Raw genomic sequence first — 57,671 nt, 5'->3', positions numbered from 1 at the left:
CCCGATATCGATGTACTTCAAGTCCTGTTCCAGTTGTGCCTGGGAAACCACCGGACCGATGTCGGTACCGGTTCTCAAGGCATGCCCGACCTTGATCGACTTCATCCGCTCAGCCATGGCCTCAACGAATTTATCGTGAATCCCGGCGGTGACGATCAAACGACTCGAGGCCGTGCAACGCTGACCGGTGGAATAAAACGCACTCTGCACCGACAGCTCGACCGCTTGCTTGAGGTCGGCGTCGTCGAGAATGATCTGCGGGTTCTTGCCACCCATTTCCAACTGCACCTTGGCCTGACGCGAGACACAGTTGACCGCGATCTGCCGACCCACGCCAACCGAGCCGGTGAAGCTGATGCCATCAACTTTCGGGCTATTGACCATGGCGTCGCCGATCACTCGACCGCTGCCCATTACCAGGTTGAACACACCGGCCGGGAAACCGGCGCGGGAGATGATCTCGGCCAATGCCCAGGCGCAACCGGGCACCAGTTCCGCCGGTTTGAGCACTACGCAGTTGCCGTAGGCCAGGGCCGGGGCGATCTTCCACGCGGGAATGGCAATCGGGAAGTTCCACGGAGTGATCAATCCCACCACGCCAAGAGCTTCGCGGGTGACTTCAACGTTGACGCCCGGACGCACCGACGGCAGGTAATCGCCGGACAGTCGCAGGCATTCACCAGCGAAGAACTTGAAGATGTTGCCGGCGCGGGACACTTCGCCGATGGCTTCGGGCAGGGTCTTGCCCTCCTCCCGTGCCAGCAAGATGCCGAGCTCTTCGCGACGGACGAGGATTTCGCTGCCGACTTTATCCAGTGCATCGCTGCGTGCCTGAATACCTGAGGTCGACCAGGCCGGGAATGCAGCACGAGCGGCGTCGATGGCGGCGTTCACCTGGGCCAGGTCAGCCTTGGCGTATTCGCCAATGACATCGGACAACTCGGACGGGTTGATGTTGGTCGAGTAGTCGGCACCCGCGACCCATTGGCCGCCGATGAAGTTGTCGAATCGTTTTACGTCTGCCACAGCACTTTCCCCTTAACAGAAGTCCTTACACAAAAAGCCGCCGAATGCTCAGCGGCCCTAGTTGATTCAGCGGGTTATTGCGCACCTTGCTTGTCGATCAGCGCGGCCAGCGCTTCGTACTCGTCCGGCAGCAGATCGGTCAGCGGGGCGCGTACAGGACCCGCGTCGTAGCCGGCGATTTTTGCCCCGGCCTTGACGATGCTCACCGCATAACCGGCCTTGCGGTTGCGGATATCCAGGTACGGCAAGAAGAAGTCGTCGATGATCTTGCCGACGGTGGCGTGATCGTCGCGGGCAATGGCGTGGTAGAAATCCATCGCGGTTTTCGGGATGAAGTTGAACACCGCCGAGGAATAAACCGGTACGCCCAACGCCTTGTAGGCAGCGGCGTAAACCTCTGCGGTTGGCAGGCCACCGAGGTAGCTGAAGCGATCACCGAGGCGGCGACGGATCGACACCATCAACTCGATATCGCCCAGGCCATCCTTGTAGCCGATCAGGTTCGGGCAACGCTCGGCCAGGCGTTCCAGCAGCGGCGCGGTCAGGCGGCAGACGTTGCGGTTGTAAACCACCACGCCGATTTTCACCGATTTGCACACCGCTTCAACGTGGGCGGCAACACCGTCCTGGCTGGCTTCGGTCAGGTAATGCGGCAGCAGCAACAGACCTTTGGCGCCCAGGCGCTCGGCCTCTTGAGCGTACTCGATGGCCTGACGCGTAGAGCCGCCGACACCGGCCAGGATCGGCACGCTGCTGGCGCAAGTGTCGACCGCCGTCTTGATGATCTCCGAATATTCGCTGGCCGCCAGGGAGAAGAACTCACCGGTACCACCTGCGGCGAACAAGGCCGAAGCGCCATACGGAGCCAGCCATTCGAGACGTTTGATGTAGCCCGCACGATGGAAATCGCCCTGAGCATTGAAATCGGTGACCGGGAAGGACAGCAAGCCGGAGGAGAGGATGGACTTCAGTTCTTGTGGATTCATTATTCGAACACCCTGGGACGCACGTTGTGATGAGAAAACCCGTTCAGCCTTGGCCGAAGTTGTAAGTCATCGTACAACTTAAAATACAACCGTCAACTGCATTTCATCGCCGGATGGAAAACCCGAATCGGAAAAATCAGTTCCTTGACGTAGGAAAGTTTCCAGCTATTATCGAAAATAGCTGTATATACATACAGCAAATCGAGATACATCCTACGACATATCAAGGAGCTAGAAATGTCAGGTCTACACACCCAATCGCAGGAAAACCTCAAACACGACGGTCGGATCATTGCCGATCTGGACCAACTATTTACAGAACATGGTGTGGCCCTTTCCGGTGACAGTGATCACCTGACGCTGATCACTCACAGTCATCATCGCCTCAAACATCACACTACTGGCGTGCCCGGAAAGCCACTGAAAACCCAACCTTCACTGCGTTTCGAAGGCGGCGAACACACCGCCATCGGCGATGTCACCCTGCTGCGCTTCGTCAAGGACGCACCGGCAATTGCGGCCTGGCAAGTGCCATTGCACCTACCCAACGGCCTGGCGTTGACCTATGGCCAAATCGTTTCGTTAGGCGGTGATTTCTACGGTATTCCCGACCAGCCAATTTGCGATGGCGCGACTCCGGTTGATCGGATTCAGCGTTTTAGCGCTGCGTTCAACTCGCTGGCCGTGCTGCCAGCGTCGCGAGCAGAAGCCGGGTTGATTCTCGGCGTAATGCAGAAGGAAATCAGCGCAGCCAATCAGGCGATCAGAGACGGCAAACAACCTCATGAGGTCTACGACGCCCTAGGTGATACGTTGTCCGAAGAGTGGAACAAGATCACCGGCGGTGGCAGTTTTGTCTCGGCACTGTTTCCCTTGGGGCGCTATCTGAAACTGGCGGCAAACAATGCCGACCACTTTGGCGAATGGGCGTTGCTGGCGTACATCGCCGGGCACACCGCCGCCCTGCAACAGGCCGTTCTGGCACGCAACAGTGGCGATGACAAGCAGCTGGAGCTGGCCTACGCAATGAACGCTTTTGCCGATCACTACCTGACCGACCTGTTCTCTGCCGGGCATCTACGGATCCCGCGTAAACAACTGGCGGCGGTGGTGACGCCGAGTGACCTGGGTTCGCTGATCACCCGTTTCATGCACGACGAAGACAGCAAATACGGCCTCAACGTGAACAACGCCAACGGCGATCAGTGGCATGCCTACGGCGACAAACGCTACTTCGACTCGGTCGATAGCGCCAACCGCAAGCAGGTCAAACTCGCGGTCCAGCGCTCGGCCGATGAAGTCTTCGAAACCTTCCTCAGCGGTTCACTGCCCACGCCTTCCAGCTACGTTGCGCTGAAGTACCTGCCAGACCTCAACGCCGTGAAAAAACCGGTGGGTAACTTCGCCGGGTTATTTGTTCTGGACGGCAACAAGGTGTTGCGCCGCAGCGACGTCAACAATCTCAACGACAGCAACCGGATCGACAACTGGTGGGGCTGGAGCACCTACCTGCTGCTCAAGGACCACACACCGAACAAACCGGCCGGCTATCTGGAATCCCCCGCCGCAGCACCGACGATCCAGGCCGATGGCTGGCAGAGCCAAACGCCCGGCGAACCCAACTGGTTGCCAGGCAACGCCGTACGTTACGCCTTCAGCTACACCAACGGTTTGAACGAGTCTTACATCGGCCCCTGGTCGGCTTACACCGAACTGAGCGAACGCTTCCAGCCGACGCTGAACGTGCCGGGCAACGGCGCTTCACGCAACATCTTCCGCCAGTTCTGTGGCGGCTCACCCGAGCTGATCGGCTCGATCGACGCCCAAGCCACTACCTTCATTGACCGTAACGCCTGATAAGGAAATCACTGATGACCATCAACCTGAAACTCGAACTGGCCTCGGGCCAATCCCTTAACGGCGCGCCGCTGGAATTGCTTTCCAATGGTGTGCCGGTTGCTCAGGCGACTGTGGATGACAAGGGGAATGCAGCGTTTAACGCCAAGCCCGGAGCCGGGCAACTGGCGGTGAGGGTGGATCGCTCGATCCTGAGGAATGCCTGAGGTTACTGCGAGATAGCTGCCGGCCCTTTCGCGAGCAAGCCCGCTCCCACACTAGATCGACGTTGTACTCAAATTCTGTGTACGACAAAGATCAAATGTGGGAGCGGGCTTGCTCGCGAAAGCAGTCTGCCAGGCGAAAAATTTCTTGCGCCTGGACCTCCAAAACCTACCCGCGCTGCGCCTCTGCCTCTTCATGGGCATGGCGCAGCCGTTCTCGGCTGTTGGTCAGGTGCAGGCGCATGGCTGCGCGGGCTGCGTCCGAATCCTGGCGGGCAATCGCCTCATAGATTTCTTCGTGCTCGCGGGCCAGACGACTCATGTAATGCTGCTGATCGTCATGGGCCAGGCGTGCGGAATTGAGCCGGGTACGAGGAATGATGCTGGTGCCCAGGTGGGTCATGATGTCGGTGAAGTAGCGGTTGCCGGTGGCCAGGGCAATCTGCAGATGGAACTGGAAGTCCGACGCCACCGCATCGCCTGCGTGGGCTGCGCTTTCGTTCAAGGCATCCAGTGCCGCGCGCATCAAGGCCAGTTGCTCGGGGCTGCGACGTTGTGCGGCAAGGCCTGCGGACTCCACTTCCAGGCTGATGCGCAGTTCCAGAATCGCCAGCACATCACGCAGGGTCACCACGGTGGCCGGATCGATGCGAAAGCCGCTCGGGCTCGGCGTGTCGAGCACAAACGTGCCGATGCCGTGACGGGTTTCAACCTGTCCTGCCGCCTGCAAACGCGAGATCGCTTCGCGCACCACGGTGCGGCTGACGCCATGGGCTTCCATGATCGCCGACTCGGTGGGCAACTTGTCGCCACGCTTGAGCATGCCGTCGCGAATCTGTTCGGACAGCACCGTCACCAGTTCCTGCGCGAGGCTGCGGCGCTTGCGGGGAAGACGAGGGGCGTCGATCGGGTTTTCCATGGTGAACGTCTATCTCAAGCAAACGGTTGAGAACGCATCATAGCGCAGGCCGGTTGTACGATCACTGTCAAGCTACACCCCCCGACGTAGGAGCTGCCGCAGGCTGCGATCTTTTGATCTGATCTTTTAAAGACAAAAGATCGCAGCCTGCGGCAGCTCCTACAAGGGTAGTGCTAGGCGGTGACTGTCTGCTCCAGCAGATGCCCGTTGTCGATACGCACATGCCGTGGATGGAAGCGTTTCAGGCTGCTGCGATGGCCGACGCTGACGATGCTCAAGCCCGGCAAGTGATCGATCAGCGCCTGATACAGCGACGCCTCATCTTCTTCGTCCATCGCCGAAGTCGCTTCGTCCATGTACAGCCATTGCGGCGCGTAGAGCAGCGCACGGGCAAACGCCAGACGTTGCTGCTCACCCGGTGACAGCAGACGCTGCCAGTGATTGGCTTCGTCGAGACGTGACACCAGGTGCGGCAAGCGGCAGGTTTCCAGCACCTGCACATAGCGCTCGTGCGGGTAGGTGTCGCCGGACAGTGGATAACTCAGGGCTTCACACAGGCTGCCAATCGGCAGATACGGCTTTTGCGGCAGGAACAGATAGCGCGCAGCCGGCACTCGAATATTGCCGTGCCCCGCTGGCCAGAGCCCGCCCATCGCCCGCAGCAAAGTACTTTTGCCACTGCCGGAACGACCACTGAGCATCAGCCGGTCGCCTTGCTCCACGGTCATGTTGGCGTTGGTCAGCAAATGACGACCGTCGGCCAGGTTCAGACTCAGATTATGCACCGCCAGCGTATCACCGTGGCTCTGCACATCAATTGCCGGAGCACGACTTTCATTGTCGAGCATGGCCTGACGGAAGCTCACCAAACGGTCACAAGTGGCTTTCCAGACTGCGATGGACGCGTAGGCATCGATAAACCAACTGAAGTTTTCCTGCACATTGCTGAATGCAGAGTTGATTTGCATCAGCTCGCCCAACTGGATCTTGTCGGCGAAATAACGCGGCGCCGCGACCATAAAGGGGAACACAATCGCGATCTGCGAGTACCCGGCAGTAAAGAACGTCAGGCGTTTCGTCACCCGCATCAGCGCCCAGTAGTTGGTCCATACCTTGCCGAAGCGTGCGCTCAAGCGTTGGTTTTCATTATTCTCGCCGTCATACAAGGCAATGCTTTCAGCATTCTCGCGCACCCGGACCAAAGAAAAACGCATGTCGGCTTCGAAACGTTGTTGTTGATTGTTTAGCGGGATCAAACTGCTACCGATCACTCGGGTCAACCAACTGCCGATCGCTGCATACAGGAAGGCACACCAAAACATGTAGCCGGGAATGTTGATACCGAATACTTCGAGACTGCCCGACACCCCCCAGAGAATGATCGAAAAGGACACCAGACTGACCACCGTCCGAAACAACCCCAACGTCAAGCCCAAGGTATCGCTAGTGAAGTTTTTGAGGTCTTCGCTCAGTCGCTGGTCCGGGTTATCGGTATGCCCGCCAGACTCCATCTGATAATAGTTCTTGTGATCGAGCCAACGATTGAAGTGCTGCTCGGTCAACCAGCGCCGCCAACTGATGGTCAGCATCTGAGTCAGGTAAAGACGATACACAGCCCCCAAAATGGCCACCGCAGCAATCCCGCAGAAATACAGGATCAGGCTCCAGAACGCGGTCCCGTCTTTCTGTTGCAAAGCGTTATAGAAGTCTTTGTACCAATTGTTCATCCAGACCGAAATACCAACGCTGAACAACGACAGCCCTATCACTGCGATCAGCAACACCCAGGCCTTGCCCTTTTCCTCACTACGCCAATAAGGCGAGGTGAGTTGCCAGACACGGCGAAAAAACTGCCCGCGCACAGCGTCGTTGACCGCGGAATATTCAGCGTTCTGATTCATGGTTCAGACTCGATAAAGAAAAGAACAGGCACGAACCGATCATAGATGATCGGCGGTGATTGTAACGCTGTGTGACAACAATTGTTCAGCACCGGTTCAGTGACGAACCCGATCGTGGCAGTGCCGGGTGGTAGCGCACGCTTCCCTTCGGTGGGTCGCCTACCGCTGGTCGGCACTGTCAGATCTGACAGTAGCCGCGATGTATCGGATTGCATTTAATCGGCTCACACCACTAGCGCCGCCATTGCGAGGTGTCAGGGTAACAACGCGCTGAAAATCAATGAATGAAAGGAGTTATTCCAATGAGCAATGAAACCAAGGCTTCTATCGGAACCCCGATTGCCAAAAATGCAATACAAGGAGCGTTTTACGTCAGCCAATTAGGCAAAACAACAGAAATAAGCACACCACTGTCTGTATGGCCAGTGGGTGCCGACGTTATATTCAAAGCCACGATTCTAAAAGCTGACCCTCCGGCTAACTGGAAATCCTCTCCTGTGCACCCCTCTGCTCACACGAGTGCCCAGATGTCCGTAGAAGAATACTTGAAGCCACACTTACATAGAGAAATCGAATTCCAGTACTACGTGATAGATCAGGGAAATGAAACCCCCTCTCATACGTTGAAAGTCCGTATCTTGCCGTAAAGCTTTATGAGGCTAAAAAGCGACACTCAATCGAGTGTCGCTTTTTAGCCTTTCCCTCAAACAACATCAGCTCAACGGCGAACGGGACGCTTCTGCAGTTTGCGCTGCAGAGTGCGCCGGTGCATGCCCAAGGCGCGGGCAGTCGCGGAGATGTTGCCTTCGTGTTCGGTCAGCACGCGCTGGATGTGTTCCCATTGCAGGCGGTCCACCGACATCGGGTTTTCCGGCACCAGGGTGTCGAGGTCGGCGTGCTCGGAAAGCAGCGCCGCCAACACGTCGTCGGCGTCCGCCGGTTTGCACAGGTAGTTACAGGCGCCGCGCTTGATCGCCTCGACGGCGGTGGCAATGCTCGAGTAACCGGTGAGGATCACCACGCGCATTTCCGGGTCGAGTTCGAGCAACTTGGGCAGCAGCACCAGGCCCGAATCGCCGTCCATCTTCAGGTCCAGAGCGGCAAAGTCAGGCAGATCGGCCTGAGCGATAGTCAGGCCTTCTTCGGCAGAGCCTGCGGTGCTGACCCGAAAGCCACGGCGGCTCATGGCGCGGGCCATGACGCGGGTGAAGGTTGCGTCGTCGTCTACCAGCAACAAATGCGGCAGGTCTTCGCCTTCGACTTGAATCTCGTCACTCATGTTCGTCTCCTCGGGCGACACGGGGCAGGCGCAGCTCGGTGAGCGTACCGCCTTCCTCATGACTGTAGAGTTTCACTGAGCCGCCAGCGCGTGTCACGCTGGCCTTGCTCAAAAACAGGCCCAGGCCGAAACCTTTGCCCTTGGTGGTAAAAAACGGTTTGCCGATCTGCTCGGCAATCGCCAGCGGCACACCGGCGCCATGGTCGCGAATGCTGATGGTCAGCTCGAAGGCATCCCAGTTCAGCGTCACTTCCAGCCCTTCGGGGCAGGCATCGGCGGCGTTGTTCAGTAAGTTCAACAGGGCTTGGGTCAGGTCCGGCGGCGGCGCCAAACGCGGTTCATCGCCTAGCCCCAGGCGCCGCAAGCGATAGGTCGCTTCGGGACGCATCAGGTGCCAGCGGTTGAGGGCTTCATCGAGCCAGACGCTGACGGCCTGCATCTCCACCGCCAGCCGACGATTGGCTTCAGCGGCGCGAACCAGCTGCTGCAAGGTCTGTTTGCAGAGCTTCACCTGATCCTGCAGCACCCTCAAGTCATCTTGCAGCAACGGGTCGTGATGGTCCTGCTGCATTTCCTTGAGTAGCACGCTCATGGTCGCCAACGGCGTACCCAATTCGTGGGCGGCACCGGCGGCCTGGGTCGCAACGGCCAGCAGTTGCTGGTCACGAAGGCCTTCTTCACGGCGAATCGCTCGCAGTTCCTCCTGGCGGCGCAGCTCTTCGGCCATCCGCGCGGCGAAGAAGGTAATTACCGCAGCGGCCAGGGCAAAACTCAGCCACATGCCGTAGATCTGCATCTTTTCCCGGTACATCGGGAACGTTTCCAGTGGGTAAAACTGCGCCAGCAACAAGGTGTACATCGCCAGCGCGATGCCGGAGAGGATCACCGAGTAGCGCCACGGCAGTGTGACGGCGGCGATGGTCAGCGGCACCAGGTAATAGGAAACGAACGGATTGGTCGAACCGCCGGAGAAATACAGCAGCGCACTGTGGATAAACAGGTCACAGGCCAGTTGCACGGCGTATTCGAGCTCGGTCACCGGCCACGAGGTGCGCAAGCGGATCGCGGTAAAGGCACACAGCAACATCGAGCAGCCAAGGGTCGCCGCCAGTTGAAACCATGGCAGTGGCAGCAAGTTGAACCAGTAGGCGAGCCCCACCGAACCGGCCTGGGCGGCCAGCACCAGGGTGCGGATGAACGTCAGTCGCCAGAGATTCTGGCGAGTCGCGGAAAGCAGTTGTACGGGGGCGAGCATGAGCTCTCCTGATGAGCGCTCCAGGCGGATCGCGTCGAGTATAACCAAGCGGGGGGCCCGACAGGCAAAAGTGCGGCAAAGCGCCACAGCCTCAACCCGGACCAACTGTATAGAAGTTGTAACCGGGTGAACCCGACAATAGAAGCTAGAGTCTGATGGTTTCAAGCAGGTTCGGACCCAACACCTGCTGATCGCACTCAAGGAGTTTCCATGAACACATTGCGCCGCAGCGCCGCCCTTCTCGCCCTCAGTGCCGGCACCCTGGCCAGCCTCCCGGCTCTGGCCGCGGACGAGCTTCACTACAACCAGATTTCCCTGCGCGCCGAAGTCAGCCAGGAAGTGGCCCGCGACCTGATGATCGTGACCCTCTACACCGAAGAACAAAACACCGACCCGGCCAAACTCGCCACCGATATCAGCACCACTATGAACAAGGCGCTGGGCCAGGCCAAACAGGTCAAGGACATCACCCTGCGTCAGGGCAGCCGCAACAGCTACCCGATCTACGACAACAAGGGTCAGAAAATCACCGGCTGGCGTGAGCGCGCCGAACTGCGCCTGGAAAGCTCGAACTTCGCCGCGCTGTCCAAGCTCACCGGCGAACTGCTGATCGACCTGAAAATGGGCGGCATGGACTTCGCCATTGCCACCCCGACCCGCAAGACCAGCGAAGACGCGCTGCTCAAAGAAGCCGTCGGCGCCTTCAAGGCCCGCGCCCAACTGGCCACCGATGCACTGGGCGGCAAGGGTTACAAAATCGTCAACCTGAACCTCAACAGCAACGGTTTTCCACAGCCTTACCTGCGCGCGCCAATGATGATGAAAGCCGCGAGCATGGATGCGGCACCGGTCACCCCGGATGTCGAAGCCGGTACCAGCAAGGTCAGCATGACCGCCGATGGCTCGATTGAAGTGTTGATGCCGTAACGCCGAAAGTGCTCGCTCGATCGTTCCCACGCTCTGCGTGGGAACGATCATCCCGCCCTACTTGACCTGGTACTCCGCAGGCTCCGGAACATCAAAATCATCCAGCGCCCTGTCCACCAGCAACTGCACCCCATCGACCAGTCGACAAATCGCCAGCGCTACATTGCGCCGCGAACCTTCGATCTCGAACGCCAGGTCGGCGGCCATGACTTTCACCGACGCAAGATCTTCCGAGGCGTTGGCCAACAGGCTTTCAGTGCCCACATCAGGGGCGACGCTGAATAATCGATCAGAACGCAAATCACTGAAGCGCAGTTTGGCGAGCGTCGGTTTCAGGTAGTGATCCAGTGCCCGGTGGGCTGCATCGTGAAGCTTTTTGGAATCGAGGGATTGGTAGGGGGAAACGTCGTCTGAGGCGGGGGGATCGGGAATTAACTTGTCCATGCAGATGCTCCTTACTCGCAAATGGGAGCCATCCTTTGCCATTTCCACACGGCAAATAGGTGGCAGCTATACGTGGGGTGGAAAACGGGACAGTAGGACCCCGGTCAGACCGAAGTCTGCCCACGCACAGCCGCCATGACGCTTTTCTTGCCGACGAGAGAATACATCGGCAACGAATGCGGTGGTGAGGCTATACGCCTACTGAGATTCCAGGTTTCCACACCTGATCGCTGATTTTGCAGCGACCGCCAAAAGTTAGGCGCAGCCCCAAACCCAGCGCAACCGCCACAACTCGTCGGAACAATCGCCCTCACGCCCTCGGCTGACAGCGCTTTTTGTAGGAGTCGCTGGTGTTGTAAACGTTAATGTCGACATGCCAACGAATCGGATCATCCCTACACGCTTCACCGAATCGCCCGGCATCGTTTCCTGAGTCCACTCGCCACAGTCGCCCGTTTCCACAGAACGGGACGCGGACGTGGCCAAACTCATCCCCAAAAGCCAACTCGCCGGCCAGCGCGGCCGGGTGCTCGACAACAGCCAGGCGACCTACGACCTGCAGCAGGCGCTGAGCTATCCAGACAGCCTGCAAGGCTTCGACGATTTGTTGAATGCAGTCGGCGCCAATCGCTCCAACTACATGCAGGCGGCCCATCAGAAAAAACTCATCGACGCCGTCAGCAGCGGCGACTGGGTGATGGTGACGCCGCGCATCGCCCCCGATAACGGCGGCGCCTCATGGAACGCGTTCAAGCCAAAACCCGAACCACTACCGGCACAGCATCTGGTCGAGGACCACGCATTCACCCTGCCCAAACCGGTCGAATCGGGGTTTCACATCATCCAGCACCCCATGAGCCGTGAAGCTCTGGAGCGTTCGCTGTACGAAAATCCACCCTCACCAGCGCTACTAAAAGACTTTCGCTCGCTCAACCGGCATTTGGGCCAGATGGTAAAGCCCGGGCAAATGGTGATCTTCAGCGATTCTCGGCATTACCTGTGCCACCGCGAAGAGGCCCAAATGACGATCGCGGCTGAAAAGGTCAATGAAGCACTCAAGGATCTGAGCGACGAAGAAGCGGCGTTCATGGTCGAGCACCATGAAGTGATCGAACCGTTTCTTGAGGTCTCGGCTGGGTCGCTGGGTGTGGCCTCGTTCATGGTTGGCCAGCATCTGGAGAACCTGAAAACAACCCTTAAAAATCTGGAGGAACTGCATCAACAGCACTACCGTCAGTACGGTCACTTGCGTTCCGCAGAGTTCTTTGCCCAACGCAAACGCATGATGGCCAAGCTGAACGCCAGTCTTGGGCCTTTGGTGCGCAAAGGTACTGGCATACCGGATCATCCCAAGCTCAAACGCGCATTGAGGTTGTCGTCTCGCCGAACGATTCATCATTGGAACAAGGCGGGAGCGCCGACACAAATGCCAGGCTATGCAACGAATATCGAGGGCGTGGCACGGGCAGCGAAATATATGAAGGCCGGCGGTTATCTAGGCATCGGTTTGGCAACCGGGGCAGCAGGTATGAGGATCGACGAGGTGTGCCGTACAGGCACAGAGAGGGAGTGTCGAAAAGTGAAGTTTACTGAGGGTGGAAAATTGCTGGGAACCGTTGGGGGCGGTGTGGCGGCGGGCATCGTCTCGACACAACTAATGAAATACGGTCTTTGTGCAGCAGTCGGAGTTGAAACACTTGGCGTCGGCGGCGTTGTCTGCGCACTCATAGTGGCCGGTTCCACCGCAAGTATCGTAGGCAATGGGGCTGGCCATGAGGCCGAAATACTCGGTGAGGCGCTCTATGAGCTCACAACTCAATGACCAGACTAGAGCTGGTGCTTAACCTAGTATCTGGCGGCTTTCTAATGCTCATTTTGCTCAATCTGACCATTCTGCTTTACGTTGCCTTTTTCAAACTCGAAGAAATCGAGCAAAAATTCACTCGGTCACAATTGGTGAGCATTAATCGACAATGTTTAGGCAACGATCCGATTGGGCGCCTGTACAGGCTGTCCCGGATAAACGGTTTGATTACCCGACCGAAGCGCTATCACCGCGAGGACCCACCCGCCCTCGATGACGTCAAAGACCTGCCAAGGAGCCTCAGGAATTGGGTTCATATTCCCAATATCAGCCTGCTTTGGCTAATGGCGGGCTGGATAACACTATGGTTCGTCCGATACGTCATGGAATCAGCTGTGCGTTGACCGGCCGACAAGCCGGAAGTCGAAGCCGGCACCAGCCAGGTCAGCATGACCGCCGATGGCTCGATTGAAGTGTTGATGCCGTAATCCGCGCAGATCACCTGTAGGAGCTGCCGCAGGCTGCGATCTTTTGATCTTTGGCGTCCTTGCAGATGCCAAAAAGATCGCAGCCTGCGGCAGCTCCTACGAGAGACTTGGCGGTCATCAGAGATGTGTCGATACCGATGAGGCTGTCCCGCTACAAGGCCAATAACCCGCTGTGTATGCCCAAACAGAGGGGTCCCCCTAACAAACGGATATTTCCGCGTCCCCCATCAACAACGCTACTCTCGGGAAAAAGCCGCTGCCAAGCCCTCGGGGACTCCATGGAAAGAACCACCGTAAAACCACTTCTGCTTGCCCTCACCCTCGCCACCATCGCCCCATTCGCCCAGGCCACGACCACCCTGGTCTACTGCTCCGAAGCCAGCCCTGCCGGGTTCGACCCCAGCCAGTACACCAGTGGCACGGATTTCGATGCGTCGGCCGAAACGGTGTTCAACCGTCTGACCCAATTCAAACGCGGCGGCACCGAAGTCGAGCCGGGGCTCGCGACGAGTTGGGAGGTCGCAAGCGACGGCCTGACCTACACCTTCCACCTGCGCGACGGGGTGAAGTTTCACACCACCGACTACTTCACGCCGAGCCGCGATTTCAATGCGGACGATGTGCTGTTCACCTTCCAGCGCTTGCTCGACCCCGAGAATGCCTTTCGCAAGGCCTACCCCGCCGAGTCGCCGTACTTCACCGACATGGACCTGAACACCACGATCAGAAGTGTCGACAAGGTCGACGAGCACACCGTGCGCTTCAGCCTGAACAACATTGACGCCGCGTTTGTGCAGAACCTGGCGATGAGCTTCGCTTCGATCCAGTCCGCCGAGTACGCCGCGCAGTTGCTCAAAGAGGGCAAAGCCTCTGACCTAAACCAGAAGCCGGTCGGCACCGGGCCATTTGTGTTCAAGCGTTATCAGAAGGACTCGCAGATCCGCTACAGCGCCAACCGCGCCTATTGGAAACCCGAGGACGTGAAACTCGACAACCTGATTTTCTCGATCACCCCGGACGCCGCCGTGCGCCTGCAAAAGCTCAAGACCGGCGAGTGCCAGGTCAGCGGTTACCCGCGCCCGGCCGACATCGAAGTAATGGAGCAGGACCCGAACCTGCGGGTACTCAAACAAGCCGGTTTCAACCTTGGCTTCCTGGCCTACAACGTGACCCACCCGCCGCTGGATCAGCTCAAGGTTCGCCAGGCGCTGGACATGGCAATCGACAAGCCCGCGATCATCAAGGCCGTCTATCAAAGCGCCGGGCAACTGGCGCAGAACGCCCTGCCACCGGCGCAATGGTCTTATGACCCGAACATCAAGGACGCCCCCTACGACCCGACCAAAGCTCGCGCGCTACTAAAAGAAGCAGGGGTTGCACCCGGTACCACCATCAATTTATGGGCGATGACCGTGCAGCGTGCGTCCAACCCGAACGCGCGGATGTCGGCGCAAATGATCCAGCAGGACTGGGCCAAGGTCGGCATCACGGCCAACATCGTCAGCTATGAATGGGGCGAGTACATCAAGCGCGCCAAAAACGGCGAGCACGACGCGATGATCTATGGCTGGACCGGCGACAACGGTGACCCGGATAACTGGCTGGGCGTGCTCTACAGCTGCGCCGCAGTGAAAGGTAGCAACTACGCCAAGTGGTGCGACCCGGCTTACGACAAATTGATCCAGCAGGCCAAGGTGTCCACTGACAAACAGCAACGGGTCAATCTGTACCAGCAGGCACAGCAAATCCTTAAACAGCAGGTGCCTATCACGCCGATTGCGAACTCGACGGTGTTCCAGCCGCTGCGCAAGGAAGTCGTGGACTTCAAGATCAGCCCGTTCGGCCTCACACCCTTTTATGGCGTGGGTATAAATAAGTAACACCGCGCCCTGGCCGGGTGCGCCAATCGCCCCGGCCGCCCCTCTGCGGTGCGTCGCTTGCACCGAAAAAAACGACCGCAAACTGTCAAATGCGTCAACATTTATACATATGCGACATTAAGGTACGTTCGTTCCACTGTTTAAGGCTTGTAGCCGTTCGGCATCTTGCATTGGGTACGGGCCCTGCATAAGTATCCGCAGGTCGACTCACGAGGTCGTCCTCTAATTCCAAAAATGACAACAAATCATGAGGCCACCATGCTTAAACACGCGGTCATTCCGTTTTTAGTCGGCGCAAGCTTGTTAGCTAGCGCACCTTTCGCCCAAGCGGCGACTAACCTGGTGTTTTGCTCCGAAGGGAGCCCGGCCGGTTTTGATCCTGGTCAGTACACCACCGGAACCGACTTCGACGCCTCTGCAGAAACCATGTTCAACCGCCTGACCCAGTTCGAGCGCGGCGGCACCGCCGTTGTTCCTGGCCTGGCCACCAGCTGGGACATTTCCCCGGACGTGAAGGAGTACACCTTCCACCTGCGTCAAGGTGTGAAGTTCCATACCACCCCGTATTTCACCCCGACTCGTGATTTCAACGCCGACGACGTGCTGTTCACCTTTAATCGCATGATTAACAAGGATGACCCGTTCCGCAAAGCGTACCCGACCGAATTCCCGTACTTCACCGACATGGGCATGGATACCAACATCACCAAGGTCGAGAAGGTCGATGACCACACCGTCAAGTTTGTCCTGAACACCGTAGACGCCGCGTTCATCCAGAACATGGCCATGAGCTTCGCGTCTATCCAGTCCGCCGAGTACGCCGCCAAGCTGCTCAAGGAAGGCAAACCGGGTGACATCAACCAGAAGCCGATCGGCACTGGCCCGTTCGTGTTCAAGAGCTACCAGAAAGACTCCAACATCCGTTACACGGGTAACAAGGACTACTGGAAGCCTGAAGACGTCAAGATCGACAACCTGATCTTCGCCATCACTACCGACCCGTCGGTGCGTATCCAGAAGCTCAAGAAAAACGAATGCCAGGTCACCCTCTTCCCGCGTCCGGCCGACCTCAAGGCCCTGGGTGAAGACAAAGACCTGAAGCTGCCGCACCAGGCCGGTTTCAACCTGGGCTATATCGCCTACAACGTGATGCCGGTGCTCAAAGGCCGTACCGACGCCAACCCATTGGCCAACCTCAAGGTCCGTGAAGCGCTGGACATGGCGGTGAACAAGCCGCAGATCATCGATTCGGTTTACCAGGGCGCTGGTCAATTGGCGGTCAACGCCATGCCGCCAACGCAGTGGTCCTACGACACCACCATCAAGGATGCCAAGTACGATCCTGAGAAAGCCAAGGAACTGCTCAAGGAAGCCGGCATCAAGCCGGGCACCGAGATCACCCTGTGGGCCATGCCGGTTCAGCGTCCGTACAACCCGAACGCCAAGCTGATGGCTGAAATGCTGCAGTCCGACTGGGCCAAGATCGGCCTGAAGGTCAACATCGTCAGCTACGAATGGGGCGAGTACATCAAACGTTCCAAAGGCGGCGAGAACCAGGCGATGATCATCGGCTGGAGCGGTGACAATGGTGACCCGGACAACTGGCTCGGCACTCTGTTCGGCTGCGATGCCATGAACGGCAACAACTTCTCGAAATGGTGCGACAAGCCGTACGACGCCCTGATCAAACAAGCCAAGTCCACCCCGGACCAGGCTAAACGCACCGAGCTGTACAAGCAGGCGCAACACCTCCTCAAAGATGCAGTCCCGATGACACCTATCGCGCACTCGACGGTGTATCAACCCATGCGCAACTCCGTGCAGGACTTCAAGATCAGCCCGTTTGGCTTGAACTCCTTCTACGGCGTCAGCGTCAGCAAGTAAGGCTTTGCAACGGCGACGTCCTTGACGTCGCCGTTGCGCTATCTGCCAAGACAGCTGGAATTCGCCTACTTCCCAAACCACTGCGGACTACTGCAGCGGGTTTAGGACGTGTCGCCTTTTCCTACCTGTTTTTCAGGCCCTACGCCTTTACCACCTGATCTTCGACCCCTACCGTCGAGGTCCGGTCGTGCTGTCGCTGCGGCTGGCAACTGCTGACCCCATGGCTTTGATTCAGTGATACCTGCACGTCTCCGGACGGGACGACGGCTCACTGTTACACCTAAAAAAAGAGGGAGCGTCATGCGCCATACCTTGGTTTTATCCGCATTGCTGGGCACCGGTCTGTTGGCCGCCACGTCTGTCAGTCAGGCCGCCAATAACAGCCTGGTGTTTTGCTCCGAGGGCAGCCCCGCGGGCTTCGACTCCGCGCAGTACACCACTGCGACCGACAACGATGCCGCCGAACCGCTGTACAACCGACTGGCCGAGTTCGAAAAAGGCGCCACCAGTGTCGTACCGGGGTTGGCCACCAGTTGGGATATTTCCGAGGATGGTCTCAAGTACACGTTCCACCTGCGCGAAGGGGTGAAATTTCACACCACCAAGTACTTCACGCCGAGCCGCGATTTCAACGCCGACGACGTGTTGTTCACCTTCAATCGCATGCTCGATGCCGAGCATCCATTCCGTAAGGCTTACCCGACCGAGTTTCCGTACTTCAACGGGATGAGCCTGAACAAGAACATCGCCAAGGTCGAGAAGACCGGGCCGTTGACCGTGGTCATGACCCTGAACTCGGTAGACGCCGCGTTCATTCAGAACGTCGCCATGAGTTTCGCCTCGATTCTCTCCGCCGAATACGCCGACCAGTTGCTCGCATCCGGCAAGCCGAGCGAGATCAACCAGAAGCCGATCGGCACCGGGCCGTTCGTGTTCAAGAGCTACCAGAAAGATTCCAACATCCGTTACACCGGCAACAAACAGTACTGGGACCCAAGCCGGGTCAAGCTCGACCAACTGATTTTCGCCATCAATACCGACGCGTCGGTGCGTGTGCAGAAGCTCAAGAAAAACGAATGCCAGATCACCCTGCACCCACGCCCGGCCGATGTCGAAGCGCTGAAAAACGACCCCACGCTGCAACTCATCGAAAAGCCCGGCTTCAACCTTGGCTACATCGCCTACAACGTGCGGCATAAACCCTTCGACCAGCTCGAAGTACGCCAGGCGCTGGACATGGCGGTGAACAAACAAGGGATCCTCAAGGCCGTGTACCAGGGCGCGGGACAACTGGCGGTCAACGCCATGCCACCGACCCAGTGGTCGTACGACGAAACTATCAAAGACGCCACTTACAACCCGGAAAAAGCCAAGGAATTGCTCAAGGCCGCCGGGGTCAAGGAAGGCACCGAGATCACTCTATGGGCGATGCCTGTGCAACGTCCGTACAACCCGAACGCCAAGCTGATGGCTGAGATGCTTCAGTCAGACTGGGCGAAAATCGGCCTGAAAGTGAAGATCGTCAGCTACGAGTGGGGCGAGTACATCAAGCGCACCAAGAATGGCGAGCACGACGTCAGCCTGATCGGCTGGACCGGCGACAATGGGGACCCGGACAACTGGCTGGGCACCCTGTACAGCTGCGACGCGATTGGCGGCAACAACTACTCCATGTGGTGTGACCCGCAATACGACAAGCTGATCAAGCAGGCCAAGATCGTCACCGACCGTGAGCAACGCACGGTGCTCTACAAACAGGCTCAGCAATTGCTCAAGCAGCAAGTGCCAATCACCCCTGTCGCCCACTCGACGGTCAACCAGCCGTTGAGCGCCAAAGTCGAAGGATTCAAGGTCAGCCCCTTCGGCCGTAACGTGTTCTCGGGTGTCAGCATCGACCAATAACTGAATAGCCAAAACCCTGAGGGCGATTTTGCCCTCGCGCAAAGGTGTTGCCTGAATTCGGCGAACAAGCCATAGGCAAACGTTTGCAATGCGTGAATGAGTTCTAAACCAAATAGCCGGATCACAAAAAAAGACCGGCATTAATAAAAGAAAGACAGGAGCTTCACCCATGAAACTGAGCAGCACCGCGTTATTGGCCTTGGCCATCAGCAGCGTCACCGCCACGGCTTACGCAGAAACCCAGAGCCAGGATTTCAACCCGGTTACGGTCAAAACCAGCAGCGCACAAGCCGGCGCAACAGGCTTCGTCGAAGGTCAGAAAATCGACGGCAGTACTCGTAACTGGTACGCCAACGAACAACTGCATCGTGGTGGCAAGTTCACCTACCGCAAAGATGGTGTGGCGACGCCAACCGACCGCCGTATCAACTGGGTTCAGGGCACTATCGTCAACTACAACTCCGGCTTCACTCAGGGCACCGTCGGAATCAGCACCGAAGTGGCCGCCTACAACGCCGTCGCACTGGATCGTGATCACAAGGATCTGGCGTCCAACAACGGTGGCGCACCGGGCTCTCGTCCAGGCGCAGGCAACAACCGTACCCTGACCAAAGAAGGCGGTGACGCCCAAGACCAGTGGAGCAAACTGGGCCTGGCCAACGTCAAGGCTCGCGTCTCCAACACCACCCTGACTGCTGGCCGCCAGAACTTCAGCAGCCCGATGGTCGATGTGATCGGTAACCGTGCCCTGCCTTCGAGCTTCGAAGGTGTGGCGATCCACAGCGAAGAGCTGAACAACCTGGCCTTCGACCTGGCCACGTTCGATCGCAACTCTCCGCGTACCGAAGAGAGCCAGCGTAAATTCCGTTCCGAATACTCCGACAGCATCATCGAAGTCGATCACGTGAACACCGCGGGTATCACTTACCAGCCGTTCACCAGCGTGAAAACCAGCCTGTGGGCCACCCAGGCCGAGGACATGTGGAACCAGTACTACTTTGGCGCCAACCACGTATTGGGCGATAGCTCGGTGCTGAGCCTGACCAGCGACCTGAACTACTACAAAACCAAGGACACGGGCAAAAGCAAACTCGGCAAGATCGACAACGATGCGTACTCCCTGTCGTTCGGCCTGACCCACCAGGCCCACAGCCTGACGTTCTCCTGGCAGCAAATTGTCGGTGACGAGTACTTCGACTACCTGCACGAAACCAACGGTATCTACCTGGCCAACTCCCTGCTGTCGGACTTCAACGGCCCGAACGAGAAGTCCTTCCAGGTCGCCTATGGTCTGAACATGGCGGAATACGGCGTGCCGGGCCTGAAGTTCAACATCTACCAGGCTCGTGGCTGGGGTATCGACGGTACTCACTACAAAGGCGGCGCCTACAACAGCGTGCTGGCGATGGACGGCGAACACCACTACGAATACGGCATTGGTGCTACGTACGCCGTGCAAAGCGGCCCGCTCAAGGCCACCAAGATTCGCGCGACTTACACCGCACACCGTGCGAGCGAAAACCAGGTTGACGGCAGCATCAACGAGTTCCGTCTGGTCACCACCGTTCCATTCAACATTCTGTAAAAACGCTGCCAAACGGCTGACTCATGACGAGTCGGCCGTCTGGCTCTTTCCAGTTCAACCGATTGCAGAGGGCTCTTGATGAAAATGCTTCCCCTACGAGCGGCCATCGCCGCCGCGCTGCTGAGTGTCGCTGTCGGCGCCTTGGCCAAACCCTTGGTGGTCTGTACCGAAGCCAGCCCGGAAGGCTTCGATATGGTCCAGTACACGACTGCAGTCACAGCCGATGCGGTGGCCGAAACCATCTTCAACCGCCTGGTGGACTTCAAACCCGGTACCACTGAAGTGATTCCGGCACTGGCCGACTCCTGGGACATCAGCGAGGACGGTCTGACCTACACGTTCCACCTGCGCAAAGGCGTCAAGTTTCACACCACCGATTACTTCAAGCCGACCCGCGACATGAATGCCGACGACGTGGTCTGGAGCTTCCAGCGTCAGCTGGACCCGAACCACCCGTGGCACACCAAGTCGAGCGTGGGCTTCCCGTACTTTGAAAGCATGGGTTTCAAAGAGCTGCTCAAAAATGTCGAGAAGGTCGACGACAACACGGTCAAGTTCACCCTGACCCGCCGCGAAGCGCCATTCCTGGCGGACGTCGCCATGGCCTTCTCCTCGATCTACTCCGCCGAGTACGCCGACCAGTTGCTCAAGGCCGACAAGACCGGTGACCTGAACAACAAGCCGATCGGTACCGGTCCGTTCATCTTCCAGCGTTATGCCAAGGATGCTCAGGTCCGCTTCAAGGCCAACCCGGAGTACTTCCGTGGCAAGCCGCCAGCTGACTCGCTGATTCTGGCCATCGCCACCGACAACAACGTACGCCTGCAAAAGCTCAAGGCCAACGAGTGCCAGGTCGCGCTTTACCCCAAGCCGGATGACATTCCGAGCATCAAGAAAGACACCAACCTGAGCGTCGATGAACTGGACGCGATGACCGTCTCGTACATCGCCATGAACACCTCCCACAAGTACATGAGCGACGTGCGGGTACGTAAAGCCATCGATATCGCGTTCGACAAGGAAGCCTACGTCAATGCGCTGTTCGGCAAAGGCAATGCCTCGGTAGCAGTGAACCCGTACCCACCGACCTTGCTGGGTTACAACAAGACCCTGCAAAACCCCAAACGTGACCTGGACAAGGCTCGCGCCCTGCTCAAGGAAGCCGACGTGCCAGAAGGCACCGTGCTCACCCTGTTCACCCGTAACGGTGGCGGCCCGACCAACCCGAACCCGATGCTCGGCGCACAGATGATGCAATCGGACCTGGCCAAGGTCGGGATCAAGCTCGACATTCGCGTCATGGAATGGGGCGAAATGCTCAAACGCGCAAAAAACGGCGAACACGATATGGTGTCTGCCGGATGGGCGGGCGATAACGGCGACCCGGATAATTTCCTGACGCCTATGCTCAGTTGCGAGGCGGCCAAAAACGGCGAAAACTACGCCCGCTGGTGCAATGAGAAATTCCAGACGCTGATCGATGAAGCCCGAGCTAAAGTAAACCCGGCCGAACGCACAGCACTCTATGAACAGGCCCAGGAGATATTCCACCAGGACCAGCCATGGATCAGCATGGCGCACACCAGAATGTTTACGGCCATGCGCAAGAACGTCGAGGGTTATCACATTAGCCCTCTGACCACTAACAACTTCGCTACCACCCAAGTGAAGTAGATAAGAAAACGCCCGGCAACGTTGACCCCAACGCTGCCGGGAACGCCTAACCGGCTGATGAGGTACACCAGAAGATGTTTAGTTTTATTGCCCGCCGATTGGGATTATTGATCCCCACGTTCTTCGGCATCACCTTGCTGACTTTCGCGTTGATTCGCATGATTCCCGGCGACCCCGTGGAAGTCATGATGGGAGAACGTCGGGTCGATCCCGAAATGCATGCTCAGGCAATGGAACGCCTTGGTCTGAACAAACCGCTGTACGCCCAATACCTGGACTACATCGGCAAACTGGCCCACGGTGACCTGGGTGAATCCCTGCGTACCCGTGAAAGCGTATGGACCGAGTTCACCTCGCTGTTCCCCGCGACCCTGGAACTGTCCTCGGCGGCCCTGCTGTTCGCCGGCGTTCTCGGTCTATTGGCCGGGGTGATCGCGGCGCTGAAGCGAGGATCCCTGTTCGACCATGGGGTCATGGGCATCTCCCTTGCGGGATATTCGATGCCGATCTTCTGGTGGGGCCTGATCCTCATCATGTTCTTCTCGGTCTCCCTGGGCTTGACCCCGGTGTCCGGGCGGATCGACCTGCTGTACGACATCGAGCCGAGAACCGGCTTCATGCTCATCGACACCCTGCTGGCCCATGACACCGGTGCGTTCTTCGATGCCCTGCACCACCTGATTCTTCCGGCCATCGTGCTCGGCACCATCCCGCTGGCGGTGATCGCCCGGATGACCCGTTCCTCGATGCTCGAAGTCCTGCGTGAAGACTACATCCGCACCGCCCGGGCCAAAGGCCTGTCGCCGTCGCGCGTGGTGTTCGTGCACGGCCTGCGCAACGCCTTGATCCCGGTACTGACCGTGGTCGGTCTGCAAGTCGGCACATTGCTGGCCGGTGCGGTTCTGACCGAAACCATCTTCTCGTGGCCCGGTATCGGCAAATGGCTGATCGAAGCCATTGGCGCCCGGGACTACCCAGTGGTGCAAAACGGAATTCTGTTAATCGCCTGCCTGGTGATTCTGGTCAACTTTGTAGTGGATATTCTTTATGGCTTCGCAAACCCACGCATCCGTCACCAGCGCTGAGACCCTACGCATGAGTACTCCAACGACCTCCGTAGCAGTCGACCAAAGCCTGCTTTATCCGTCGCCGTACAAAGAGTTCTGGCAAGCCTTCTCCAAGAACAAGGGTGCCGTCGCCGGCCTGTTGTTCATGCTGCTGGTGATTTTTTGCGCGATTTTCGCCCCGTGGGTTGCTCCGCATAACCCGAGCGAGCAATTCCGCGATTTCCTGCTGACCCCCCCAGCCTGGCTGTCAGGTGGGCAGATGCAATACCTGCTCGGCACCGATGAACTGGGTCGTGATCTGCTGTCACGCCTGATCCACGGTTCGCGCCTGTCCTTGCTGATCGGCTTGTCGTCGGTGGTCATGTCGCTGATTCCGGGGATCCTGCTGGGTCTGTTCGCCGGGTTCTTCCCGCGCCTGCTTGGCCCGACCATCATGCGTCTGATGGACATCATGCTGGCCCTGCCATCCCTGCTGCTGGCTGTGGCGATCGTCGCCATCCTCGGCCCTGGCCTGATCAACACCATTATCGCCATCGCCGTGGTTTCGTTGCCGTCCTATGTTCGTCTGACCCGCGCCGCGGTGATGGGCGAACTGAACCGCGACTACGTGACCGCCGCACGCCTGGCCGGTGCCGGTCTGCCACGTCTGATGTTCGTCACTGTGCTGCCCAACTGCATGGCACCACTGATCGTTCAGGCGACCCTGAGCTTCTCCTCGGCGATTCTCGATGCCGCGGCACTGGGCTTCCTCGGCCTTGGCGTACAACCGCCAACCCCTGAGTGGGGCACCATGCTGGCTTCGGCTCGCGACTACATCGAACGCGCCTGGTGGGTCGTCAGCCTGCCTGGTTTGACCATTTTGCTCAGCGTGCTGGCAATCAACTTGATGGGCGACGGCCTGCGCGATGCGCTGGACCCGAAACTCAAGAACGCCGCCTGAGGAGATTCAAATGTCACTGTTAGAAATCAAGAATCTCAACGTTCGCTTCGGCGACAAGAACGCCGTTCCGGTGGTCGATGGCCTCGACATTTCCGTGGACAAAGGCGAAGTCCTGGCCATCGTTGGCGAGTCGGGGTCCGGCAAGTCCGTGACCATGATGGCGCTGATGGGCCTGATCGAACATCCAGGCATCGTCACCGCTGACGCTCTGAATTTCGACGGCAAGAACATGCTCAAGCTCAGCAACCGTCAGCGTCGGCAAATCGTCGGCAAAGACCTGGCCATGGTCTTCCAGGACCCGATGACCGCACTGAACCCGAGCTATACCGTCGGTTTCCAGATCGAAGAAGTGCTGCGTCTGCACCTGAAAATGTCCAGCAAGGCCGCCCGCAAGCGCGCCATCGAGCTGCTGGAAAAAGTCGAAATCCCGGGCGCCGCAAGCCGTATGGATGCCTATCCGCATCAACTCTCCGGCGGTATGAGCCAACGCGTGGCGATTGCCATGGCGATTGCCGGCGAACCGAAACTGCTGATCGCCGACGAACCGACCACCGCGTTGGACGTGACGATTCAGGCGCAGATCATGGACCTGCTGCTGGCGCTGCAAAAAGAGCAGAACATGGGTCTGGTGCTGATCACTCACGACCTCGCCGTGGTGGCCGAAACCGCTCAGCGCGTGTGCGTGATGTACGCCGGCCAAGCGGTAGAAGTCGGTCAGGTACCGCAGTTGTTCGACATTCCGGCGCACCCGTACAGCGAAGCACTGCTCAAGGCCATTCCTGAGCACAGCCTGGGTTCAGCGCGTCTGGCCACGCTACCAGGCATCGTTCCCGGCCGTTATGACCGTCCGCAAGGCTGCCTGCTGTCGCCGCGCTGCCCGTACGTGCAAGACAACTGCCGTCAACAACGTCCAGGCCTGGACCCGAAAAGCAACAGCCTCGCCCGCTGCTTCTATCCTTTGAATCAGGAGGTGGCGTAATGGCCGTCGTTCTCACCGCCCGTGACCTGACCCGTCACTACGAAGTCTCCCGCGGCCTGTTCAAAGGCACCGCGCTGGTACGCGCGCTCAATGGCGTGTCGTTCGAACTCGAAGCCGGCAAGACCCTCGCAGTCGTAGGCGAATCCGGCTGCGGCAAGTCGACCCTGGCTCGCGCCCTGACGCTGATCGAAGAGCCGTCTTCGGGCTCCTTGAAAATCGCCGGGCAAGAAGTCACCGGAGCTAACAAGGCCGAACGCAAACAACTGCGCAAAGACGTGCAGATGGTGTTCCAGAGCCCTTACGCCTCGTTGAACCCACGGCAGAAAATCGGTGACCAACTGGCCGAGCCTCTGCTGATCAACACCAAGCTTTCCGCGGCCGAACGCCGCGAAAAAGTCCAGGCGATGATGAAGCAGGTCGGCTTACGCCCTGAGCATTACCAGCGTTATCCGCACATGTTCTCGGGCGGTCAGCGCCAGCGGATCGCCCTGGCACGCGCCATGATGCTGCAACCCAAAGTGCTGGTCGCGGACGAACCGACCTCGGCGCTGGACGTGTCGATTCAGGCTCAGGTGCTGAACCTGTTCATGGATCTTCAACAAGAGTTCAACACCGCCTACGTATTCATCTCCCACAACCTGGCGGTGGTGCGTCACGTCGCCGATCAGGTGTTGGTGATGTACCTCGGCCGTCCGGTGGAAATGGGCCCGAAAGAAGACATCTACACCCGTCCTCTGCACCCGTACACCCAGGCCCTGCTGTCGGCCACGCCGACGATCCATCCGGATCCGAGCAAGCCGAAAATCAAGATCGTCGGCGAACTGCCGAACCCGCTGAACCCGCCGTCCGGCTGTGCTTTCCACAAGCGCTGCCCGTACGCCACTGAACTGTGCAGCAAAGAAGAGCCAGCCCTGCGCCAGCTCGACAGCCGTCAGGTGGCCTGCCATTACGCCGAGCAATTCGTCGTCTGAGCCGGGCATGAAAAAGCGCCCTCTTGGAGCGCTTTTTGAAACACGTTGACCAAACCCCTCCTCAGGACTGCGCATCAGTCCGGCAGGAGGGGTTTTCTTTTGTCTGAATCCTTAAGAATCCTTAACCCTGGGTATCGTCTTCGGAATCGTCGGAGGACGGGTCCTCATCGCTTTTACTATCACCCTGACTCTGCTCACCAGTGGCAACCATCAAGCCACTGCCCTGCACACTTTTTGCTGCCCAGAAACCCTGATCCTGCACTGCGCCGCCGCTCGCCCACGCTGCCGAAGTGCCCACCGACAGCAACACCAGCACTTTGATCAGTAAAACCATGCGTTGAAAAATACTCATAGCTGATTCCATCCTTTCGTAGGTGAAGCATGGGTGCCTGACGGCGGGTAACCCGGTTGCCGTGGCGCTGAATGAAATCTAGTTCCGATCGGCCGGGTTCTCCAGATAGGATGCTACCGATTGCCGGTAAATGCCGTGGCTGGACAGATCGGTTCTGAATAATGGTTATAACTAAAACAACGACAGGACATTCTCATTTGAGGCCAATCAAGCCACTCGATACCCTTGAGCCAGTTTGAGGCAGAAGATGACGGTCCAGTGGCTGCGCGATGATCAACAGAACCGGATCAAGTATCTGCAGCCGGGCGCACCTGGGTGTTCGGACGAACATAGTAGTTGTCGAACTCGCTACTTTCGACGAACTGAAAGCCATGACGAATATAAAAACGATTTGAAGCGCTTTCTCTGAGAGCACCCACCCGCAATGTCAATTCAGATGCATCCGCTTCCATGAAGACTTGACGAAGAACAGCCGAACCTATGCCCATACCTTGCGCGCTCGGCTTGATGTACAGGTGGTCAAGCAATAACCCATCGATGAGCGGCTTGACGACAACGAAACCAACCTGCTCGCCGGAAACCTCGATGTAGCGAGTGAACGCGGGAGAAAAACCATCGCGAAAACGCTCTCGTGCACGCACGGGATCGAAGCGACCAATGTGCTCGAGACTTTCACGCATGGCCTCAATCCGAATAGCAACAAGCGTTTCGAAGTCACTGGATTGAGTCGCGACAAGAGTGACCAGCGGGTTATGCGTGGTGGCAAAAAACATCCTATGTGCTCCAACTTCCATTCTGAGCGAGTCCATATAAAGAGCGGCATCAATGACGCCTAGCCTATGGCACAAAATCTATTCTGTCTCACTGTACGGTTACAGGGTCTCGTAAAGCGATGATTGAGGCAGCTTTCCTCGCTCGAGATTTTCACCGTCAGGCGCGTTCATCATGGCCGCTGAAGCTCTTATCCCAAACCCTTCAAAGCCCATACAGCTAATTCTTTGACAACGCGTTAAGTAGTATCACGCCATGACCTAAAGGGTGCCTGGACGCCCTGTAACAACGGCGATTTCTTGCAGTCAATAAAAAACCCCGCAACTTTCGCAACGGGGCTTTGGTGTTACACACTCAGCGCTTAGTGATGCTCACGCGTCGCACGGAATTTCACGTCCGGCCAGCGCTCTTCCATCAGCGCCAGGTTGACCCGGGTCGGGGCCAGGTAGGTCAGGTGACCGCCGCCGTCGAGGGCGAGGTTTTCCACGGCCTTGACGCTGAACTCTTCGAGCTTCTTCTTATCGCTGCAATCGATCCAGCGCGCAGACCACACGGTGATTGGCTCGTAGGCGCATTCGACCTTGTATTCTTCTTTCAGGCGGCTGGCGACCACATCGAACTGCAGCACACCGACGGCGCCGAGGATGATGTCGTTGCTGCGCTCCGGGAAGAACACCTGGGTCGCGCCCTCTTCGGCCAGCTGTTGCAAGCCCTGGCGAAGTTGCTTGGATTTCAGCGGGTCCTTCAGGCGTACGCGGCGGAACAGTTCCGGGGCGAAGTGCGGGATACCGGTGAAACCCAGGGCTTCGCCTTCGGTGAAGGTGTCGCCGATCTGGATGGTGCCGTGGTTGTGCAGACCGATGATGTCGCCGGCGAACGCCTCTTCCAGTTGCTCACGCTCGGAGGAGAAGAAGGTCAGCGCGTCGCCGATCCGAACATCCTTGCCGGTGCGCACGTGACGCATTTTCATGCCTTTTTCGTACTTGCCGGAGCAAATGCGCATGAAGGCAATGCGGTCGCGGTGTTTCGGGTCCATGTTCGCCTGGATCTTGAACACGAAGCCGGTGAACTTCTCTTCCACCGGTTCAACGGTACGCTCGTTGGCGACACGGGCCAGCGGCTTCGGCGCCCAGTTGACCACGGCGTCGAGCACGTGATCGACACCGAAGTTGCCCAACGCAGTACCGAAGAACACCGGGGTCAGTTGGCCGTCCATGAATTCCTGTTGATTGAATTCGTGGCAGGCGCCCTGCACCAGTTCCAGCTGTTCGATGAAGCGGTGGTACTCGTCACCCAAATGCTCGCGGGCTTCATCGGAGTCGAGCTTCTCGATGATTTTCACCTCGGTACGCTCGTGGCCGTGGCCTGCGGTGTAGACGATGATGTAGTCGTCGGCGAGGTGATAGACGCCTTTGAAATCCCGGTAGCAACCGATCGGCCAGGTGATCGGCGCAGCCTTGATTTTCAGGACGGCTTCGATTTCGTCGAGCAGTTCGATCGGGTCGCGAATGTCACGGTCGAGTTTGTTGATAAAGCTGACGATCGGCGTATCACGCAGACGGCAAACGTCCATCAGGGCGATGGTCCGTGGCTCTACACCCTTACCACCGTCGAGAACCATCAATGCCGAGTCGACCGCCGTCAGGGTGCGGTAGGTGTCTTCGGAGAAGTCTTCGTGGCCCGGGGTGTCGAGCAGGTTGATCATGTGATCGCGATACGGGAACTGCATGACCGACGTGGTAATGGAAATACCACGCTGCTTTTCCATTTCCATCCAGTCGGAGGTGGCATGGCGGTCCGACTTTCGGGATTTCACCGTACCGGCAATAGCAATGGCCTTGCCCATCAGCAAGAGTTTCTCGGTGATGGTAGTTTTACCCGCATCGGGGTGGGAAATAATGGCGAAAGTGCGGCGTTTCGCGACTTCGGCGGCCTGTTTGGTCATGGGAAATCGCCTGGCAGGTGATTCAAAAAAGGGCGGCGAGTATAGCTCAAAACGACATCTACGGACCACCGTTCGCCCTGTAGCAGCTGCCGAGCCCGCGAGGCTGCGTTCGGCTGCGCAGCGGCCGTAAATCAAACAATGCGGTCTTGCAGGCATACCGCGCTTAACGATTTTACGACTGCTTCGCAGCCGAACGCAGCCTCGCGGGCTCGGCAGCTGCTACGGGATGTGAGGCGGCCGGGGTGGCTAAATGCTGCTAATTGTGGAACCTTTTAAAGAGTGGAGGCGTCCACTCCCCTGTTACGGCTTGTCGTCAGGGGCTGAAATATCAGCAAGTCAGCCTGACGAGGCTGCGCTTATGGCTCGATCTCATGCCGCTTTGCCGGCATCGAACGAGCTGCTTTTCGCGATCATTTTTTCGGCAGCCAGGCATGGCGTTGCCACACGAAAAACTGTTCGCCGACAGAAAAAAGGAGTCCGCCTGTGGCTATTCGCTATGGCAAAGGGCTGATAGGAGGAGCGGTTGTCGTCGCCCTTCTGGCCCTGCTGATCCACTGGATTGGCATCAACACGATCGAACTGTACCGCGACGATTTGTTGTTTTACCTGCAAGCTCATCTGATTCTCGTCCTCGCTTCCATGCTGGCCGCCCTCGTTGTGGGCATCCCCGCCGGTATCTTCCTCAGCCGCCCGACCATGGTCGGGCGCGCCGAACGCTTCATGCAGCTCTTCAACATCGGCAATACCGTCCCGCCTCTCGCCGTACTGGCCATCGCCCTGGGAATTCTCGGGATCGGCAGCGGACCTGCGATCTTCGCGCTGTTCCTCGCGTCCCTGTTGCCCATCGTGCGCAACACCTACGAAGGCCTGAAAAACGTTCAGGGTTCGCTCAAGGAAGCGGCCGTCGGCATTGGCATGACCCCGCGCCAGGTGCTCTGGCGGGTCGAATTGCCGAACGCAGTGCCGATCATCATCGGCGGTGTGCGGGTGGCGCTGGCGATCAATGTCGGCACCGCACCGCTGGCGTTTCTGATCGGCGCCAACAGCCTGGGCAGCCTGATTTTCCCCGGTATTGCCTTGAACAATCAGCCGCAATTGATCCTCGGCGCAGCCTGCACCGCCCTGCTGGCATTGCTGCTCGACGGTCTGGTAACACTGGCCAGCCGCCTCTGGCTGGAACGCGGTTTACCCCAGTCTTAACTCAGGCTGAGCGAAGGAATAATCATGAAAACATTAAGCTTGTTACTAGGCTGCGTCCTGCTGTGCGCAGGATTTGCCCACGCCGCCGACAAACCGCTGATCCGCATCGGCGCCAGGGTATTCACCGAACAAACACTGCTCGCGGAAATCACCTCCCAATACCTGCGCACCCAGGGTTACGACGTCCAGGTGACGGGAGGTCTGGGCAGCAGTCTGGCCCGCAGTGCCCATGAAAACGGCCAACTGGACCTGATGTGGGAATACACCGGCGTGTCGCTGGTGGCCTACAACCATGTCACTGAGAAGCTCGACAACGAACAGTCCTACGCGCGGGTCAAGGAACTTGACGCGAAAAAGGGCCTGGTCTGGCTCGCTCCGTCGAAATTCAGCAACACCTACGCCTTGGCGCTGCCGAAGAACGTTGCCGATGAATATCCGCAGATCAACAGCATCAGCGACTTGAACAGCGTGCTCAGCGCTGAGGCGAAGACCAACCACCTGGTGGCGCTGGACACCGAGTTCGCCAACCGTTCCGACGGCCTCAAAGGCATGGTCAAGCTCTACGGCATGAACCTGACCCGCAACAACATCCGCCAGATGGACGCCGGGCTGGTCTACACCGCGCTGCGCAATGGCCAGGTATTTGCCGGTCTGGTCTACACCACCGACGGGCGCTTGAATGCCTTCAAGCTGAAACTGCTGGAAGACGACAAACATTACTTCCCGGACTACACCGCCGCGCCTGTGGCCCGACAGGCGTACCTCGACGCCCACCCGCAATTGGCCAAACAACTCAAACCGCTGGCCGAACTGTTCGACGACCAAACCATGCGCCAACTCAATGCACGGGTCGACGTCGACCACGAAAGCCCTTCCGCCGTGGCCGCAGATTTCTTGCGCCAGCACCCCATCAACTGAGGAAAAGCTATGGAATTTCTCAACGCCTTTTCCCACTTGGACTGGTCGCTCGTCCTGCACCTGACCTGGCAACACATCACCCTGGTCGGCATTGCTGTGACCTTGGCGATCGTGGTCGGTGTGCCGCTGGGCATTCTGATGACGCGCTTCCCGACGCTGGCCGGTCCTCTGCAAGCCAGCGCCACGGTACTGCTGACCATTCCGTCGATTGCACTGTTCGGTCTGCTGCTGCCGTTCTACTCGAAATTCGGCCAGGGCCTGGGGCCGATGCCCGCGATTACTGCAGTGTTTCTGTATTCGCTGCTGCCGATCATGCGTAACACCTATTTGGCGCTGACTGGCGTCGAACCGGGGATTCGCGAAGCCGCGCGCGGCATCGGTATGACTTTCGGCCAGCGCCTGCGCATGGTCGAGTTGCCGATTGCGGTGCCGGTGATCCTCGCCGGCGTGCGCACCGCAGTCGTCATGAACATTGGGGTGATGACCATCGCCGCGACCATCGGCGCCGGTGGTCTGGGCGTACTTATCCTCGCTGCCATCAGCCGCAGTGACATGTCGATGCTGATCGTCGGCGCGGTGCTGGTCAGCCTGCTGGCGATCTTCGCCGACCTGCTTCTGCAATGGCTGCAACGTTCGCTGACTCCAAAAGGACTCCTGAAATGATCGAACTTCAAAACCTCAGCAAAACCTTTCACAGCAACGGCAAAGACATCAAAGCCGTGGACTCGGTGAACCTGACCGTCAATGAAGGCGAAATTTGCGTGTTCCTCGGGCCATCGGGTTGCGGCAAAAGCACCACGCTGAAAATGATCAACCGGTTGATCAAACCGACCTCGGGCAAAATCCTGATCAACGGCGAAGACACCACCGACCTCGACGCAGTGATGCTGCGCCGCAACATCGGCTATGTGATCCAGCAGATTGGTCTGTTCCCGAACATGACCATCGAGGAAAACATCACCATCGTTCCGCGCCTGCTCGGCTGGGACAAACAAAAATGCCACGACCGCGCCCGCGAGTTGATGAGCATGATCAAGCTGGAACCCAAGCAGTATCTGAGCCGCTACCCACGGGAGCTGTCCGGTGGTCAGCAACAGCGGATCGGTGTAATCCGCGCCCTGGCCGCTGACGCCCCATTGCTGCTGATGGACGAACCGTTCGGTGCGGTCGACCCGATCAACCGCGAGATGATCCAGAACGAATTTTTCGAGATGCAGCGGGCGCTGGGCAAGACCGTGATCATGGTCAGCCATGACATCGACGAAGCGATCAAGCTTGGCGACAAGATTGCGATCTTCCGTGGCGGCAAGCTGATCCAGGTCGACCACCCGGACACTCTGCTCGCGCACCCGGCGGATGACTTTGTCAGCAACTTCGTCGGCCAGGACAGCACGCTCAAACGGCTGCTGTTGGTCAAGGCCGAAGACGCGGCGGACAACGCGCCGTCAGTCAGCCCGGAAACGCCGGTGGCCGAAGCGCTGGAGTTGATGGACGAACTCGACCGCCGCTATGTGGTGGTCACCTGCGCCGACAACAAGGCCTTGGGCTACGTGCGCCGCCGCGATCTGCATCGTCAGACCGGCACCTGCGTGCAATTCCTGCGCGAGTTCAACGCCACGGCGGCCTATGACGAGCACCTGCGGATCCTGTTGTCGCGCATGTACGAGTTCAACCGCTCGTGGCTACCAGTGATGGACGCCGAGCGGGTGTTCCTCGGCGAAGTGACGCAGGAGTCGATTGCCGAGTACCTGAGCTCGGGTAAGTCCCGTGGCGGCAAGACCAGCATTGTTTCGCCGGCCGAGACTGCATTGGCCTGACGGACGCCTTCGCGAGCAGGCTCGCTCCCACATTGGATCTGCGTCAGCCCACAATTTTGTGGTTGAACACGGACCAGTGTGGGAGCGGGCTTGCTCGCGAATGGGGCAACACAAATCCCTCCTGAAACACCTCAAAAATCCCTTCAAAGGGAACATCACACTGTCATGCAGGTCGGTTACATCAGTATCTGACCGGGACCGCACGACGGAAGCGTGCAAAAACGCGACATTTTTTGTTGATCTCAAGCCGCTCAAGTCCTAAAGTTCGCGCCGAACGTCCATGCTGGAAACGATCCATCCGGCTCAAGTACTGACGACGAGACAGCAAGGTCACCCGCGGCGCAGCGCCAGGTTGACCTTTTTGCTTTCGGCGACATGCCTTGGGAAGTAGGCGAACCAAAGTGGGGATACGGAGGACGTTCATTTGCACCCATTTATTTATTCTGTTTGCCAGTAGGAGCTCCCAAGTATGTCGATCAACGTCGAAGACTATTTCGCGCGTGAAACCTTCCAGAAAATGAAGGCCTTCGCCGACAAACAAGAAACCCCGTTCGTGGTCATCGACACCGCGATGATCGCCCAGGCCTATGACGACCTGCGCGCCGGTTTCGAATTTGCCAAGGTTTACTACGCGGTCAAGGCCAACCCGGCCGTCGAGATCATCGACCTGCTGAAAGAGAAAGGTTCGAGCTTCGACATCGCTTCGATCTACGAGCTGGACAAGGTGCTGGGCCGCGGCGTCAGCCCGGATCGCATCAGCTATGGCAACACCATCAAGAAATCCAAAGACATTCGCTACTTCTATGAGAAGGGCGTGCGTCTGTATGCCTCCGACTCCGAAGCCGACCTGCGCAACATCGCCAAGGCTGCACCGGGTTCGAAAGTCTATGTGCGCATCCTGACCGAAGGCTCGACCACCGCGGACTGGCCTTTGTCGCGTAAATTCGGCTGCCAGACCGACATGGCCATGGACCTGCTGATCCTCGCTCGCGACCTGGGCCTGGTGCCATACGGCATCTCCTTCCACGTCGGCTCGCAACAGCGCGACATCAGCGTCTGGGACGCCGCGATCGCCAAGGTCAAAGTGATCTTCGAACGCCTGAAAGAAGAAGACGGCATTCACCTCAAGCTGATCAACATGGGCGGCGGCTTCCCGGCCAACTACATCACCCGTACTAACAGCCTGGAAACCTACGCCGAAGAAATCATCCGTTTCCTCAAGGAAGACTTCGGTGACGATCTGCCCGAAATCATCCTCGAGCCAGGCCGCTCGCTGATCGCCAACGCCGGCATCCTGGTCAGCGAAGTGGTATTGGTCGCGCGTAAATCCCGCACCGCCGTCGAGCGTTGGGTGTACACGGATGTGGGCAAGTTCTCCGGCCTGATCGAAACCATGGACGAAGCCATCAAGTTCCCGATCTGGACCGAAAAGAAAGGCGAGATGGAAGAAGTGGTCATCGCCGGCCCAACCTGCGACAGCGCCGATATCATGTACGAAAACTACAAGTACGGCCTGCCGCTGAATCTGGCCATCGGTGACCGCCTGTACTGGCTGTCCACCGGCGCCTACACCACCAGCTACAGCGCCGTCGAGTTCAATGGCTTCCCGCCGTTGAAGTCGTTCTACGTCTAAACGCAGATCGCTGACATCAAAAAGCCCATGACCTGTCATGGGCTTTTTTGTGTCTGAAATAAATCCTCCGGAAATACCTATCCCCGCGTAGGAGTTGCCGAAGGCTGCGATCTTTTGATGTTCCGTAGGGCGCAAAGATCAAAAGATCGCAGCCTTCGGCAGCTCCTACAGTGGACGATGTCGAGCGTTATAGATGGTTCGGCTTCATGTCCAATTCGGCACAGCGCTTTGCGTAATCGGTGACCAACTCGCGAATTTTCGGATTCACGGCGTTCGACAGCGACTCACTCGCCACTCGCAGAAACTTCAAATTCCCACCCGCCAATGCCTCGCGCAGCCAGCTCAGCGCAGCCTCGATCTGCCCTTGATCGGCCAGCACCGCTGCATAACTGAACTGCCCCCGAAAGTCCCCGCCCTCTGCTGATCGCCGATACCAGTCAACGGCTGCTGCCGGATCCGCTGCACAGAATCGTCCCTCTTCCAGATAGCGCCCCAGCAGGTTCATCGACTTGGCGTGGCCCCTTTCGGCCGCGCCGCGATAACAGGCCAACGCCTGCATCTGGTCCTCGACCACGCCACGACCGGTCGCGAGCAAATTGGCGTAGTTGTACAAGCCCCAATCCAGCCCGGCTTCAGCGGCCTGACGATAATGCCATGCCGCTACAGTGGCATTGGCCACGCAGCCCCAACCGTGCTCATGACAGCGACCGAGCATGTTGCGCGCCATCAGATGCCCGCCGTTGGCGGCAATCTCGAACCAGCGCAAGGCCAGCGCCTGATCCTTGGCGATGCCCTGCCCTTCGAGCAGGATTTGACCGAGCAAGGCCTGGCCGTCGAGGATTCCAGCCTTGGCGGCGATCAGGATCGCCTGAGCTGCGCGGGCCGGACTTTCGGCGAGCATGGCTCTGAGTTGATCGCCGTCGAGGACTTCCTCGCGGTGCAGTCGATAGCTCACGGTTAAACCTCGACCCAGCGACGCAGCAGGTTGTGATAGGTGCCGGTCAGGCGAATCAGCGACGGGTGATCCGGCATGTCCTGAGTCAATTGCTGGATCGCCTCGTCCATCTCGAACAGCACGGCGCGCTGGCTATCTTCGCGAACCAGGCTTTGGGTCCAGAAGAACGAGGCATAACGTGTACCGCGAGTGACCGCATTGACCTTGTGCAGGCTGGTGCCCGGATAGAGCACCAGGTCGCCGGCCGGCAATTTCACTCGTTGGGTACCGAAGGTGTCCTGAATTTCCAGCTCGCCACCGTCGTACTCGTCCGGGTCGCTGAAGAACAACGTGGACGATAGGTCGGTGCGAACGCGCTCGATGCTGCCCTTGGGCTGACGCACGGCGTTGTCGATGTGAAAATCGAAACTGCCACCTGCGGTGTAGCAGTTGAGCAGCGGCGGGAAGACTTTGTGCGGTAACGCCGCTGACATGAATCGAGGATGTTTCCACAACCGTTCAAGCATCGCCGCGCCGATTTCCTTGGCCAGCGGGTGGCCTTCCGGCAGCTGCAGGTTGTGCTTGGCCTTGGCCGATTGATAACCGGCGGTGATCTTGCCATCCGCCCAGTCAGCCTGCTCCAGAGCCTCGCGAATGCGCTGCACCTCTTCACGGGAGAACAAGCCGGGAATATGCAGCAGCATGGGGCGATACCTGAGGGCAAAGGGATGCCAATGGTATTGATTCTTATTGACTATGTAAAATCGGCATGGCGAACAAGTCAGTAAAAACCGTAAGGAAAAATTGTAAAGAATGTAAATTTGATGCAATTAGCAATGTTTCGCAATTGATACAAATACGTGTTTACCCTATATTCCGCCGCCTCAAATCCTTGGGGAGGGGAACTCACAATGTCACGCCAGCCACACCAAACACCGGTCAGCACACCGCGCCTGCTCGCTTCTGCAATCGGCGTAGCGATCACCGCCAGCTCTGCCGGTCACATGGCTTTCGCCGCGGAAAAAACCGACGAAAAAGCGCCGCGCAATGCGATTTCCCTGGATGCCACCAGCGTTACTGGTGAAGCCCAGGACTCAACCTCCTACCAGGTCGAAAAAGCTTCTTCGCCCAAGTACACCGCTCCGCTGATTGATACCCCGCGTTCGGTGACCGTGATTCCACAGCAGGTCCTCAAGGACACTGGCGCCCTCAACATGCAGGATGCGCTGCGCACCGTTCCCGGCATCACTTTCGGTGCCGGTGAAGGCGGCAACCCGCAAGGCGATCGTCCGTTCATTCGCGGCTTCGACGCTCAGGGTGATACGTACCTGGATGGCGTGCGTGACACCGGCTCCCAGAGCCGTGAAATCTTCGCCGTAGAGTCGATCGAAGTCAGCAAAGGCCCGAACTCCGCGATTGGCGGTCGTGGCGCAGCGGGCGGCAGCATCAACCTGGTGAGCAAAAAAGCGCACCTGGGCGATTCATTCAATGGCGGCTTCACCTGGGGCTCGGACCAGACCCAGCGCTACACCCTGGACAGCAACTACCAGTTCAGCGATACCGCCGCTGGCCGCCTGAACCTGTTGAGCCACGAAAGCAACGTCGCCGGCCGCGACAAAGTCGACTACGACCGTTGGGGCATCGCACCGTCGCTGGCCTTCGGCCTGGGCACCGACACCCGCGTCAACCTCGACTACTACCATCTGCAAAGCAACGACCTGCCGGATTCGGGTATTCCGTACACCGTACCGGCTTCGGGCAAGACCGCTGATCGCACCAAGAGCAACCCGGACAAACCTTACGCTGGCGGCGACAGCAGCAACTTCTATGGCTTGACCGACCGCGACTTCCGCAAGACCCGTACTGACACTGCGACCTTCGCCATCGAGCACGACCTGACCGACGCGCTGACCATCAAGAACACCCTGCGCCACGGCACCAGCATGCAGGATTACATCCTGACCCAGCCGGACGACAGCAAGGGTAACGTGAACAACGGCAGCGTCTGGCGTCGTGCCAACACCCGTGTCAGCAACGTGGCGACCACCACCAACCAGACCGATCTGTTTGGCAACTTCTACATCGCCGGCTTCAAGAACAGCTTCTCCACCGGTGTCGAGTTCACCCGTGAAGAAGGCGAAAAATCTTCGTACAACGTCAACACCGACACCACTCCGGGATCGACAGCCACATCGAGCACCAACTGCACACCGTCGATGATCGGCGCGTCCAGCGGCTACAACTGCACCTCGCTGGCCAACCCGACCCCGAACGATCCGTGGAACGGCGCGATTTCGCGCAACTACGCTGGCACTGACACTACCGCCAACACACGTGCCCTGTACGTGTTCGATACCCTGGAGCTGTCGCCGCAATGGCTGGTGAACATGGGTCTGCGTTACGACCACTTCGACACCCGATACAAGACCTTCACTGCGGCAGGTGCCACTACTGCCAAAGGCGCTGACACCAGCGAGTTCGTCACCGGTCAGTTGGGCGTCGTTTACAAACCGGCTGAAAACAGCAGCATCTACGCCTCTTACGCAACCTCGGCCACACCACCGGGTAACACCCTGGGCGAAGGCATGGACGGCAACCCGCTGTCGGGGACCACGGATCGCAACGGCAACCTGCTGAGCAGCGACATGGAGCCGGAAACCACCAAGAACTACGAAGTCGGCACCAAGTGGGACCTGCTCAACGATCGTCTGTCGTTGACCGCCGCCCTGTTCCGTACCGAGAAAGAGAATGCACGCGTTCAAGTGGATACCACTTCCTACGAAAACGCCGGCAAAACCCGCGTTCAAGGTATCGAACTGTCGGCAAACGGCAAGATCACCGACAAATGGCAAGTCTTCGCCGGCTACGCCTACATGGACAGCGAGCAAGTCGATGGCGGTCCGCTAAACCACGCCACCGATGGCAACCAATTGCCTAACACCCCGAAAAACAGCGCCAGCCTATGGACGACTTACAACGTCACGCCGAAGCTGACCCTGGGTGGCGGTGCGTTCTACGTCGATGACGTGTTCGGCAGTGTGGCCAACACCACCATGGTCAATTCCTACGTTCGTTACGACGCCATGGCCAGCTACAAGTTGAGCAAAAACGTCGACCTGCAACTGAACCTGCAGAACCTGACCGACGTGACCTACTACGACAAAGCCTTCGCGACTCACTTCGCCAACCAGGCGCCGGGCCGCACGGCATTGCTGAGCACCAACTTCCACTTCTGATAAAGAACGAAGTCGCCAAGCCCCGCCCATCCTGATGAGCGGGGCTTTTGTGTGTAAAAAGGAATGTTTCTCGACAACTCACGGCATAATGCGCGCCTTGAGATTTTATTGAACAAACAGTTTCAGACGAACAAGGCGGTCGACGTGTTGAAGAAAACCCTGTTCCAGCTGCATTGGTTCTTCGGCATCAGCGCGGGTCTGGTGCTGGCCTTGATGGGCATGACCGGTGCGGCGGTGTCGTTTCAGGATGAGATCCTGCGGGCGCTGAACCCGCAGGTCCTGCAGGTTGAAAAGCAGGTCGCCGGCGTGCTGCCGCCGGCCGATCTGGTGACCAGGGTCGAAGCCGCTGAAGGCAAGAAAGTCGCGATGCTCTGGGTCGAAACCGAGAGCGGCTTTGCTGCACGCGTGTTCTTCACCCCGCCGCCGGGCGAGCGCCGTGGCCAGATGCGCTACGTCGATCCGTACACCGGCGACTACATGGGCGACGCCGTCGGCCAGGATTTTTTTGGCCTGATGCTGCAACTGCACCGCTTTTTGGCGATGGGCGACACCGGCCGGCAAATCACCGGTGCCTGCACGCTGATCCTGATTTTCTTCTGCCTGTCCGGGCTCTACCTGCGCTGGCCGCGCCAGGTCGCGAGCTGGCGCGCCTGGCTGACCCTCGACTGGGCGAAAAAAGGTCGCAGCTTCAACTGGGACCTGCACTCGGTTGCGGGAACCTGGTGCTTGCTGGTGTATTTGCTGGCAGCGCTGACCGGGTTGTCCTGGTCCTATGAATGGTACAACAAGGGCCTGAGCAAACTGCTGTCGGACGCGCCGCAAAACGAGCGCGTCAGACAGACTCGCGGTGCACCGCCACCCGCCGGCCCCGCGCCGACCGCCGATTACAATGCGATCTGGAGCAGCATCTACAGCGCCGCCGGTCCAGGCCTGAGCGCCTACAACGTGCGTATGCCGCCTGCGGCCGGACAACCGGCAACCGTGTTCTATCTGTTGAAAAATTCACCGCACGACCGAGCGCTGAACCAGATCACCCTCGACCCGGCCACCGGCGTCATCAAGCGTCACGATCGTTACAGCGACAAGAGCTTCAAGGCGCAACTGTTGACCAGCATCTACGCGCTGCATGTCGGCAGTTATTTCGGCATCGTCGGGCGGATTGTGCTGATGCTCGCCGCGCTGATTATGCCGTTGTTCTTCATCACCGGCTGGTTGTTGTACCTGGACCGTCGACGCAAAAAACGCCAGATCAAAAACGCCCGCCAAGACCTGGTGCACACCACCAGCGATGCCCCGGCATGGCTGATCGGTTTCGCCAGCCAGAGCGGTTTTGCCGAACAGTTGGCCTGGCAAACCGCCAGCCAGTTACAGGCCGCCGGGTTGCCGGTAAAGGTGCAATCGCTGGCCGCTGTCAGCGAGCAGGATCTGCGTGAGTCGAACAATGCGCTGTTCGTGGTCAGTACCTTTGGTGACGGCGAAGCCCCGGACAGCGCCCGTGGTTTCGAGCGCAAGCTACTGGGTCGGGCGCTGAGCCTTTCGAGCCTGAACTACGCAGTGCTTGGCCTCGGTGATCGGCAGTATCAACACTTCTGCGGCTTCGCCAAACGCTTGCACAGCTGGCTATCTGCACACGGTGGCACCACGCTGTTTGCCCCGGTGGAAGTCGACAGCGGCGACCCGTACGCCCTGCGCCATTGGCAGCAGCAACTCGGTCAACTGACCGGACAGCCGCCAGTCGATACCTGGAAGGCCCCCAGCTACAGCAACTGGACCTTGAGCAAGCGTGAACTGCTCAACCCTGACAGCAGCGGCTCCGACGTTTACCTGCTGAGCCTGACGGCACCCGACACCAGCAGTTGGCTGGCCGGCGACCTGGTTGAAGTGCTGCCGCGCAACTGCCGGGGAGCGATTGAACATTTCCTTGATGGGCTGGGCATCGCGGGTGACACGCGGGTGCAACTCGATGGCTTGCAGGAAACCCTGGAACAAGCCTTGGCCAGCCGTCAGTTACCCGAGAATCGCGTGCACCTGCTCGGCTTGCACGCTCAGGCGTTGGTCGACGCGCTGGTGCCATTGGCCATGCGCGAATACTCGATCGCCTCGATTGCCGCCGACGGTGTGCTCGAACTGCTGGTGCGTCAGGAATGTCATGCCGATGGCAGTCTGGGCGTCGGCTCCGGCTGGCTGACCGAATACGCGCAACCAGGTGGCGCCATCAGTCTGCGGGTGCGGCGCAACAGCGGTTTCCATCTACCGGCAGCGCCAGTACCGATGATTCTACTGGGTAACGGCACCGGGCTGGCAGGCCTGCGCAGCTTGCTCAAGGCGCGAATTGCCGATGGCCAGACACGCAACTGGCTGCTGTTCGGTGAACGTAATCGCGAGCATGACTTCCTCTGTCGCGATGAACTTGAGGGATGGTTGATCGAAGGTGATCTGGAGCGGATGGACCTGGCGTTTTCGCGGGATCAGGCCGAGAAAATCTACGTTCAGGATCGTCTGCGCCAACGAGCCGCCGAGCTGAAAAAATGGCTGGCAGACGGTGCATCGATCTACATCTGCGGCAGCCTGAAAGGGATGGCGTCAGGGGTGGATCAGGTGCTCAACGAGTTGCTCGGTGCCGATGAAGTCGAGCGGTTGATCGAGCAAGGCAGATATCGCCGCGACGTCTACTGACGGTAGCCCCTGTAGGAGCACGGCTTGCCGGCGATGGCAGTCTTGAGATCGCCATCGCGAGCAAGCTCGGCTCCTACGAAGTGCAGAGGCTCAGGCGTTGGCAGGCTCCAATGCCAACTCGGCGACTTCCGGGCGTTTGACCACTGCATAGACCACCGCCGTCAGCAGGCTCCCGGCAACAATCGACAGCAGGTACAGCAGCGCATGGTTGATCGCATTCGGAATCAGCATCACGAACAGCCCACCGTGAGGCGCCATCAGTTTGCAACCGAAATACATCGACAGCGCACCGGCCAACGCGCCCCCGGCAATGCTCGCCGGGATCACCCGCAATGGGTCTTTGGCCGCGAACGGAATCGCCCCTTCGGAGATGAAGCACAGCCCCAGCACCAACGCAGCTTTACCGGCTTCGCGTTCGGTCTGGGCAAACTTGCGACGGGCGATGAACGTGGCAATGCCCAGACCAATCGGCGGCACCATCCCGGCGGCCATGGTTGCGGCCATCGGTGCATAACTTTGCGATGCCAGCAGCCCCACCGAGAACGCATAAGCGGCCTTGTTGATCGGCCCGCCGAGGTCGACGCACATCATGCCGCCTAACAATACCCCCAGCAAAATCGCATTGGTGGTGCCCATGCTGTCGAGGAAATGAGTCAGGCCCGCAAGCAATCCGGCGACCGGTTTGCCAACCACGTAGATCATCACCAGACCGGTGAACAGACTCGCCAGCAACGGGATAATCAGGATCGGCTTCAGCGCCTCCAGACTTTGCGGCAGGCGCGCATAACGATTGATCGCCTGTGCAGCGTAACCGGCGATGAAGCCGGCAATGATCCCGCCGATAAAGCCGGCGCCCAAGGTACTCGCCAACAGACCGCCGATCATCCCCGGCGCCAGGCCCGGACGGTCAGCAATCGAGTAGGCGATGTAACCTGCCAGTAGCGGCACCATCAACTTGAACGCGGTATCGCCACCGATCTGCATCAGTGCCGCCGCCAACGTGCCCGGCTCCTTGAACGCAGTGATGCCAAAGACAAACGACAGCGCAATCATCAAACCACCGGCCACCACCATCGGCAGCATGAACGAGACGCCCGTCAGCAAGTGTTTGTAGACCCCGGTTTTCTCTTGCTTGGCCGGGCCTTTGGCGCTGGTCGACGCGGTTTCTTGCGTGCCTTCGGCCAAGGCCTTGTTGAGTGTGGCTTCGGCCTGCTTGAGGGCGATGCCAGTGCCGCAGCGGTAAATCTTCTTGCCAGCGAAACGCTCGGTGGCGACTTCGATATCCGCCGCCAACAGCACCACATCGGCATCGGCAATCGCTGCTGCGCTCAATGGATTACGCGCGCCGACCGAGCCCTGGGTTTCCACTTGCAAGTCATAACCCAGACGCTTGGCGGCTTGCTGCAAGGCTTCGGCGGCCATGAAGGTGTGGGCCACACCAGTCGGGCAGGCGGTGACCGCCACCAGACGCGGCGCGTTTTTGCCAACGGAGGCGGGCTCAACGACGGCTTGCGGCGCGACGTAGATTCGGGCTTCTTCAGCACCAAGGCGCAGCACCGCATCGACGTCTTGCAGGGCCTGGGACGGCGTGCTCTGGAACACCCGTTTGCCGACAAACCGCGACATCTCCACAGTCCCGGTGCTGACCAGCAGCACCCACTCGGCAGCTTCCAGGGTCGCGGCGGACAACTGGCGTTCCGGGTGCGCGACGTCGTGCACTTCGACACTGGTGCTCCAACCCTGACGCTGCGCTGCGGCATCAAGCAAACGGGCGCACAGCACGCTGGTGACCATGCCATTCGGGCAGGCAGTAACAATGGCTAACTTCATGACCAACCCTCTTATTGTTCTGTCAGGAGGCGCACGCGCACACCCTGCTCGAGCTGCGCCAGTAGCGCGGTGTCGCCGATACCAAAACCGATCTGGGTGACGGCCATGGCGGCAATCGCCGTGGCGGTGCGCAAGGTCTGTTCAGGCGTATCGGCACTGAGCAAACCGTGGAGCATGCCCGCCAGCAACGAATCGCCTGCGCCCACCGTGCTGACAACGCTGACCCTGGGTGGCGTGGCGTGCATCGCCGAACCGACACTGAACCAGTTCACGCCGTCGGCACCATGGGAAATCACCACGTGCTCGATGCCTTGAACGTGCAAGCGGCTCGCTACTTCGGCCTGGGCGGTCACCGACCCCACCTCGCAGCCCAGCACTTCGGCCAGCTCTTCGGTATTGGGTTTGATCAGCCACGGGCCAGCCGCCAGACCGGCGCGCAAGGCTTCGCCGCTGGTATCGAGCGCGACTTTCAAACCAAGATGTTTCAGACGCAGAATCAACGCCTGCAACCACTGGGGACTGATGCCTTGGGGCAGGCTGCCGGCAACTACAACCGCGTCATGACCTGGAGCAATGTGCTCGAGGCGATTGAGCAATGCCTGCTGAGCGACTTCACTGACCAACGGGCCAGGACCGTTGAGGTCGGTGATACGCCCATCGCTTTCCGCCAGTTTGATGTTGCTGCGAGTCTCGCCGGGAACGCGGATGAAGGCGTCGACAAAACCGCGTTTGGCGAACAGGGTTTCGAACGCCTGAAGATTGTCCTCACCGAGAAAGCCGCCAACGGTCAGTTGATGCCCGAGGTCCGCAAGCACCTGTGCCACGTTGATGCCCTTGCCAGCGGCGTGGGTGTGCATGGCGTCGCTGCGATTGACCTGACCCGGTTCCAGACGCGGCAACTGAACGGTGAGGTCCAGCGCCGGATTAAGGGTCAGCGTTAGGATTTTGGCCATTACAAAGCCTCCACTAATGTGCGCACTTCATTCGCGCTGCCCACGGCCAGTGCCTGTTGGGCCAGATGTTTTACCTGCGCAAGACTCAGCTCACGGACCCGTGCCTTGACCTCGCCGATGCTGCGCGCCGAGACGCTCAACTCGTCTACGCCCAGACCGACCAGCACCGGCACCGCCAGCGGGTCTGCCGCCAGTTCGCCGCACACGCCGACCCATTTGCCATGGGCATGGGCGGCACGCACCGTGATGTCGATCAGTTGCAACACCGCCGGGTGCAAGCCATCGGCCTGGGCCGACAGGGTCGGATGACCACGGTCGATGGCCAGGGTGTATTGGGTCAGGTCATTGGTGCCGACGCTGAAGAAGTCGACCTCTTTGGCCAGAACCGGCGCCAGCAGAGCCGCCGATGGCACTTCGATCATGATCCCCAGTTGCAGATCAGCGACCGGGATTTCCAGACGCAGGCGCTCGGTCATGTCCCGCGCCTGACGCCATTCATCAACGCTGCCGACCATCGGGAACATGATCCGCAATGGACGGTTGTCGGCGGCGCGCAGCAAGGCACGCAACTGCGCTTCCATGATCTGCGGACGTTGCAGAGTCAGACGAATTCCGCGCACGCCGAGGAACGGGTTTTCTTCCTTGGCAATCGGCCAATATGGCAACGGCTTGTCGCCGCCAACGTCCAGGGTCCGCACTACCAGCGGCCGCCCGGCCAGGCCATCGAGCACCCGCCGGTATTCGACTTCTTGAGTGGCTTCGTCCGGCGCTTGTGAATGGGCCATGAAAATCAGTTCGGTGCGCAACAAACCGATGCCTTCAGCGCCCTGCTCCACCGCGCTGATTACGCCTGCACTTTCGCCAATGTTGGCGAACACTTCGACCGCGTGGCCGTCGGTGGTCAATGCCGGTTGGTGACGCAGGGCCGCTGCGGCCTTCAGACGTTGTTCGCGATTGTCACGCTCTTCAATGGCGCGCTGCAGAGTCGCTGCATCCGCGTCGACATGCAGCCGACCGCGTTGACCATCGAGCAGCAACGGCGTGCCCGGCGCCAGCAGCAACACCGACGCGCCAGCACCGACCAGCGCTGGAATGCCCAAAGCCCGAGCGACGATAGCGCTGTGGGCGGTGGCACCACCGCGCGCGGTGAGAATGCCGGCTACCCGCGTCGGATCAAGACGTGCGACGTCCGATGGACCGACTTCATCCATCACCAGAATGTAGGGCTGATCCGGCTCGCTCGGGGTCTCGATACCGCACAGTTGCGCCAGCACCCGCCGACCGATATCACGCAAGTCCGCCGCACGTTCGGCGAGCAAGGCATCCTGCAAGGACTCCTGCTGTTTGGCCGCCGCGTCGATCACCGCCATCCACGCCGCTTCGGCGCTTTCGCCTTGCTTGAGGCGAGTGTCGACTTCGTCAGTCAGTTCCGGGTCGTCGAGCATTTCCTGGTGGGTGATGAAAATCTCCCGAATAGCCTTGGCCTTGCTGCGCTGGATCAACCCTTCGATGTCGCGACGGACATCGGCCAGAGCCGTTTTCAGACGCTCGCGTTCGATGGCCGTGGACTCGCCACGCAATGGGTAATCGATCGGTTGCAGCACGTGAATATGCGCAGGGCCAATGGCAATCCCCGGCGCGGCGGCGATGGCCTGAATAAGGCTACCCGAGGCTGGAGCCACCAGGACGGCGGTGATCTCGGCGATGACCTCATGCGGGGCGCTCGCGGTCGGCAAGGGCTCGATTTCTTCGCCCAGACCTTCTTCGATAGCCGCCAACAGCGCCGGCAACGCATCGGCGGCAATGCTCGGCTCGGCGATCAACTCCAGCACCTGCCCACGACGGGCGCCAAGGCTGAGCAGTTTGCTCAGGCTCTTCACCGATACCGCGCTGTCCTGACCGTCGACGATCCTGACGCGGATCTCGCCTTCAAAACTTTTCGCCAACTGCGCGAGGATCTTCGCCGGCCGTGCGTGCAAACCGTGAGCGTTGGCCAAAGCGATGCGGGCGCTTGGCCAATCGGCTGGCAACTCGCCGCCGAGCACTTCAAGCACCGCACGACGGCTGGTGGCGCGACCCAGTTCATGGCCACGCCCTTCAATCAGCAAGGCGCAAAGACGTTCGAGCAGGGCTTGATGCGCCTCGCCGAGGCTGGCCAGACAGAACAGCCCGCTCAGCGGCTGGCCGAGGTAACGAATCGGTTTGTCCGGAGTGACGAAGGCCAGGCCCGGGCGCTTGACCGTTTGTTCGCTGTGCAACCACCACAGACCATCGCCCAACGGCAGCGCTTCAACCTGCTGCAATACCGCAGAAAAACCATTGCTCACGCAGTCGGCCTGACGCAACAACCGCGCGCCGCGCCAGACCAGCTCTTCGAAATCGTCGGCGGAGACGCCCAGACCGATCATTTGCGCATCCAGCGCCAGCTCTTGCGGTGCGCCTTGCAGCAGTTTCAACAAGGCGTCGCTACTGCTGGCACGGCGCAAGGCCTGGCCCAGATCGGTTTCGCCGAGGGCCCGGGTCAGCAATTGCAGCAGGCGCAAATGCTCGTCGGATTTGGCTGCGATACCAATTGCCAGATACACGATGTGGCCATCGCCCCAGTCCACCCCTTCGGGGAACTGCAGCAAGCGCACGCCGGTGGTGTGTACCAGTTCACGGGTATCAGGGGTTCCGTGGGGGATGGCGATACCTTGACCGAGAAAGGTCGAGCCCTGGGCCTCACGCGCCTGCAACCCGTTGAGGTAACCCTCGGCCACCAGGCCATCGGTGACCAGTTGGTCGGCCAATAAACGCAATGCGGCGGCTTTATCCACAGCCGACTGGCCCATGGATATCTGCTCTATGGTGAGCTCGAGCATGCTTTCTCCTTTTTGGCGCGGGGGTCGCGCCAGGTATTGTTTTGATTGAATCAGTTTAGGCGTTATTCAGAGCACTCTTTTTCAGAGCATCCTTTGTCGGTTTCGCGGCAGAACCGATAAAAAGAGTCGATAGCGAAGAAAATACGCCTGCTGAAACGTTTAATCTAGATGAGTTGGCACGTTACTCGATAATCTCCCAACCTTGAAGTCCAACTTGTCGGATGCGTTGCGGCATAGGTCACCTGCCTTAATCGGGTAGGATTGGACAAAATGTCGGGGCAAGCTCGAAAAAACAAGGAAATCCCGGGTTGAAACTCAGTGATATCGCCCAGTTGGCCGGTGTGTCTGTCACCACCGCCAGCTATGTCATCAATGGCAAGGCCGAACAGCAGCGCATCAGCAACGCCACCGTCGAGCGCGTGCGCGCGGTGGTCGAGCAACATGGCTTTACGCCTAATCCTCAAGCGGCCGGGTTGCGCAGTCGGCACACCCGCACCTTGGGCTTCATTCTGCCGGACCTGGAAAACCCCAGTTACGCGCGGATCGCCAAGCTCCTCGAACAAGGGGCCCGGGCGCGTGGCTATCAGTTGCTGATTGCCAGCTCCGACGATGCACCGGACAGCGAGCGCCAATTGCTTGCGCTGTTTCGTGCACGGCGTTGCGATGCATTGATCGTCGCCAGCTGCCTGCCGGCCGGCGATGACAGTTATCGCCAGTTGCAGGCCAAGGGCTTGCCGATCATTGCCATCGACCGGGTCATGGAGCCTGAGCATTTCTGCTCGGTGATCAGCGATGATCGCGAAGCCAGCCTGAACCTCACCCGCAGCCTGTTGCAGCCGGAACCCAAGCAGATTGCGCTGATCGGTGCGCGGCCCGAGCTGAGCATCAGCCAGGAACGTGCCGCCGGCTTCAAGCAGGCTCTGGTCGACTTCAAGGGTGAAGTCCTGATCGAACACGGCGAGTCGTTCAGCCGTGACTGCGGTCGGCAGTTGATGGAAGAGCTGCTGCAACGCCTCGGCCACCTGCCGGATGCGCTGGTGACCACTTCCTATGTGCTGCTTCAAGGCGTGTTCGATGCCTTGCATGACTTCCCGTTGAAAACCCGCCCGCTGCGCCTCGGCACTTTTGGTGACACACAGTTGCTGGACTTCTTGCCGCTGCCGGTCAACGCCATGGCCCAGCAGCATCAACTGATCGCCGAGAAAGCCCTGCAACTGGCCCTCGCGGCGATTGAAGAAGCCCATTACCAACCCGGCGTGCAAGCCATCGCGCGGACCTTCAAGCAGCGTATTCGCCAGGACTGAAACGTGGAGCTGATCGACAGCCACACTCATCTGGACTTTCCGGATTTCGACGAAGACCGTCAGGCGCTACTGGCTCAAAGCCGCGCCTTGGGTGTGAAGCGGATGGTGGTGCTGGGGGTTTATCAGCGCAATTGGCAGCGGGTTTGGGATCTGGTGCAAAGCGATCCAGACCTGCATGCCGCGTTTGGCCTGCACCCGGCCTATCTCGATGAACATCGCCCCGCTGACCTGACTGAGCTGGCGGACTGGTTGACGCGTCTGGCCGGCCATCGGCAACTGTGCGCAGTGGGCGAAATCGGCCTGGATTACTTCCTTGAGGATCTGGACCGCGAACGCCAGCAAGCGCTGTTTGAAGCACAACTGCAGCTGGCCGCAGACTTCCAACTGCCCGCGCTGCTGCATGTGCGGCGCAGCCATGCAGCGGTCATTGCGACGTTGAAACGCTTCAGGCTCAAACGCGCCGGAATCATCCACGCCTTTGCCGGCAGCCAGGAAGAGGCCCGCGAATACATCAAACTGGGTTTCAAACTGGGATTGGGCGGCGCAGCGACCTGGCCGCAAGCCTTGCGCATGCACAAAGTAATCGCCGGTTTGCCGCTGGAGTCGGTGGTGCTGGAAACCGATTCACCGGACATGGCGCCCGCCATGTACCCCGGGCAACGCAACAGCCCTGCTCATCTGCCGGCAATTTGCACGGCGTTGGCGCAAATCATGGCCATCAGCCCCGAGCAACTGGCCGCCGCCAGCACCGCCAATGCCTGTGAGCTGTTCAACTGGTAATCAGTCGGTGGCGGCTAGCGGCGGCCAGTAAGCCGCCCACCGATCTTCAAACCCTGAACGCGCTGATCAAGTGCTTCAACTGCACCACTTGGGCAGACAGCGCACGGCTGGCGTTTTCGGTCTGGTGCGCACCTTCGGCGGTGCGTTCGCCGGCCCGATTGATCTCGACAATGTTCTGGTCGATATCGTGGGCCACCGCAGTTTGCTGCTCGACTGCCGCAGCTATTTGCTGGTTCTGGTCGACGATCATGCCCACCGCGCCCAGGATATTTTCCAGGGCTTGCTGAACCTTTTCCGACTGACCGACCGTGCCGCTGGCCATCTGATGACTGACGCCCATGGCCTTCACGGCCGCGCCAACACCACCGTGCAGCTTGGCAATCATCTGCTCGATTTCTTCGGTCGATTGCTGGGTGCGTTTGGCCAGCGTGCGGACCTCATCGGCCACCACCGCAAAACCACGCCCCTGCTCACCCGCACGGGCGGCCTCGATGGCGGCGTTGAGCGCCAACAGGTTGGTCTGCTCGGCGATGCTCTTGATCACTTCCAGCACGCGACTGATGGACTGGCTGTCGCTGGCCAGTTGATTGATCACCAGCACCGACGAGTCGATCTCGCTGGCCAGTTGCGCAATGCTGCCTTGTTGCGACTCGACCAACCCTCGGCCGCTAATGGTTTCATCGTTTACGCTGTGGGCACTGTTGACGGCAGCCGCTGCACTGCGCGCGACCTCCTGAGCAGTGGCCGACATCTGGTTCATCGCTGTGGCGACCTGCTCGATCTGCGTACGCTGGCCGGCCACCGCCTGATTGCTCTGGGCCGATACCGTTTCCACCTGACTCGCCTGACGCTCGACCTCGTTGACGGTCTTGCCGACTAACTCGATCAGGTCATGGATCTTGGCCACAGTGCCATTGAATACGTTGCCCAGCTCACCCAATTCATCACGGCTGTGGGCAGTAAACGTGACGGTCATGTCACCGGCTGCCACTTTGTCCATGACCCCGCCCAGGCGCTTGAGCGTGGTGCGAGTGGAGGCGTAGAAACCACCGTAGAGATAGAAAATCAGCACGAAAACCACCGATAGCGCCACCACTTGCAACAGCATGTGCGTGCGGTTCTGCTCCAGGCGTTGCTGCAATTGAACGCTGAAAAACTTCAGCGCCGCCTCGTTCAGTTGATAGGTCTTGTCCATCAACCCGGTGACCTGATCGTAAAACCCCTGCCAGGGTTTATCGAGGGTGTCGGCCATGATCACTTGTTCTTCAAACAGCTCGCTGGCTTGCTTGAGCGTGGCTTTACTGGCATTGGCCGAGGGCTCCAGCACCTCACGTGCGGCGTTACTGGCACCCAGTGCGTCCTGCAACTTCAAGGCGTATTCGGCCTGTAGCTTTTCAATTTGCGCCAGCAGCTCATCGAAGCGAGTGCTCGAAGCGGAATTGAGAAACCCCTGCCCCAGCGAATAGGCCCCCATCGCCCGGCCTTCGCCGAGGGTTTGCGTGATACGCGGGGTGACGTTGGTGATCAACTCACTCAACTGACGCAGGTCACTCTGGTTGTCACGGCTCAGACCGGCCTGGCTGGCGATGATCTGAGCGAAAATCTGCGCATTGCCGACCAGTTTACCGATCAGCGCACTTTTGCTTTGCAGGGACGTTTCCGCTTGTTGAGCCTTGAACGCCGAGATCATTTCATCGCGTTTGCCATCAAAAATACTGACCTGCTCAGGATCGATGGCAGTCGCGGTCAGGCCTTGCAGATGCGCAAGCACGTTCTGCTCAAGGGCGCTGATCTTCGACTCGGTATCCCCTGCCTTGCCGGACTGACCGAGGGTCGTGTTGATCTGTACCAGATTATTCAAGGTTTCCAGATCCCGCCGCAGCGTCAGGCCACTGCCCAACAGGTCAAGGCTTTGCAATTCGACCTGAGTACCCTGGAACTCGCGATACGAGTCGCGGACCAGATAGAAGTTGGTCACCAGCATGGGAAAGAAAAACAGCACGCTGATCAGGCTGAACTTCATGCCGAAGCTCAGGCGATTCATCAGCGCAACGGCGGGATAGAGCAAACTCTTCACAAGAAGTCTCCCTTTCATTTCTTATTTTTATTGGCTGGCACGCAGAAGCAGCAGATAGCCACTATGGCGAACTGCTTCTGTATAGCTCAAATCGAAGGGAGGTTTTGTAACTTAAGGTTAACGGCAGGAAGATCGCAGCCTGCGGCAGCTCCACAGACTCACGCGATTCCTGTAGGAGCTGCCGAAGGCTGCGATCTTTTAAGTTTTAGGCAGAAATCAGAACAACACGGTCCAAAGGGCAAACCCGGCATACCAGACCACCGCCGCCCGCAGCAGCAGTTCCCATATCTGATCCAGGTTGTGAACCCCTTCTGGCCCCGCCACGGGCGCCGGAATCTCACCCGCTACCATGCCGACGTTCTCGATCAACTGCGCGGCGCTGATGTTCCAGTTCAATAACTCATGGAGCATCACCCGGCTGACTGCGACGAAGTTGCCGACCAGGGCAAAACTCGCCGCCAACAATCGCACCGGCAGCCAGTCAAAGGCATGTCGCAATTGTGCGGCCCGCTCAGCCACTGCCGGGTTCTTGCCGTGTTCGGCCGCCAGGGCCAGCAAGCGATAACTCAAAGCCGCCACCGGGCCGAGCAGGAAGTACCAGAAAATCACCGCAAAAAAACTCTGGTAAGCCTGCCACAGTAAATGGGCTTGCACCCTTTGCAGCAGTTGCTCGCCGCTGTCTGCGCAAATGTCCAGGTCACGTTTGGCGACATGCGCCGCCGCTTGCAGGTCTTCCCGGCGCCAGGCATCACGAAACGGTCCCAAGCCGCCGAGCAAATCTCCACGCCCCAAGCTGTAAATCACCACCAGCAAATGCACTGGCAAGGCCAGCAAGCCGTAGGCTACCGGCTCTAGCACCAGCAACAACAAGCCGAGTAACGCCACAGGGAACAGCACCAGCAATGCCAGTACCAGCCAAGGCCGATTCGCAAACTTTGGGCTGGCTTCGAATTTGGCCAACTCACGCAACCATCCACTGTCGCGCTGAACTTGATGACGCAAGGCCGAGAACTTCTCGATCCAGACCGCCAGCAGTAACACCAGAAAACTCATTGTCCTTCCCCTTTTTCCAGAGCGGCGCGGTAGCGCGCCCAGTCGAACGCCGGTCCCGGATCCGTCTTGCGCCCAGGTGCGATATCGCTATGCCCCTGGATACGTGAATGGGTGATGGCTGTAAACGTAGACTGCAATTGGCGGGTCAGGGCAATCAGCGCTTGATACTGTGCATCGGTGAACGGCAAATCATCGGTGCCTTCAAGCTCGATGCCCACGGAAAAATCGTTACAGCCTTCGCGCCCTTCGAACCGAGAAACCCCGGCGTGCCACGCCCGCTCAAGACAAGAGACAAACTGCGTGATCGCGCCGTCACGCTCGATCAGAAAATGCGCAGACACGCGCAAGTCAGCAATCCCTTCAAAGTAGGGGTGCTCGGTGACATCCAGACGGTTCTGAAAAAACTCCTGCACCTTGCCCGTCGCGAACTGCGCCGGTGGCAGGCTGATGTTGTGGATCACCAGCAAGGAGATTTCGCCCGTGGGGCGCGCATTGAAGTTAGGTGACGGGCAATGGCGCACGCCTTCAAACCAACCGCTCGCGGGGTCCAGCTGCATACAGGTTCCTTCAATGACGGCTCTGACGGGTTCCAGTATGCCGTGATCGCCCCCCAGGTTGCGATCACTTGCCGCGATTGAGTCGACGCAGATTGCCAATCACCGACTCCAGCGCCCGATCGAACAACAAGGTGTCATCAAGTGTACGCACCGCGCCACGGCGAAACTCCAGGGCCAACCCGGTGCGACTGCGCTCCAGGACTTTAAGGCCGGTCCGGTTGACGAAGATGTACTTGCCCGTCGACTGGATAATGGCGGCCAGCTTGCAGCGCAGAGTGTTTTCGTCTTCCTCCTGAAACTCGACCCAACTGCCCAGATGCAGTTGATCGACCTGCAGCAAAGCGACGTCATCTTCAGAAGCCGTTTCGATGGGGCCTTCGTCAGCCGTCCTCAGGACGATCTCCTGTACCACTTCAACCATCGCCGGCGAGTCGGTCGGCGCTTCGTCAAGCGGCTCCGGTGCTTGCTCCAATCGTTCGAACAGTTGCAGGTGCAAATTCTCCAGCTCGCTGAAAAACTCGCTGGTGGCGAACGGATCGAACGCCGCGCTGCTCAGGCCATCGCGCAATGCCTTGAGCAAACCCGGCACCAACGCGAACAAGTGCATGGCGGCATCCGGGTCATCATGGCGCTGAACGCTCCAGATCAACTGATCCATGGATACGACATTTGCCTGCCATTCGGTCGACTGCTCGCCATGCTTGAGGCAGGTCAGCAACAACACCTTGCTCCAGGCCTCTTGCAGAAAACCTACCACCACCTGCGGCAGTACCTTGCCCAGCAGCGCGTCGTTGAGCGCCTGCTCGACTTGCAGGCGAGCGAGTTCGGTCCTGGCCCGACCTTCTTCGGCGTCGCGGGTACGTTGCTCAAGCAGTTCGCTGCGACGGCGCTCATCGCTGGTAAAGGCGAGAAAATCGCTCAGCAGTTCGGAAAAAATCGCCGGATCATCGACAAAGTCATTCAGCAGCCGCTGCACCACCTGCTCAATACGCAGGTACAGGCTGTCGCGCTGATGATCATCACATTGCCCCCAACCCATTGCAGCCGCGGCAATTTCATTGAGCAGACGCCGGGCCGGGTGACTGCTGCGGCTGAAAAAGCTTTTGTCGAGCACCGCGACCTTGAGCATCGGGATCTGCAAGCGACCGATAAGCGCCTTGAGGGAGTCCGGCAAATTGTGGTCGTCAAGAATGAACTCGAAGAGCATGGCGATCAGATTGATCACATCCTCGTCCGCCACCCCGACCACCCGCGACTTGCCACTTTTGACGCTGACCCGGGTCAGCAACTGTTCGAGCTGATTGCGCAGGTCGAAATCATCCTGGGCGGCAAGGGCCGGCACGTACTGCTGCAAATGCGAGAGCAGGCGCAGCAGGTCGCGGGTCGAGATAGCCAGGGGCTGGGGCTGGGCGCTGGCTTCGAGGGTTGGCGCAACACTGCCGCGCACGTGGTACAGCAACTCCTGCAATGCGGCGAAGACTTCCTGCACGCTTTCGTCGATGTGCGCGCTGTTGGATCTGGCGCCCGATTCACTGGATTCTGCGTGAGCGCTGGCGTCGGCACGATCCGTGGCGCGGCGCGCAGGGGCGGCCTTGAGCTCAGGCAAAACGCCGGTGGCAATCAGCAACTGGTTGGCTTGCGCGTAGAGCTGATCCGCGTCGCTCAGCACATAGCGCTCGAACAATTTAAGAATGATCAGTTTGACCTTGATCTCCACCCCCAGATTACGCCAGGCCTGCAAGAAGTACTCGCAGAGCATGGCTGGCCCCATGGGGTTGTGGGAATCATCCAGGGGCTTACCCAGCAGCGAGCTCAGGCGCGCGGTTAGTTGGCCGAGGGCAAAGCCGTCCCGGTTTAGCACCTTGGCGACCATGGCTTCCAGCGCCACTTGCCGCTCAAGCTCGTCATTGGGGAGTTCGGTCGAAGAGTCGAAATTCATCGCCAGCGGTAATGTGGCTTGTGTCAGGTCGTACTGGATAAGGCCGACAAAGGCCTCGAAGAAACTCTCGAGAAAGCCGCGCTCGATGCTTTTGCGCTTGAGGCGCAAGTCGCGCATGGCTTCAAAGAAGGTGTTCTGGTCGACATTGTTCTGCGCCCGGTCGGCCATTTCGAACAAGGTGTCGTCGGCGTTATCGAACAGCTCCTGCAAGCCATGCCGGAGTTGTTGCGCAGCCTTGTCGCGAACCTGAAGCAGAATCACCGGCAGGCGGGCGAGCGGCGACGGATTCGCCTGATCGGTAGCCGCCTTGTGCAAAGGCACTACATTCCCGTCGTTGTGCATCCAAGCCTCCTGCAAAGGGGTGATTCCTCGGTTCGATGTGAAGCGGCAAACGCTCACGGCCGGCTCACAACGCAATCGTGATGCACAGCGCTGCATTTCAAGTATCGGGAAGCCAAATGGACGTCAAAGCCATGACGTCAAACGCAAGGCGGATTATCTTGCAAAAGACCTTCCGAGTGCCAGCAGACTCTGCATCGCCCCATGAAATAGATCTCAATCACGGACCTGCAGGCAGGAGGAATAATGCTGGCGAGTCGACCAAATGCAGGTTTCAGAACCCGGTGAAGGTATTGGGTGCCTTGGGTTCGCTTGCAGCATGGCCCTATAATCGGACCACTTTGTTTGTGGAGCTCGTTATGCCGAATCTACGCCTCGCCGATTTGACCGCCGAAATCGAAGCCAACGTGCGCCGTGCGTTGCTTGAAGACATCGGCAGCGGCGACATCACCGCGCAACTGATCCCGGCCGAACGCCTGGCCAAAGCCACCATCATTACCCGTGATGCGGCCGTTATCAGCGGCACCGCCTGGGTCGACGCCGTATTTCGGCAATTGGACCCACGGGTCGCGGTGCACTGGCAAGTGCGCGATGGCGAACGCGTGAGCCCCAATCAGGCACTGTTTCACCTCGAAGGCCCGGCCCGTTCGCTGCTGACCGGCGAGCGTAGCGCGCTGAACTTCCTGCAACTGCTTTCCGGTGTTGCCACTCGCGCGCAGTACCTGGCCGACTTCGTTGCCGATACTCAGGTGAAACTGCTGGATACCCGCAAAACCCTGCCAGGGCTGCGATTAGCGCAAAAGTACGCTGTAACCTGCGGCAGCTGCCACAACCACCGTATTGGCCTGTACGACGCCTTTCTGATCAAGGAAAACCATATCGCTGCCTGCGGTGGCATCCCTCAAGCCATCGCCGCCGCGCACAAGATCGCTCCGGGCAAACCGGTGGAGATTGAAGTGGAGAGTCTGGCGGAGCTCAAGGAGGCCCTGGCGGCTGGAGCCGATATCATCATGCTCGATGAGCTGAGCCTGGACGACATGCGCGAAGCCGTGCGGCTGAATGCCGGCAAGGCGAAACTCGAGGCAAGCGGTGGCGTCAACGAAAGCACCTTGCGGCCGATCGCCGAGACAGGCGTGGATTACATCTCGATTGGTGCGATGACCAAGGATGTGAAGGCCGTGGACCTGTCGATGCGCCTCAGTATCTGAGGAGCTGCAAGCTGCAAGCCTCAAGCTGTTCCGTGCTTGGCTTGTAGCTTGCCGCTTGAAGCTTGAAGCTGCTCTCAAACCACCAGATTGTTCATCTCGCAGTATTCTTCCCACTCGACGCCCAGCACTTCGGCTGCTTCCTTGTGCAACGCAAGGCGCGTCGCTTCGTACTCTTCCGGCGTTGAGGTGTACTTGAGCGTCAGCTCCCAGGGCTGCAAGCCCTGCGCTTCAGCCTCGTCCTCGAACGCCCACTGAATCTGATCTTTCTGATCGTCAGCGCTCAGGTTCTTGATCTCTTCCATCAATTCTGGCGCATCAAGCATGTACTTCTTGAGGGCCTCTTCGTGACGGGCTTCTTGTGTCAGTTCTTTAACGGTCATGGCGTTCTCTTTGATCTGGGGAATGGAAGATGGATCTGGATCATCAAGGATCTCTCTGACGCAAAAAACCGTTTGAAACCCGGTTTGTCTGGCCTTCAGAACCATTCGGGATCATTTGAAAACAGGTGGTGCCTGGTGCCCGAGACAGGAATCGAACCTGCGACCTTCGCGTTACGAGTGCGCTGCTCTACCGGCTGAGCTACACGGGCGGTGGGCTAAACCTAGCACTGACTTTGAGGTCGGGCAACTTGATCGGCCTCTCAATTTTCTTCAGACGACAAGATCGCAGCCTGCGGCAGCTCCTACACAAGATTGTTCTCGTAGGAGCTGCCGCAGGCTGCGATCTTTTGATTTTACGGCACACAGCAAAACGCCCCGAACCAGTCGGGGCGTTTGCTTGTTCAGTGCTTAAGCTGCGGGGTAATTAAACGCCCGAAGCCTTGGCAGCTGCTACGTCTTTGATGGACAGCTTGATACGGCCGCGGTTGTCCACGTCCAGTACCAGTACTTCCACTTCCTGGCCTTCTTTCAGGATGTCGGTCACTTTCTCAACGCGAGCGTCGCTCAGCATCGAGATGTGAACCAGACCGTCCTTGCCCGGCAGGATGTTGACGAATGCGCCGAAGTCGACGATGCGCTCAACCTTGCCCACGTAGATCTTGCCGATTTCGGCTTCAGCGGTGATGCCCAGAACGCGCTGACGAGCAGCTTCTGCAGCTTCCTTGGTTTCGCCGAAGATCTTGATCGAGCCGTCGTCTTCGATGTCGATCGAAGCCTTGGTCTCTTCACAGATCGCACGAATGGTCGCGCCGCCTTTACCGATAACATCACGGATTTTGTCGGTGTCGATTTTCATCGCGATCATGGTCGGAGCGTTTTCCGACAGCTCGGTACGCGACTGGGCAATCATATCGTTCATCTGTCCGAGGATACTCAG

The 57,671-nt window shown here is 58.9% G+C and carries 46 protein-coding genes and 1 tRNA gene (1 of these 47 running past the window's edge); 25 read left to right on the top strand and 22 right to left on the bottom strand.

The features are described from left to right. Together ACIPIN_RS21155 and kdgD are read right to left on the bottom strand one after the other, a co-directional pair. On the bottom strand, positions 1-1,026 hold the 5' portion of the coding sequence (locus ACIPIN_RS21155) for an aldehyde dehydrogenase family protein (protein ID WP_401121701.1). The gene continues 420 nt to the left of window position 1, outside the view; 1,026 of the gene's 1,446 nt are visible here — the first part of the coding sequence; its start codon is at positions 1,024-1,026; its stop codon lies off the left edge, out of view. A 74-nt stretch (positions 1,027-1,100) separates the two neighbouring features. Beyond that, complete coding sequence (gene kdgD, locus ACIPIN_RS21150) at positions 1,101-2,012, bottom strand: 5-dehydro-4-deoxyglucarate dehydratase (RefSeq protein WP_401121698.1); 912 nt, start codon at positions 2,010-2,012, stop codon at positions 1,101-1,103. A gap of 237 nt (positions 2,013-2,249) precedes the next feature. Here kdgD and ACIPIN_RS21145 point away from each other — a divergent pair, with 237 nt between their 5' ends. Both ACIPIN_RS21145 and ACIPIN_RS21140 read left to right on the top strand, forming a co-directional pair. Further along, positions 2,250-3,869 carry a phospholipase gene (locus tag ACIPIN_RS21145; protein WP_401121696.1) on the top strand — a complete coding sequence of 540 codons (1,620 nt, stop codon included), beginning with the start codon at positions 2,250-2,252 and terminating at the stop codon, positions 3,867-3,869. Between the two features lie 14 nt (positions 3,870-3,883). Continuing rightward, positions 3,884-4,075, top strand: coding sequence for a hypothetical protein (locus tag ACIPIN_RS21140; protein ID WP_401121695.1), 192 nt, complete (start codon positions 3,884-3,886; stop codon positions 4,073-4,075). Between the two features lie 166 nt (positions 4,076-4,241). Here the strand turns inward: ACIPIN_RS21140 and ACIPIN_RS21135 are convergent, their stop codons facing one another. Then, positions 4,242-4,991, bottom strand: coding sequence for a FadR/GntR family transcriptional regulator (locus ACIPIN_RS21135; protein ID WP_401121693.1), 750 nt, complete (start codon positions 4,989-4,991; stop codon positions 4,242-4,244). Positions 4,992-5,164: 173 nt separating this feature from the next. Beyond that, complete coding sequence (locus ACIPIN_RS21130; RefSeq protein ID WP_401121690.1) at positions 5,165-6,892, bottom strand: ABC transporter ATP-binding protein/permease; 1,728 nt, start codon at positions 6,890-6,892, stop codon at positions 5,165-5,167. Between the two features lie 302 nt (positions 6,893-7,194). Here ACIPIN_RS21130 and ACIPIN_RS21125 point away from each other — a divergent pair, with 302 nt between their 5' ends. After that, complete coding sequence (locus ACIPIN_RS21125) at positions 7,195-7,539, top strand: hypothetical protein (protein WP_401121688.1); 345 nt, start codon at positions 7,195-7,197, stop codon at positions 7,537-7,539. 71 nt (positions 7,540-7,610) lie between these two features. Here the strand turns inward: ACIPIN_RS21125 and ACIPIN_RS21120 are convergent, their stop codons facing one another. Beyond that, on the bottom strand, positions 7,611-8,171 hold the full coding sequence (locus tag ACIPIN_RS21120) for a response regulator transcription factor (protein WP_103315781.1): 561 nt from the start codon (positions 8,169-8,171) through the stop codon (positions 7,611-7,613). After that, positions 8,164-9,426, bottom strand: coding sequence for an ATP-binding protein (locus tag ACIPIN_RS21115; protein ID WP_401121686.1), 1,263 nt, complete (start codon positions 9,424-9,426; stop codon positions 8,164-8,166). Before ACIPIN_RS21115 ends, ACIPIN_RS21120 begins: the two co-directional genes overlap by 8 nt. Before the next feature lie 210 nt (positions 9,427-9,636). Here ACIPIN_RS21115 and ACIPIN_RS21110 point away from each other — a divergent pair, with 210 nt between their 5' ends. After that, a complete protein-coding gene (locus tag ACIPIN_RS21110; protein ID WP_401121683.1) occupies positions 9,637-10,353 on the top strand; it encodes an SIMPL domain-containing protein in 717 nt (238 codons plus the stop codon). 57 nt (positions 10,354-10,410) lie between these two features. Here ACIPIN_RS21110 and ACIPIN_RS21105 read toward each other — a convergent pair whose 3' ends face one another. Continuing rightward, positions 10,411-10,797 (bottom strand): DUF6124 family protein, encoded by a 387-nt coding sequence (locus ACIPIN_RS21105; protein ID WP_262115874.1) that lies wholly within the window; start codon positions 10,795-10,797, stop codon positions 10,411-10,413. A 478-nt stretch (positions 10,798-11,275) separates the two neighbouring features. Between ACIPIN_RS21105 and ACIPIN_RS21100 the strand changes: the two genes are divergently transcribed. From ACIPIN_RS21100 to ACIPIN_RS21050, 11 genes are all read left to right on the top strand, one after another. Continuing rightward, positions 11,276-12,619, top strand: a complete 1,344-nt coding sequence (locus tag ACIPIN_RS21100) for a hypothetical protein (RefSeq protein ID WP_401121680.1) — start codon at positions 11,276-11,278, stop codon at positions 12,617-12,619. Beyond that, a complete protein-coding gene (locus tag ACIPIN_RS21095) occupies positions 12,616-13,005 on the top strand; it encodes a hypothetical protein (RefSeq protein ID WP_401121678.1) in 390 nt (129 codons plus the stop codon). Before ACIPIN_RS21100 ends, ACIPIN_RS21095 begins: the two co-directional genes overlap by 4 nt. Positions 13,006-13,367: 362 nt before the next feature. Continuing rightward, positions 13,368-14,969 (top strand): ABC transporter substrate-binding protein, encoded by a 1,602-nt coding sequence (locus ACIPIN_RS21090; RefSeq protein ID WP_401121676.1) that lies wholly within the window; start codon positions 13,368-13,370, stop codon positions 14,967-14,969. A gap of 258 nt (positions 14,970-15,227) precedes the next feature. Then, positions 15,228-16,853 (top strand): ABC transporter substrate-binding protein, encoded by a 1,626-nt coding sequence (locus ACIPIN_RS21085; RefSeq protein WP_401121674.1) that lies wholly within the window; start codon positions 15,228-15,230, stop codon positions 16,851-16,853. Between the two features lie 300 nt (positions 16,854-17,153). Further along, positions 17,154-18,755, top strand: coding sequence for an ABC transporter substrate-binding protein (locus ACIPIN_RS21080; protein WP_401121672.1), 1,602 nt, complete (start codon positions 17,154-17,156; stop codon positions 18,753-18,755). Positions 18,756-18,924: 169 nt separating this feature from the next. Then, entirely contained in the window at positions 18,925-20,340 is a 1,416-nt protein-coding gene (locus tag ACIPIN_RS21075; RefSeq protein ID WP_401121670.1) for an OprD family porin, read from the top strand. A 78-nt stretch (positions 20,341-20,418) separates the two neighbouring features. Further along, positions 20,419-22,014, top strand: a complete 1,596-nt coding sequence (locus ACIPIN_RS21070) for an ABC transporter substrate-binding protein (RefSeq protein ID WP_401121667.1) — start codon at positions 20,419-20,421, stop codon at positions 22,012-22,014. A 74-nt stretch (positions 22,015-22,088) separates the two neighbouring features. After that, entirely contained in the window at positions 22,089-23,099 is a 1,011-nt protein-coding gene (locus ACIPIN_RS21065; RefSeq protein WP_262115866.1) for an ABC transporter permease subunit, read from the top strand. Between the two features lie 10 nt (positions 23,100-23,109). After that, positions 23,110-24,021 (top strand): ABC transporter permease subunit, encoded by a 912-nt coding sequence (locus tag ACIPIN_RS21060; RefSeq protein WP_262115865.1) that lies wholly within the window; start codon positions 23,110-23,112, stop codon positions 24,019-24,021. 10 nt (positions 24,022-24,031) lie between these two features. Further along, positions 24,032-25,000 (top strand): ABC transporter ATP-binding protein, encoded by a 969-nt coding sequence (locus ACIPIN_RS21055; RefSeq protein ID WP_401121664.1) that lies wholly within the window; start codon positions 24,032-24,034, stop codon positions 24,998-25,000. Then, a complete protein-coding gene (locus ACIPIN_RS21050) occupies positions 25,000-25,971 on the top strand; it encodes a peptide ABC transporter ATP-binding protein (RefSeq protein WP_401121663.1) in 972 nt (323 codons plus the stop codon). Before ACIPIN_RS21055 ends, ACIPIN_RS21050 begins: the two co-directional genes overlap by 1 nt. A 121-nt stretch (positions 25,972-26,092) precedes the next feature. On the opposite strand, the gene ACIPIN_RS21045 is transcribed toward ACIPIN_RS21050, so the two are convergent. From ACIPIN_RS21045 to ACIPIN_RS21035, 3 genes are all read right to left on the bottom strand, one after another. Then, on the bottom strand, positions 26,093-26,323 hold the full coding sequence (locus tag ACIPIN_RS21045; protein WP_401121660.1) for a hypothetical protein: 231 nt from the start codon (positions 26,321-26,323) through the stop codon (positions 26,093-26,095). A 287-nt stretch (positions 26,324-26,610) separates the two neighbouring features. After that, the gene (locus ACIPIN_RS21040; protein ID WP_401121658.1) at positions 26,611-27,096 is read right to left on the bottom strand and encodes a GNAT family N-acetyltransferase; all 486 of its coding nucleotides are present in this window, start codon (positions 27,094-27,096) and stop codon (positions 26,611-26,613) included. 359 nt (positions 27,097-27,455) lie between these two features. Further along, positions 27,456-29,039 (bottom strand): peptide chain release factor 3, encoded by a 1,584-nt coding sequence (locus ACIPIN_RS21035; protein WP_401121656.1) that lies wholly within the window; start codon positions 29,037-29,039, stop codon positions 27,456-27,458. A 483-nt stretch (positions 29,040-29,522) separates the two neighbouring features. Between ACIPIN_RS21035 and ACIPIN_RS21030 the strand changes: the two genes are divergently transcribed. The 5 genes from ACIPIN_RS21030 (at position 29,523) to ACIPIN_RS21010 (ending at position 34,607) form a co-directional block, all read left to right on the top strand. Continuing rightward, positions 29,523-30,239 (top strand): ABC transporter permease, encoded by a 717-nt coding sequence (locus tag ACIPIN_RS21030; protein WP_401121654.1) that lies wholly within the window; start codon positions 29,523-29,525, stop codon positions 30,237-30,239. A gap of 24 nt (positions 30,240-30,263) precedes the next feature. After that, entirely contained in the window at positions 30,264-31,157 is an 894-nt protein-coding gene (locus ACIPIN_RS21025) for a glycine betaine ABC transporter substrate-binding protein (protein WP_401121652.1), read from the top strand. Between the two features lie 9 nt (positions 31,158-31,166). After that, positions 31,167-31,820 carry an ABC transporter permease gene (locus tag ACIPIN_RS21020; protein ID WP_401121649.1) on the top strand — a complete coding sequence of 218 codons (654 nt, stop codon included), beginning with the start codon at positions 31,167-31,169 and terminating at the stop codon, positions 31,818-31,820. Then, on the top strand, positions 31,817-32,974 hold the full coding sequence (locus ACIPIN_RS21015) for a betaine/proline/choline family ABC transporter ATP-binding protein (RefSeq protein WP_401121646.1): 1,158 nt from the start codon (positions 31,817-31,819) through the stop codon (positions 32,972-32,974). The genes ACIPIN_RS21020 and ACIPIN_RS21015 overlap by 4 nt, the downstream gene beginning before the upstream one ends. 469 nt (positions 32,975-33,443) lie before the next feature. Continuing rightward, positions 33,444-34,607 carry a type III PLP-dependent enzyme gene (locus tag ACIPIN_RS21010; protein WP_401121644.1) on the top strand — a complete coding sequence of 388 codons (1,164 nt, stop codon included), beginning with the start codon at positions 33,444-33,446 and terminating at the stop codon, positions 34,605-34,607. Between the two features lie 187 nt (positions 34,608-34,794). On the opposite strand, the gene ACIPIN_RS21005 is transcribed toward ACIPIN_RS21010, so the two are convergent. Continuing rightward, a complete protein-coding gene (locus ACIPIN_RS21005) occupies positions 34,795-35,562 on the bottom strand; it encodes a tetratricopeptide repeat protein (protein WP_401121641.1) in 768 nt (255 codons plus the stop codon). Between the two features lie 2 nt (positions 35,563-35,564). Continuing rightward, positions 35,565-36,245: a Fe2+-dependent dioxygenase gene (locus ACIPIN_RS21000; protein WP_401121640.1), complete on the bottom strand. Its 681-nt coding sequence runs from the start codon at positions 36,243-36,245 to the stop codon at positions 35,565-35,567. Between the two features lie 207 nt (positions 36,246-36,452). Here ACIPIN_RS21000 and ACIPIN_RS20995 point away from each other — a divergent pair, with 207 nt between their 5' ends. Together ACIPIN_RS20995 and ACIPIN_RS20990 are read left to right on the top strand one after the other, a co-directional pair. Continuing rightward, the gene (locus ACIPIN_RS20995) at positions 36,453-38,777 is read left to right on the top strand and encodes a TonB-dependent receptor (RefSeq protein ID WP_401121637.1); all 2,325 of its coding nucleotides are present in this window, start codon (positions 36,453-36,455) and stop codon (positions 38,775-38,777) included. A gap of 144 nt (positions 38,778-38,921) precedes the next feature. Then, positions 38,922-41,453 carry a PepSY domain-containing protein gene (locus tag ACIPIN_RS20990; protein WP_401121720.1) on the top strand — a complete coding sequence of 844 codons (2,532 nt, stop codon included), beginning with the start codon at positions 38,922-38,924 and terminating at the stop codon, positions 41,451-41,453. 90 nt (positions 41,454-41,543) lie between these two features. On the opposite strand, the gene ACIPIN_RS20985 is transcribed toward ACIPIN_RS20990, so the two are convergent. Genes ACIPIN_RS20985 through ptsP form a run of 3 tightly spaced genes read right to left on the bottom strand, consistent with a single transcriptional unit; the run spans position 41,544 to position 47,097 of the window. Beyond that, entirely contained in the window at positions 41,544-43,283 is a 1,740-nt protein-coding gene (locus ACIPIN_RS20985) for a PTS fructose-like transporter subunit IIB (RefSeq protein ID WP_401121636.1), read from the bottom strand. 11 nt (positions 43,284-43,294) lie between these two features. After that, a complete protein-coding gene (pfkB, locus tag ACIPIN_RS20980) occupies positions 43,295-44,236 on the bottom strand; it encodes a 1-phosphofructokinase (RefSeq protein ID WP_401121633.1) in 942 nt (313 codons plus the stop codon). Beyond that, positions 44,236-47,097, bottom strand: a complete 2,862-nt coding sequence (gene ptsP / locus ACIPIN_RS20975) for a phosphoenolpyruvate--protein phosphotransferase (RefSeq protein ID WP_401121631.1) — start codon at positions 47,095-47,097, stop codon at positions 44,236-44,238. The genes pfkB and ptsP overlap by 1 nt, the downstream gene beginning before the upstream one ends. Before the next feature lie 308 nt (positions 47,098-47,405). Between ptsP and cra the strand changes: the two genes are divergently transcribed. Together cra and ACIPIN_RS20965 are read left to right on the top strand one after the other, a co-directional pair. Then, positions 47,406-48,401 (top strand): catabolite repressor/activator, encoded by a 996-nt coding sequence (gene cra, locus ACIPIN_RS20970; protein ID WP_401121628.1) that lies wholly within the window; start codon positions 47,406-47,408, stop codon positions 48,399-48,401. Between the two features lie 3 nt (positions 48,402-48,404). Continuing rightward, positions 48,405-49,181 carry a TatD family hydrolase gene (locus ACIPIN_RS20965; RefSeq protein WP_401121627.1) on the top strand — a complete coding sequence of 259 codons (777 nt, stop codon included), beginning with the start codon at positions 48,405-48,407 and terminating at the stop codon, positions 49,179-49,181. Between the two features lie 46 nt (positions 49,182-49,227). On the opposite strand, the gene ACIPIN_RS20960 is transcribed toward ACIPIN_RS20965, so the two are convergent. The 4 genes from ACIPIN_RS20960 to ACIPIN_RS20945 form a co-directional block, all read right to left on the bottom strand. After that, positions 49,228-51,258: a methyl-accepting chemotaxis protein gene (locus ACIPIN_RS20960; protein ID WP_401121625.1), complete on the bottom strand. Its 2,031-nt coding sequence runs from the start codon at positions 51,256-51,258 to the stop codon at positions 49,228-49,230. 216 nt (positions 51,259-51,474) lie between these two features. After that, positions 51,475-52,311, bottom strand: coding sequence for a regulatory signaling modulator protein AmpE (gene ampE, locus ACIPIN_RS20955; protein ID WP_401121623.1), 837 nt, complete (start codon positions 52,309-52,311; stop codon positions 51,475-51,477). Beyond that, on the bottom strand, positions 52,308-52,868 hold the full coding sequence (gene ampD, locus ACIPIN_RS20950) for a 1,6-anhydro-N-acetylmuramyl-L-alanine amidase AmpD (RefSeq protein ID WP_401121621.1): 561 nt from the start codon (positions 52,866-52,868) through the stop codon (positions 52,308-52,310). Before ampD ends, ampE begins: the two co-directional genes overlap by 4 nt. Positions 52,869-52,932: 64 nt before the next feature. Beyond that, positions 52,933-55,149 (bottom strand): DUF1631 domain-containing protein, encoded by a 2,217-nt coding sequence (locus tag ACIPIN_RS20945; RefSeq protein ID WP_401121619.1) that lies wholly within the window; start codon positions 55,147-55,149, stop codon positions 52,933-52,935. Between the two features lie 356 nt (positions 55,150-55,505). Between ACIPIN_RS20945 and nadC the strand changes: the two genes are divergently transcribed. Beyond that, positions 55,506-56,354, top strand: coding sequence for a carboxylating nicotinate-nucleotide diphosphorylase (nadC, locus tag ACIPIN_RS20940; RefSeq protein ID WP_401121617.1), 849 nt, complete (start codon positions 55,506-55,508; stop codon positions 56,352-56,354). A gap of 74 nt (positions 56,355-56,428) precedes the next feature. On the opposite strand, the gene ACIPIN_RS20935 is transcribed toward nadC, so the two are convergent. The 3 genes from ACIPIN_RS20935 to ACIPIN_RS20925 all read right to left on the bottom strand — a co-directional run. Next, positions 56,429-56,734, bottom strand: coding sequence for a DUF6388 family protein (locus tag ACIPIN_RS20935; protein ID WP_123424218.1), 306 nt, complete (start codon positions 56,732-56,734; stop codon positions 56,429-56,431). A 133-nt stretch (positions 56,735-56,867) separates the two neighbouring features. Beyond that, positions 56,868-56,943 (bottom strand) — tRNA-Thr (locus ACIPIN_RS20930). Between the two features lie 215 nt (positions 56,944-57,158). Then, positions 57,159-57,671: S1 RNA-binding domain-containing protein (locus ACIPIN_RS20925; RefSeq protein WP_401121614.1), on the bottom strand; the 513-nt coding region annotated here is incomplete at its 5' end.

It is taken from the genome of Pseudomonas sp. NPDC087697, assembly GCF_044743155.1.
Lineage (GTDB): Bacteria > Pseudomonadota > Gammaproteobacteria > Pseudomonadales > Pseudomonadaceae > Aquipseudomonas.
This window is presented reverse-complemented; position numbering and strand designations above follow the sequence as displayed.

Excerpts from the sequence above, each read along its gene's own strand:
- ACIPIN_RS20935 (WP_123424218.1), bottom strand. The coding sequence starts at position 56,734 with ATGACCGTTAAAGAACTGACACAAGAAGCCCGTCACGAAGAGGCCCTC.
- ACIPIN_RS21055 (WP_401121664.1), top strand. The coding sequence starts at position 24,032 with ATGTCACTGTTAGAAATCAAGAATCTCAACGTTCGCTTCGGCGACAAG.
- ACIPIN_RS21060 (WP_262115865.1), top strand. The coding sequence starts at position 23,110 with ATGAGTACTCCAACGACCTCCGTAGCAGTCGACCAAAGCCTGCTTTAT.
- ampE (WP_401121623.1), bottom strand. The coding sequence starts at position 52,311 with ATGAGTTTTCTGGTGTTACTGCTGGCGGTCTGGATCGAGAAGTTCTCG.
- ACIPIN_RS21050 (WP_401121663.1), top strand. The coding sequence starts at position 25,000 with ATGGCCGTCGTTCTCACCGCCCGTGACCTGACCCGTCACTACGAAGTC.
- ACIPIN_RS21105 (WP_262115874.1), bottom strand. The coding sequence starts at position 10,797 with ATGGACAAGTTAATTCCCGATCCCCCCGCCTCAGACGACGTTTCCCCC.
- ACIPIN_RS21010 (WP_401121644.1), top strand. The coding sequence starts at position 33,444 with ATGTCGATCAACGTCGAAGACTATTTCGCGCGTGAAACCTTCCAGAAA.
- pfkB (WP_401121633.1), bottom strand. The coding sequence starts at position 44,236 with ATGGCCAAAATCCTAACGCTGACCCTTAATCCGGCGCTGGACCTCACC.
- ACIPIN_RS20985 (WP_401121636.1), bottom strand. The coding sequence starts at position 43,283 with ATGAAGTTAGCCATTGTTACTGCCTGCCCGAATGGCATGGTCACCAGC.
- ACIPIN_RS21115 (WP_401121686.1), bottom strand. The coding sequence starts at position 9,426 with ATGCTCGCCCCCGTACAACTGCTTTCCGCGACTCGCCAGAATCTCTGG.
- ACIPIN_RS20995 (WP_401121637.1), top strand. The coding sequence starts at position 36,453 with ATGTCACGCCAGCCACACCAAACACCGGTCAGCACACCGCGCCTGCTC.
- ACIPIN_RS20945 (WP_401121619.1), bottom strand. The coding sequence starts at position 55,149 with ATGCACAACGACGGGAATGTAGTGCCTTTGCACAAGGCGGCTACCGAT.
- ACIPIN_RS21145 (WP_401121696.1), top strand. The coding sequence starts at position 2,250 with ATGTCAGGTCTACACACCCAATCGCAGGAAAACCTCAAACACGACGGT.
- ACIPIN_RS21085 (WP_401121674.1), top strand. The coding sequence starts at position 15,228 with ATGCTTAAACACGCGGTCATTCCGTTTTTAGTCGGCGCAAGCTTGTTA.
- ACIPIN_RS21095 (WP_401121678.1), top strand. The coding sequence starts at position 12,616 with ATGACCAGACTAGAGCTGGTGCTTAACCTAGTATCTGGCGGCTTTCTA.
- kdgD (WP_401121698.1), bottom strand. The coding sequence starts at position 2,012 with ATGAATCCACAAGAACTGAAGTCCATCCTCTCCTCCGGCTTGCTGTCC.
- ACIPIN_RS21040 (WP_401121658.1), bottom strand. The coding sequence starts at position 27,096 with ATGTTTTTTGCCACCACGCATAACCCGCTGGTCACTCTTGTCGCGACT.
- ACIPIN_RS21130 (WP_401121690.1), bottom strand. The coding sequence starts at position 6,892 with ATGAATCAGAACGCTGAATATTCCGCGGTCAACGACGCTGTGCGCGGG.
- ACIPIN_RS21120 (WP_103315781.1), bottom strand. The coding sequence starts at position 8,171 with ATGAGTGACGAGATTCAAGTCGAAGGCGAAGACCTGCCGCATTTGTTG.
- ACIPIN_RS21000 (WP_401121640.1), bottom strand. The coding sequence starts at position 36,245 with ATGCTGCTGCATATTCCCGGCTTGTTCTCCCGTGAAGAGGTGCAGCGC.
- ACIPIN_RS21025 (WP_401121652.1), top strand. The coding sequence starts at position 30,264 with ATGAAAACATTAAGCTTGTTACTAGGCTGCGTCCTGCTGTGCGCAGGA.
- ACIPIN_RS21110 (WP_401121683.1), top strand. The coding sequence starts at position 9,637 with ATGAACACATTGCGCCGCAGCGCCGCCCTTCTCGCCCTCAGTGCCGGC.
- ACIPIN_RS21065 (WP_262115866.1), top strand. The coding sequence starts at position 22,089 with ATGTTTAGTTTTATTGCCCGCCGATTGGGATTATTGATCCCCACGTTC.
- ACIPIN_RS21015 (WP_401121646.1), top strand. The coding sequence starts at position 31,817 with ATGATCGAACTTCAAAACCTCAGCAAAACCTTTCACAGCAACGGCAAA.
- ACIPIN_RS21090 (WP_401121676.1), top strand. The coding sequence starts at position 13,368 with ATGGAAAGAACCACCGTAAAACCACTTCTGCTTGCCCTCACCCTCGCC.
- ptsP (WP_401121631.1), bottom strand. The coding sequence starts at position 47,097 with ATGCTCGAGCTCACCATAGAGCAGATATCCATGGGCCAGTCGGCTGTG.
- ACIPIN_RS21080 (WP_401121672.1), top strand. The coding sequence starts at position 17,154 with ATGCGCCATACCTTGGTTTTATCCGCATTGCTGGGCACCGGTCTGTTG.
- nadC (WP_401121617.1), top strand. The coding sequence starts at position 55,506 with ATGCCGAATCTACGCCTCGCCGATTTGACCGCCGAAATCGAAGCCAAC.
- ACIPIN_RS21135 (WP_401121693.1), bottom strand. The coding sequence starts at position 4,991 with ATGGAAAACCCGATCGACGCCCCTCGTCTTCCCCGCAAGCGCCGCAGC.
- ACIPIN_RS21035 (WP_401121656.1), bottom strand. The coding sequence starts at position 29,039 with ATGACCAAACAGGCCGCCGAAGTCGCGAAACGCCGCACTTTCGCCATT.
- ACIPIN_RS21075 (WP_401121670.1), top strand. The coding sequence starts at position 18,925 with ATGAAACTGAGCAGCACCGCGTTATTGGCCTTGGCCATCAGCAGCGTC.
- ACIPIN_RS21125 (WP_401121688.1), top strand. The coding sequence starts at position 7,195 with ATGAGCAATGAAACCAAGGCTTCTATCGGAACCCCGATTGCCAAAAAT.
- ACIPIN_RS21020 (WP_401121649.1), top strand. The coding sequence starts at position 31,167 with ATGGAATTTCTCAACGCCTTTTCCCACTTGGACTGGTCGCTCGTCCTG.
- ampD (WP_401121621.1), bottom strand. The coding sequence starts at position 52,868 with ATGCAGCTGGACCCCGCGAGCGGTTGGTTTGAAGGCGTGCGCCATTGC.
- ACIPIN_RS21140 (WP_401121695.1), top strand. The coding sequence starts at position 3,884 with ATGACCATCAACCTGAAACTCGAACTGGCCTCGGGCCAATCCCTTAAC.
- ACIPIN_RS21045 (WP_401121660.1), bottom strand. The coding sequence starts at position 26,323 with ATGAGTATTTTTCAACGCATGGTTTTACTGATCAAAGTGCTGGTGTTG.
- ACIPIN_RS21070 (WP_401121667.1), top strand. The coding sequence starts at position 20,419 with ATGAAAATGCTTCCCCTACGAGCGGCCATCGCCGCCGCGCTGCTGAGT.